Source organism: Idiomarina tyrosinivorans (assembly GCF_003987475.1).
GTDB classification, from domain to species: domain Bacteria; phylum Pseudomonadota; class Gammaproteobacteria; order Enterobacterales; family Alteromonadaceae; genus Idiomarina; species Idiomarina tyrosinivorans.
This window is the reverse complement of record NZ_PIQH01000004.1, coordinates 57,672-115,342: the sequence shown is the minus strand read 5'-3', so window position 1 is coordinate 115,342 and position 57,671 is coordinate 57,672. Positions and strand designations below refer to the sequence as shown.

56 protein-coding genes and 7 tRNA genes (2 of these 63 cut by a window edge) are annotated in these 57,671 nt (G+C 49.9%); 36 read left to right on the top strand and 27 right to left on the bottom strand.

Annotated features, from left to right (window positions below; genetic code table 11):
* The 5 genes in view from CWI84_RS05315 to hemA are tightly spaced (at most 20 nt apart) and all read right to left on the bottom strand, a layout consistent with a single transcriptional unit that may run on beyond the window.
* On the bottom strand, positions 1-284 hold the 5' portion of the coding sequence (locus CWI84_RS05315; protein ID WP_126841537.1) for a SirB2 family protein. 91 nt of this gene lie to the left of the window's left edge; only the first 284 of its 375 coding nucleotides appear in the window; its start codon is at positions 282-284; its stop codon lies beyond the left edge, outside the window.
* An 8-nt stretch (positions 285-292) separates the two neighbouring features.
* Positions 293-1,768 (bottom strand): DUF3369 domain-containing protein, encoded by a 1,476-nt coding sequence (locus CWI84_RS05310; RefSeq protein ID WP_126841536.1) that lies wholly within the window; start codon positions 1,766-1,768, stop codon positions 293-295.
* 20 nt (positions 1,769-1,788) lie between these two features.
* Positions 1,789-2,634: a peptide chain release factor N(5)-glutamine methyltransferase gene (prmC, locus tag CWI84_RS05305; protein ID WP_126841535.1), complete on the bottom strand. Its 846-nt coding sequence runs from the start codon at positions 2,632-2,634 to the stop codon at positions 1,789-1,791.
* Positions 2,627-3,718 carry a peptide chain release factor 1 gene (gene prfA / locus CWI84_RS05300; RefSeq protein ID WP_126841534.1) on the bottom strand — a complete coding sequence of 364 codons (1,092 nt, stop codon included), beginning with the start codon at positions 3,716-3,718 and terminating at the stop codon, positions 2,627-2,629. Before prfA ends, prmC begins: the two co-directional genes overlap by 8 nt.
* A 15-nt stretch (positions 3,719-3,733) precedes the next feature.
* Positions 3,734-4,993 carry a glutamyl-tRNA reductase gene (hemA, locus tag CWI84_RS05295; protein ID WP_126841702.1) on the bottom strand — a complete coding sequence of 420 codons (1,260 nt, stop codon included), beginning with the start codon at positions 4,991-4,993 and terminating at the stop codon, positions 3,734-3,736.
* Between the two features lie 149 nt (positions 4,994-5,142).
* On the opposite strand from hemA, the gene CWI84_RS05290 reads away from it, so the two are divergent.
* The 6 genes from CWI84_RS05290 to ychF all read left to right on the top strand — a co-directional run bounded on the left by CWI84_RS05290 (position 5,143) and on the right by ychF (position 10,258).
* On the top strand, positions 5,143-5,817 hold the full coding sequence (locus CWI84_RS05290) for an outer membrane lipoprotein LolB (protein WP_126841533.1): 675 nt from the start codon (positions 5,143-5,145) through the stop codon (positions 5,815-5,817).
* Positions 5,805-6,656 (top strand): 4-(cytidine 5'-diphospho)-2-C-methyl-D-erythritol kinase, encoded by an 852-nt coding sequence (gene ispE, locus CWI84_RS05285; protein ID WP_126841532.1) that lies wholly within the window; start codon positions 5,805-5,807, stop codon positions 6,654-6,656. The genes CWI84_RS05290 and ispE overlap by 13 nt, the downstream gene beginning before the upstream one ends.
* Positions 6,657-6,733: 77 nt before the next feature.
* Complete coding sequence (locus CWI84_RS05280) at positions 6,734-7,681, top strand: ribose-phosphate pyrophosphokinase (RefSeq protein ID WP_126841531.1); 948 nt, start codon at positions 6,734-6,736, stop codon at positions 7,679-7,681.
* Positions 7,682-7,880: 199 nt separating this feature from the next.
* Positions 7,881-8,546, top strand: coding sequence for a 50S ribosomal protein L25/general stress protein Ctc (locus CWI84_RS05275; protein WP_126841530.1), 666 nt, complete (start codon positions 7,881-7,883; stop codon positions 8,544-8,546).
* A gap of 18 nt (positions 8,547-8,564) precedes the next feature.
* Positions 8,565-9,155: an aminoacyl-tRNA hydrolase gene (gene pth / locus CWI84_RS05270; RefSeq protein ID WP_126841529.1), complete on the top strand. Its 591-nt coding sequence runs from the start codon at positions 8,565-8,567 to the stop codon at positions 9,153-9,155.
* 11 nt (positions 9,156-9,166) lie between these two features.
* A complete protein-coding gene (gene ychF, locus CWI84_RS05265) occupies positions 9,167-10,258 on the top strand; it encodes a redox-regulated ATPase YchF (protein WP_126841528.1) in 1,092 nt (363 codons plus the stop codon).
* A 768-nt stretch (positions 10,259-11,026) separates the two neighbouring features.
* Here the strand turns inward: ychF and CWI84_RS05260 are convergent.
* The 4 genes from CWI84_RS05260 to CWI84_RS05245 are packed head-to-tail and all read right to left on the bottom strand — an operon-like array spanning position 11,027 to position 15,217.
* The gene (locus CWI84_RS05260) at positions 11,027-11,440 is read right to left on the bottom strand and encodes a group I truncated hemoglobin (protein WP_126841527.1); all 414 of its coding nucleotides are present in this window, start codon (positions 11,438-11,440) and stop codon (positions 11,027-11,029) included.
* Between the two features lie 11 nt (positions 11,441-11,451).
* A complete protein-coding gene (locus CWI84_RS05255) occupies positions 11,452-12,297 on the bottom strand; it encodes a DUF3034 family protein (protein WP_126841526.1) in 846 nt (281 codons plus the stop codon).
* Positions 12,279-14,573 (bottom strand): putative bifunctional diguanylate cyclase/phosphodiesterase, encoded by a 2,295-nt coding sequence (locus CWI84_RS05250; RefSeq protein WP_126841525.1) that lies wholly within the window; start codon positions 14,571-14,573, stop codon positions 12,279-12,281. The genes CWI84_RS05255 and CWI84_RS05250 overlap by 19 nt, the downstream gene beginning before the upstream one ends.
* Complete coding sequence (locus CWI84_RS05245) at positions 14,570-15,217, bottom strand: methylamine utilization protein (RefSeq protein WP_126841524.1); 648 nt, start codon at positions 15,215-15,217, stop codon at positions 14,570-14,572. The genes CWI84_RS05250 and CWI84_RS05245 overlap by 4 nt, the downstream gene beginning before the upstream one ends.
* 155 nt (positions 15,218-15,372) lie before the next feature.
* Between CWI84_RS05245 and CWI84_RS05240 the strand changes: the two genes are divergently transcribed.
* The 7 genes from CWI84_RS05240 to CWI84_RS05210 all read left to right on the top strand — a co-directional run bounded on the left by CWI84_RS05240 (position 15,373) and on the right by CWI84_RS05210 (position 18,073).
* Positions 15,373-16,746 (top strand): class II fumarate hydratase, encoded by a 1,374-nt coding sequence (locus CWI84_RS05240; RefSeq protein ID WP_126841523.1) that lies wholly within the window; start codon positions 15,373-15,375, stop codon positions 16,744-16,746.
* Between the two features lie 35 nt (positions 16,747-16,781).
* On the top strand, positions 16,782-17,450 hold the full coding sequence (locus tag CWI84_RS05235; protein ID WP_126841522.1) for an SDR family oxidoreductase: 669 nt from the start codon (positions 16,782-16,784) through the stop codon (positions 17,448-17,450).
* 138 nt (positions 17,451-17,588) lie between these two features.
* Positions 17,589-17,665, top strand: a tRNA-Met gene (locus tag CWI84_RS05230).
* 7 nt (positions 17,666-17,672) lie between these two features.
* Positions 17,673-17,757, top strand: a tRNA-Leu gene (locus CWI84_RS05225).
* A gap of 16 nt (positions 17,758-17,773) precedes the next feature.
* Positions 17,774-17,848 (top strand) — tRNA-Gln (locus CWI84_RS05220).
* 33 nt (positions 17,849-17,881) lie between these two features.
* Positions 17,882-17,956 (top strand) — tRNA-Gln (locus CWI84_RS05215).
* Between the two features lie 30 nt (positions 17,957-17,986).
* Positions 17,987-18,073: transfer RNA gene (locus CWI84_RS05210), tRNA-Leu, on the top strand.
* 40 nt (positions 18,074-18,113) lie between these two features.
* Here CWI84_RS05210 and CWI84_RS05205 read toward each other — a convergent pair.
* Entirely contained in the window at positions 18,114-19,235 is a 1,122-nt protein-coding gene (locus tag CWI84_RS05205; RefSeq protein WP_126841521.1) for an FAD-dependent monooxygenase, read from the bottom strand.
* 108 nt (positions 19,236-19,343) lie between these two features.
* Here CWI84_RS05205 and CWI84_RS05200 point away from each other — a divergent pair, with 108 nt between their 5' ends.
* The 22 genes from CWI84_RS05200 to CWI84_RS05095 all read left to right on the top strand — a co-directional run bounded on the left by CWI84_RS05200 (position 19,344) and on the right by CWI84_RS05095 (position 40,119).
* Positions 19,344-20,222, top strand: coding sequence for a DMT family transporter (locus CWI84_RS05200; RefSeq protein ID WP_126841520.1), 879 nt, complete (start codon positions 19,344-19,346; stop codon positions 20,220-20,222).
* 81 nt (positions 20,223-20,303) lie between these two features.
* A complete protein-coding gene (miaB, locus tag CWI84_RS05195; RefSeq protein ID WP_126841519.1) occupies positions 20,304-21,743 on the top strand; it encodes a tRNA (N6-isopentenyl adenosine(37)-C2)-methylthiotransferase MiaB in 1,440 nt (479 codons plus the stop codon).
* Positions 21,744-21,759: 16 nt separating this feature from the next.
* A complete protein-coding gene (locus tag CWI84_RS05190; RefSeq protein ID WP_126841518.1) occupies positions 21,760-22,773 on the top strand; it encodes a PhoH family protein in 1,014 nt (337 codons plus the stop codon).
* Positions 22,766-23,263 (top strand): rRNA maturation RNase YbeY, encoded by a 498-nt coding sequence (gene ybeY, locus CWI84_RS05185; protein WP_126841517.1) that lies wholly within the window; start codon positions 22,766-22,768, stop codon positions 23,261-23,263. Before CWI84_RS05190 ends, ybeY begins: the two co-directional genes overlap by 8 nt.
* An 8-nt stretch (positions 23,264-23,271) precedes the next feature.
* Positions 23,272-24,147, top strand: a complete 876-nt coding sequence (gene corC / locus CWI84_RS05180) for a CNNM family magnesium/cobalt transport protein CorC (RefSeq protein ID WP_126841516.1) — start codon at positions 23,272-23,274, stop codon at positions 24,145-24,147.
* Positions 24,144-25,673, top strand: coding sequence for an apolipoprotein N-acyltransferase (gene lnt, locus CWI84_RS05175; protein ID WP_126841515.1), 1,530 nt, complete (start codon positions 24,144-24,146; stop codon positions 25,671-25,673). Before corC ends, lnt begins: the two co-directional genes overlap by 4 nt.
* A gap of 87 nt (positions 25,674-25,760) precedes the next feature.
* Positions 25,761-25,958 (top strand): hypothetical protein, encoded by a 198-nt coding sequence (locus tag CWI84_RS05170; protein WP_126841514.1) that lies wholly within the window; start codon positions 25,761-25,763, stop codon positions 25,956-25,958.
* Between the two features lie 41 nt (positions 25,959-25,999).
* On the top strand, positions 26,000-28,579 hold the full coding sequence (gene leuS / locus CWI84_RS05165) for a leucine--tRNA ligase (protein ID WP_126841513.1): 2,580 nt from the start codon (positions 26,000-26,002) through the stop codon (positions 28,577-28,579).
* Complete coding sequence (locus CWI84_RS05160) at positions 28,576-29,061, top strand: LPS-assembly lipoprotein LptE (RefSeq protein WP_126841512.1); 486 nt, start codon at positions 28,576-28,578, stop codon at positions 29,059-29,061. The genes leuS and CWI84_RS05160 overlap by 4 nt, the downstream gene beginning before the upstream one ends.
* Positions 29,058-30,125 carry a DNA polymerase III subunit delta gene (gene holA / locus CWI84_RS05155; RefSeq protein WP_126841511.1) on the top strand — a complete coding sequence of 356 codons (1,068 nt, stop codon included), beginning with the start codon at positions 29,058-29,060 and terminating at the stop codon, positions 30,123-30,125. The genes CWI84_RS05160 and holA overlap by 4 nt, the downstream gene beginning before the upstream one ends.
* Positions 30,119-30,757, top strand: coding sequence for a nicotinate-nucleotide adenylyltransferase (gene nadD / locus CWI84_RS05150; protein WP_126841510.1), 639 nt, complete (start codon positions 30,119-30,121; stop codon positions 30,755-30,757). Before holA ends, nadD begins: the two co-directional genes overlap by 7 nt.
* 58 nt (positions 30,758-30,815) lie before the next feature.
* Positions 30,816-31,136, top strand: a complete 321-nt coding sequence (gene rsfS, locus CWI84_RS05145) for a ribosome silencing factor (protein WP_126841509.1) — start codon at positions 30,816-30,818, stop codon at positions 31,134-31,136.
* The gene (rlmH, locus tag CWI84_RS05140) at positions 31,136-31,606 is read left to right on the top strand and encodes a 23S rRNA (pseudouridine(1915)-N(3))-methyltransferase RlmH (protein WP_126841508.1); all 471 of its coding nucleotides are present in this window, start codon (positions 31,136-31,138) and stop codon (positions 31,604-31,606) included. The genes rsfS and rlmH overlap by 1 nt, the downstream gene beginning before the upstream one ends.
* 11 nt (positions 31,607-31,617) lie before the next feature.
* Entirely contained in the window at positions 31,618-33,504 is a 1,887-nt protein-coding gene (gene mrdA / locus CWI84_RS05135; RefSeq protein WP_126841507.1) for a penicillin-binding protein 2, read from the top strand.
* The gene (gene rodA / locus CWI84_RS05130; protein WP_126841506.1) at positions 33,491-34,609 is read left to right on the top strand and encodes a rod shape-determining protein RodA; all 1,119 of its coding nucleotides are present in this window, start codon (positions 33,491-33,493) and stop codon (positions 34,607-34,609) included. Before mrdA ends, rodA begins: the two co-directional genes overlap by 14 nt.
* Positions 34,610-34,622: 13 nt before the next feature.
* Entirely contained in the window at positions 34,623-35,585 is a 963-nt protein-coding gene (mltB, locus tag CWI84_RS05125) for a lytic murein transglycosylase B (RefSeq protein ID WP_126841505.1), read from the top strand.
* Positions 35,586-35,588: 3 nt separating this feature from the next.
* Positions 35,589-36,434 (top strand): septal ring lytic transglycosylase RlpA family protein, encoded by an 846-nt coding sequence (locus CWI84_RS11840; protein ID WP_126841504.1) that lies wholly within the window; start codon positions 35,589-35,591, stop codon positions 36,432-36,434.
* Positions 36,435-36,519: 85 nt separating this feature from the next.
* Positions 36,520-37,677, top strand: a complete 1,158-nt coding sequence (locus CWI84_RS05115) for a serine hydrolase (protein WP_420843706.1) — start codon at positions 36,520-36,522, stop codon at positions 37,675-37,677.
* Positions 37,678-37,789: 112 nt separating this feature from the next.
* Positions 37,790-38,056, top strand: a complete 267-nt coding sequence (ybeD, locus tag CWI84_RS05110; protein WP_126841503.1) for a DUF493 family protein YbeD — start codon at positions 37,790-37,792, stop codon at positions 38,054-38,056.
* A gap of 26 nt (positions 38,057-38,082) precedes the next feature.
* Positions 38,083-38,757, top strand: coding sequence for a lipoyl(octanoyl) transferase LipB (gene lipB, locus CWI84_RS05105; RefSeq protein ID WP_126841502.1), 675 nt, complete (start codon positions 38,083-38,085; stop codon positions 38,755-38,757).
* A complete protein-coding gene (gene lipA / locus CWI84_RS05100; RefSeq protein ID WP_126841501.1) occupies positions 38,750-39,715 on the top strand; it encodes a lipoyl synthase in 966 nt (321 codons plus the stop codon). The genes lipB and lipA overlap by 8 nt, the downstream gene beginning before the upstream one ends.
* 8 nt (positions 39,716-39,723) lie before the next feature.
* On the top strand, positions 39,724-40,119 hold the full coding sequence (locus tag CWI84_RS05095) for an MAPEG family protein (protein WP_126841500.1): 396 nt from the start codon (positions 39,724-39,726) through the stop codon (positions 40,117-40,119).
* Here CWI84_RS05095 and CWI84_RS05090 read toward each other — a convergent pair.
* From CWI84_RS05090 to rlmE, 17 genes are all read right to left on the bottom strand, one after another.
* On the bottom strand, positions 40,116-41,204 hold the full coding sequence (locus CWI84_RS05090) for a zinc metalloprotease (protein WP_126841499.1): 1,089 nt from the start codon (positions 41,202-41,204) through the stop codon (positions 40,116-40,118). The genes CWI84_RS05095 and CWI84_RS05090 overlap by 4 nt on opposite strands.
* A 4-nt stretch (positions 41,205-41,208) precedes the next feature.
* Positions 41,209-42,078: a lipoprotein NlpI gene (gene nlpI, locus CWI84_RS05085; protein ID WP_126841498.1), complete on the bottom strand. Its 870-nt coding sequence runs from the start codon at positions 42,076-42,078 to the stop codon at positions 41,209-41,211.
* 130 nt (positions 42,079-42,208) lie between these two features.
* A complete protein-coding gene (gene pnp / locus CWI84_RS05080; RefSeq protein ID WP_126841497.1) occupies positions 42,209-44,344 on the bottom strand; it encodes a polyribonucleotide nucleotidyltransferase in 2,136 nt (711 codons plus the stop codon).
* A gap of 169 nt (positions 44,345-44,513) precedes the next feature.
* Positions 44,514-44,783 (bottom strand): 30S ribosomal protein S15, encoded by a 270-nt coding sequence (gene rpsO, locus CWI84_RS05075; protein ID WP_126841496.1) that lies wholly within the window; start codon positions 44,781-44,783, stop codon positions 44,514-44,516.
* 96 nt (positions 44,784-44,879) lie between these two features.
* Entirely contained in the window at positions 44,880-45,800 is a 921-nt protein-coding gene (gene truB / locus CWI84_RS05070; RefSeq protein WP_126841495.1) for a tRNA pseudouridine(55) synthase TruB, read from the bottom strand.
* A gap of 5 nt (positions 45,801-45,805) precedes the next feature.
* The gene (rbfA, locus tag CWI84_RS05065; RefSeq protein WP_126841494.1) at positions 45,806-46,195 is read right to left on the bottom strand and encodes a 30S ribosome-binding factor RbfA; all 390 of its coding nucleotides are present in this window, start codon (positions 46,193-46,195) and stop codon (positions 45,806-45,808) included.
* A 12-nt stretch (positions 46,196-46,207) separates the two neighbouring features.
* On the bottom strand, positions 46,208-48,880 hold the full coding sequence (gene infB / locus CWI84_RS05060) for a translation initiation factor IF-2 (RefSeq protein ID WP_126841493.1): 2,673 nt from the start codon (positions 48,878-48,880) through the stop codon (positions 46,208-46,210).
* A gap of 26 nt (positions 48,881-48,906) precedes the next feature.
* Positions 48,907-50,406, bottom strand: coding sequence for a transcription termination factor NusA (gene nusA / locus CWI84_RS05055; protein WP_126841492.1), 1,500 nt, complete (start codon positions 50,404-50,406; stop codon positions 48,907-48,909).
* 27 nt (positions 50,407-50,433) lie between these two features.
* Positions 50,434-50,892: a ribosome maturation factor RimP gene (rimP, locus tag CWI84_RS05050; RefSeq protein WP_126841491.1), complete on the bottom strand. Its 459-nt coding sequence runs from the start codon at positions 50,890-50,892 to the stop codon at positions 50,434-50,436.
* A gap of 171 nt (positions 50,893-51,063) precedes the next feature.
* Positions 51,064-51,140, bottom strand: a tRNA-Met gene (locus CWI84_RS05045).
* A 75-nt stretch (positions 51,141-51,215) separates the two neighbouring features.
* Positions 51,216-51,302: transfer RNA gene (locus CWI84_RS05040), tRNA-Leu, on the bottom strand.
* A gap of 8 nt (positions 51,303-51,310) precedes the next feature.
* Positions 51,311-51,694: a preprotein translocase subunit SecG gene (gene secG, locus CWI84_RS05035; protein ID WP_126841490.1), complete on the bottom strand. Its 384-nt coding sequence runs from the start codon at positions 51,692-51,694 to the stop codon at positions 51,311-51,313.
* 1 nt (position 51,695) lies between these two features.
* The gene (gene tpiA, locus CWI84_RS05030; protein ID WP_126841489.1) at positions 51,696-52,457 is read right to left on the bottom strand and encodes a triose-phosphate isomerase; all 762 of its coding nucleotides are present in this window, start codon (positions 52,455-52,457) and stop codon (positions 51,696-51,698) included.
* 88 nt (positions 52,458-52,545) lie between these two features.
* Positions 52,546-53,886: a phosphoglucosamine mutase gene (gene glmM, locus CWI84_RS05025; RefSeq protein WP_126841488.1), complete on the bottom strand. Its 1,341-nt coding sequence runs from the start codon at positions 53,884-53,886 to the stop codon at positions 52,546-52,548.
* The gene (gene folP, locus CWI84_RS05020) at positions 53,883-54,698 is read right to left on the bottom strand and encodes a dihydropteroate synthase (RefSeq protein ID WP_126841487.1); all 816 of its coding nucleotides are present in this window, start codon (positions 54,696-54,698) and stop codon (positions 53,883-53,885) included. The genes glmM and folP overlap by 4 nt, the downstream gene beginning before the upstream one ends.
* 68 nt (positions 54,699-54,766) lie before the next feature.
* Entirely contained in the window at positions 54,767-56,704 is a 1,938-nt protein-coding gene (gene ftsH, locus CWI84_RS05015) for an ATP-dependent zinc metalloprotease FtsH (RefSeq protein WP_126841486.1), read from the bottom strand.
* Positions 56,705-56,751: 47 nt separating this feature from the next.
* Entirely contained in the window at positions 56,752-57,378 is a 627-nt protein-coding gene (gene rlmE, locus CWI84_RS05010) for a 23S rRNA (uridine(2552)-2'-O)-methyltransferase RlmE (protein ID WP_126841485.1), read from the bottom strand.
* 107 nt (positions 57,379-57,485) lie between these two features.
* Here rlmE and yhbY point away from each other — a divergent pair, with 107 nt between their 5' ends.
* Positions 57,486-57,671: the 5' portion of a ribosome assembly RNA-binding protein YhbY gene (yhbY, locus tag CWI84_RS05005; RefSeq protein WP_126841484.1), read on the top strand. It continues 111 nt past the right edge of the window; the window shows 186 of its 297 coding nt (coding positions 1-186); it begins with the start codon at positions 57,486-57,488; its stop codon lies beyond the right edge, outside the window.

Below are 57,671 nucleotides of genomic sequence, written 5' to 3'. Positions count from 1 at the left end.
TTGCCACCGGCACTTTTAAGCGCCATAGTGGCAAAACCGATGTAGGCAACTAAACCCAGCAGCTTCGCTGTTAGCCAAGTATTAACGAAAGGGTATTGATGGATCATCACCATCAACCCTACCGCACTTAGCAGTAGTAAGGTGTCATTAATGTGAGGAACAATCTTCACCCACTTTTTCTGCATCATTGCAGAGTCGCGCATCACCCATACAAAACGAAGCAAGAATAATAACACACTTATGGCAATAAACGTGAGGTGCAGGTGTTTAAATGCTGAGTACATAGATATCCTTATTGCGCGTTTAACGTTTCCAATTGACTGATAACCGTATCCAAAAATTCCGGTGAATAATAGCTGGCCCGCTCCTGATTCAGTCGTGTTTTAATCGCCGCGATAGGTTCCTCTTGGCTAAACCAATCGAGCAACTGTACCGACACCATTAATATTTGGCTATCTAAGGCGATGTCCTCGCCTTGTTTGCCATCGGGCAGACCTAAGCCATCCCACCGCTCTAAGCGCTCATAAAGCGCTCGATAAGCAATGGTGGTCGCCACCGTTTCAGCATTCGCCAACGCCCGGAGTGAGCGACTCACACGCTGTTGACATAACGCTTCTACTGCAGCTGGACGCTGATCCACCTCATGAATCAATTGTTCCGCTTGTTGGTAAATCATTGCTGCACAAGCCGTCGCCTGTGGCTGTTGGCTCTTCACTTGGTTAGCTAGGTGGTAAGCAATACGAGCAATACGAGACTTCGCTAACACCTCATCGAGATGATCTAGACTTAAGCTCATCCACTGATCGGCTAACTCAGCCAGAAAACGGTCAGCGTCTTCCAAACACAGCACGTTGTCTTGTGCTTGTTGAACATTTTCAGCGAATAGATGCAATACATGGTGCTCATCTTCCGAAAGTTGCCGCGCTAGCCCACCAATATAAAGCACCGCCCCTTGCGGCCGACAGTGGCTACGACAAAACGCCAACACGAAGGTGTCGCCAACATAAACGCTGTGGTTTTTTATCACGTCGTCCAAATGCTCAAGTGCTTCGGCAGGAATGACCGAACGCAAACGCTGGCCTTTCGCCACTTCGGCTTCATCACCATAAGCGGCTTTCACGGTGTAACCTTGTGGTTGATTTTCGTCGTTACTGGCGTAAAAAGTTTGCTGCGCGCCGCCAATGACCCAACTTAATTGCTGCACCAAGCCATCGACAAAACTGTTCATCGATTGCAGCGCAAATAAATTGCCCGCCGAGGAGATGATTTTTTCTAAACCTTGGCGACTATGATCAATGGACATGATATCGCGATATGAACGCAATGCTGACATAACTGCAGTGAATAGCTTCTGCGCGGTCAGCTCGGTTTTCGATTTATAGTCGTTAATATCGTAATTTACGATGACCGTGCGTTCAGGAGCTTGCCCAGGTTGCCCGGTACGCAAGATAATACGTGAGAATCGATTATTCGCCTCTTCCCGAATGAAACGCGCAACGTTGAGCCCGGCATCATCGGTCTCCATCACCACGTCGAGCAGTACGATGGCCGTGTCGGGATGCTCTTTGATCAGTTGCTTGGCTTCTTCGCCAGAGTACGCGCTGAAGAAAGACAATCCTTTTCCTAAGAAGTGGAAGTCACTCAACGCTAATTTGGTGACAGCATGAACCTCGGGCTCATCGTCAACAATCATTACTTTCCAGTGATCATCTGGAAGATTGGGAGTGTTTGCTGTTGGCTCATCAGCAAACATAAACTGACTACTCATGTCGATTCCCTGCTTATTCGTTAATCGCAAAAACCACCAGTGACTCGACTTACACTAGCATAATCTTTCCAACTCTTAACCTTTTTATAACGATTTTCTCTGAGCGTCAAAACTACCTGATCGGCCTGTTGCCAACCGTGCTCAAATAACAATGCCCCGTTCGCTGTTAAAAATTGTTTTGCCGCCCTCGCAATATAACCAATATCGGCCATGCCGTCGGCATCAGCATAGAGCGCGGTAGCAGGTTCATAGCGCCGAACGGAATCACTCACATGTGGATCGTTGTGAGCGATATAAGGGGGATTACTGACAATGAGGTCAAACTTATCGCTACTCGAGAATGCGGAAAACCAATCACTCTGATACCAGCTCACCGACAAACCCAGATTTTCACTATTTTGCTGAGCAACCTGCAACGCCGCGGCCGAGTTGTCACAACCAAACACCTGCCATTCAGGTCGACGTGCTTTCAACGCCAGCGCGATTGCACCACTCCCCGTTCCCAGATCGAGGACCTTTGCGGTTGCTGGTATTGAAAGCTCTAGCGCTGCTCGGACGAGTGTTTCGGTATCCTCTCGGGGGATTAATGTCGCTGGCGTGACCTGTAATTTCAAGCCATCAAAATCGGCCGTTCCGGTGAGGTATTCTAGCGGTTCATCGGCTTGCCGACGCGCTATCCAATCCTGAAACTGTTGCCATTGCTGAGGCCTTAACGGGCGCTCGGGCCAGGTCATAAGATAACTCCAATCGACACCGAGTAACTCGGCTAACAGCATCCGAGCGTCAGCATTGGCGGTCTCTTGGTCAACCCCAGCCAACTGCTGGCGTGCCCAGCCAAGCGCTTCAGCAATGCTGACCTCAGCCATTGCCATCGGCTAAAGCCGCCAATTGGTCCGCTTGATGCTCAGTAATAATTGGGTCTAATAATACATCTAACTCGCCCGACAAGACTTCATCAAGACGGTACAAGGTCAGGTTTATCCGATGGTCAGTGACCCGACTTTGTGGATAGTTGTAAGTTCTAATACGCTCAGAACGGTCGCCGCTACCGACTAGGTTACGGCGCGTTGAAGCTTCTTCGGCTTGGCGTTTCTCGTCTTCTGCACGTTGTAATCGCGCTTGTAGTACCGACATCGCTTTGGCACGGTTTTTATGCTGTGAACGTTCTTCCTGGCACTCCACCACAATACCACTCGGTAAGTGAGTAATGCGGATAGCAGAGTCGGTTCGGTTAACGTGCTGACCACCAGCGCCCGACGCGCGGAAGGTATCCACCCGCAAATCGGCCGGATTAATCTCTATCGCTTCGGCTTCGGGAATTTCAGGCAACACAGCAACGGTGCAAGCCGAAGTATGCACGCGCCCCTGTGATTCTGTTTCTGGGACTCGCTGCACGCGATGGCCTCCTGACTCAAACTTCAAGCGACCATAGGCGCCGTCACCGGTAACATTCGCTATCACTTCTTTGTATCCGCCATGGTCACCCTCGTTTGCACTGACCACATTAACTTTCCAACCATGGGTCTCCGCATAGCGGCTGTACATACGGAACAGATCGCCGGCAAAAATAGCCGCCTCGTCACCGCCGGCACCGGCACGAATTTCCAAATAGCACGGGCGATCATCGTTAGGATCTTTGGGCAACAGCAATACTTGCAACTGCTGCGCGAGTGCTTCCACTTTGTTTTCCGACTCTGCCAACTCGTCCTGCGCCATTTCGCGTAAATCGGGATCGTCATCGTTCGCCATTTCTTTTGCCGCATCAACATCCTCATTAGCCCGTTGCCATGCGGTAAAACAATCGGCAATTTGTTCAAGTTGAGAATATTCTTTTGACAACGCGCGGAAGCGGTCTTGATTTTGAATGACGTCGGCTTCGCCGAGTAGCACTTGTACTTCTTGATAGCGTTCTAACAAGCTTTCTAATTTTTTCTGAATCGACGGATTCATGCAGATCCTCGTTTATTATGAAGTTGTTTTGCCTTCACTACATAATAGCTGTAGTACGGCCAACGTATGCTGGTCGCCATTTTCTCCAGCTTTTTTGATCATTCGCGTGGGCTCATGCAACATTTGATTGGTCAGACGGTGAGAGAACTCCTCCAATACCGCTTGCGGGTCTTTACCTGCCTGCAATTGCGTCATTGCTCGGGACAACTGTTGTTGTGCCAAAGCCTGATAGTGCTGGCGAAAGTCACGCACTAAATCGACACTGTTAAGAGACGCCAGCCAGTCGACAAATGCCTGTCGCTCACTACTTATAATTTGCTGCGCCTGCTGCGCCGCTTGTTCACGATTGCGCAGATTTTCGCTAATAATATTCTGTAAATCATCGACGGTATACAAATAGGCGTCGTCGAGTTCATTCACTTGTTCTTCGATATCTCGCGGAACCGCTAAATCGATAAACAACATCGGTTGATGGCGGCGTTGACGTAAGGCCTTTTCTACCATCCCTTTACCAACCAAAGGCAGCGTCGAAGCAGTTGAGCTCACCACGATATCGGCATTAGGTAATAACTCGGGTAATTCAGCCAAGGTATGTGCTTCGGCGGCAAACTTGGTCGCCAACTCTTGCGCCCGCTGTAACGTCCGATTCGCAACTTTTAGCTGGCTGACGCCCTGCTCTTTCAGATGTTGCGCAACCAGTTCTGAGGTGTCGCCTGCACCAATGAGCAATACCCGTGCATCAGCGACTCGCGAAAAGATATGTTTTGCTAAGCTCACCGCGCTGTAGGCCACTGATACCGCATTTTGTCCAACGTCGGTATCGGTGCGCACCATCTTAGCCACCCGAAAACAGTACTGAAATAAACGCTCTAATACCCCGCCCACCGCTGCTTGGCGCTTCGCTTGCTGATACGCCTGTTTCACCTGCCCAAGAATTTGCGGTTCACCCAACACCAATGAATCCAGACCACTGGCAACCGCAAATAAATGCTCAATGGCTTGCTCATGTCGGTGTTGGTAAAGATGTTCGCGCAATTGCTCAGGAGAGAGTTGATGGAATGCCGCTAACCACCCGACCAATGCATCTTCAGCGACGTCGCCAGAGCAATATAATTCGGTGCGGTTACAGGTAGAAACAATCACAGCTTCATCGACGCCCGGCAACTGCCGAATCGCAGCCAACGCGGATTCGAGTTGCTCAGCACTAAACGCAACTCGCTCACGCAAGCCAACAGGCGCGGATTTGTGATTAATACCTAAGGTAAAAATATTCATCGGTTGGGCATTCAAGGTCCAGGTCAGGTCAGTCAATAGCATGCTGTTATCTAGCCTGAGCGCATTGTACGCCAAAGGCCTGAGCATTGAAAGCCACCCTTATTCGTGGTCAACTACGCAACAATACGATTTACTAGGGATATCAGCGCATGATGAGTGCTTCAGGAAATCACCGCCAGAGACGCTTGCGAGCCGTTTTCAATGTGGTTCTGGTGCTAATGCTTGGGGCTTGCTCCAGTTTTATCGATCCGAGCAATCGAAGCACTGAAAATTGGATCGGTAGCAACAACCCTCAAGCAATAGCTCACCAAAAACAACTGGCAAACCTGAACCACTGGCAAGCACAAGGGCAGTTAGCCATTATCAATCGCCTAACCGGTGAGCGCGACGGCCTTTATTTTAATTGGGATAGTGAGCCAAACAATACTCTGATTACCTTTTCACACCCGTTGCAGGGCGTGCTTGCCACCTTAACCATCAGTCCTCAACGAGCGATCTGGTGGGATGAAGAAAACGGCAAAATTTCAGCCCCGAATGCGGACAATTTGGTGGCTGGCTTATTGCGTACGGAAATTCCCTTTAGCCTGTTACAAAAGGCTTTCACCGGTGCCTTACCCAGCGGCGTTGAACAGGTAAAAACCTACGACGATGGTACGCTCGCCAGAGCAACGTGGCGCTCACCGAGCCAACAGTTATGGGCATTAGATTGGCAAGCCTACCAACCGGTACAGTTTGCTCAGCAGAGTTGGCAATTACCGGCACAACTGGTAGTAGCAAGCGAGAAAGTAAAAATAAAAGTGAGAATGACCGAATGGCAACCTTAACCCTGCCCTCACCGGCAAAACTGAATCTGTTTTTACATATCACAGGGCGCCGAGCCGACGGTTATCACCAATTACAAACGGTTTTCCAGTTTATCGATTTATGCGACAGCCTAAGTTTTCGGTTGCGTGATGATGACCAGATTACCTTATCCGCACCCGGTGTCGATGTTAGCCCTGAACAGAATTTAGTCATGCAAGCCGCCAGAGCTCTGGCACAAACCCAACATCAGGCTCTACCGGGAGTGGCGATTGAATTAACCAAAGCGATTCCCACAGGAGGCGGTTTAGGCGGTGGTTCATCCAACGCTGCAACAACGTTGTTAGCATTAAACCACTTATGGCAGCTCCAGCTGAGTTCCGCCGAATTGCAACGCATCGCGTTACCACTGGGCGCGGATATCCCCATTTTTGTCCACGGAGAAGCCGCCTTTGCCGAAGGCATCGGTGAACGTTTTAGCGCCACGGAAACGCCTGCGACATGGTACATTTTGGCCCATCCAGATGTTCACGTAAGCACCCCGCGGCTGTATCAGCACCCCGATCTCCCGCGGCAGCACCCACCGATTGCGGCTACAAACTGGCAACAACAAACAACAACAAATGACTTTGAGGCATTGGTCTGTAAGCTCTACCCCGAAGTTGCCAATGCCCGCGCCACGTTGCTAGAATACGGCCCAACTCGGCTGACTGGCTCTGGCGCCTGCTTGTTTACACAATTTGCAAGCAAAGCCGCCGCCCAGCAGGCTCTCCAGCAACTCCCGCAATCACTGAATGCTTGGGTAGTGCGAGGTCTGCAGCATTCGCCAGCCGCGAAGGCGCTATCGGAGCTATCAGAATAGTGCAGTCGTGTTAGCAGTTAGTGTGTAGCTGCGCTATAACTTCTTTAACCCACTACCAAAATAAGTCGAGGTTGCGTGTGCCTGACATGAAGCTTTTTGCTGGTAATGCCACACCAGAGCTTGCCCGAAAGATTGCCGATCGTTTGTATATTAAAGTTGGAGAGTCCGAGGTTGGACGCTTTAGCGATGGTGAAATCAGCGTTCAGATCAACGAAAATGTTCGCGGTGCAGATGTGTTTATTGTTCAATCAACGTGTGCTCCGACAAACGATAACCTGATGGAGCTGATCGTCATGGTTGACGCATTACGTCGCGCTTCTGCTGGCCGTATTACCGCCGTCATGCCGTACTTCGGCTATGCCCGACAAGACCGCCGCGTGCGTTCAGCGCGGGTACCAATCACAGCGAAAGTGGTTGCCGACTTCTTGTCCAGCGTAGGTGTTGACCGCGTCCTGACTGTGGATCTGCATGCAGAGCAAATCCAAGGCTTCTTCGACGTCCCGGTAGATAACGTATTTGGTAGCCCAGTGTTGCTTGAACACATGAGTAAGCAACCATTTGAGCGCCCTGTCGTCGTGTCTCCTGACATTGGTGGCGTTGTCCGTGCACGGGCCGTTGCCAAGCTCCTCAACGACACCGATTTGGCGATCATTGATAAACGCCGTCCGTCGGCCAATGTTTCACAAGTTATGCATATTATCGGTGATATTGAAGGTCGCGATTGTATCATCGTCGACGATATGATCGATACTGGAGGCACACTGTGCAAAGCCGCAGAAGCGCTGAAGCAAAACGGTGCTAAACGGGTCTTTGCCTACGCCACTCACCCGGTATTCTCCGGCAGCGCGGTAGACAACATCAAAAATTCCGAAATTGATGAAGTGATTGTTACCGACAGCATCCCGCTCAGTGAGGCAATGCAAGCAACCGGCAAAGTTACCCAGTTAACACTCAGTGGTATGCTCTCTGAAGCATTACGCCGAGTCAGCAACGAAGAATCTATCTCCGCAATGTTCGAATACTAAGCCGATTAACCATCGCGCTTTCTACTCTACCCCGGCGAGCCTGTTCAGCGGGTTCGCCGGTACCCTTTCGCTAACATTTAGCGTTGTTTTCCGCCCCCACTAATGCTAACATTCCGCGCCCCTAAAAAATGGGGTCCGAGTGGTTGTTTGGTCGCGAACAATCACACTTTAATTACTTTTGACTTTGAGAGTCTTAATTATGGCTAAACTAGATTTCAATATTAAAGCTGAAATCCGTGAAGACATGGGGAAAGGTGCGAGCCGCCGCCTACGTCATCAGGATAAAGTTCCAGCAATCCTTTACGGTGGCGATAAAGCGCCAGTAGCATTGACTGTTGATCACAACAAAGTGAACAACATGGCTGACTACGAAGCGTTCTACTCACACATTTTAACGCTGGAAATTGACGGTAAAAAACACCAAGCAATCCTTAAGGATATGCAACGTCACCCGTACAAGCCAAAGCTGACTCACTTGGACTTCCAACGTGTTGAAGCAGGCCACAAACTTCATACTCACATTCCATTGCACTTCATCAATGAAGCAACTGCAAAAGGCGTGAAAGACGAAGGCGGTGTGATTGTTCACCACGTCAACGACGTTGAAATCACTTGCTTACCGAAAGACTTACCAGAATACCTGGAAGTTGACGTAGCAAGCCTTGCAGTAGGTGACACGGTTCACTTAACTGACTTGAACTTGCCAAATGGCGTTGAGTTGGTTGAATTGACCAAAGGTGAAGACCACGACCAAGCGGTTGTATCAGTCACTGCACCACGCGTTGAGAAAGAAGAAGAACCTGAAGCTGAAGAATCTGCAGAAGCAGAAGCTCCAGCGGAAGAAGAAAAGAAAGACGAAGAATAAGCGCGCTTTCCTAGCACTATGGAAAAGCCCTTACGTCTGCTCGTGGGCCTGGGTAATCCAGGCCCCGAGTATTTAGATACTCGCCATAATGCGGGTTTTTGGTTGGTTGATCAGTTCTGCCGCCGCCACGCTATTTCGCTAACACCCAATAATAAATTTTGGGGTTTAGAGGGGCGTTGGCAACGTGGAACCACCGACCTGCGGGTAATTATGCCGCAAACCTTCATGAATAAAAGCGGCCAGTCTGTCGCTGCCCTCGCCAATTTTTACAAAATCGAACCCGAGCAAATTCTGGTCGCTTATGACGAGCTAGACTTGCCGCCTGGGGTTGCGAAATTTAAAAAAGGCGGAGGTTCGGGCGGCCACAATGGCATCAAAGATATTCATGCTAAATTGGGCACGGCCGATTTTCTCCGATTACGAATCGGCATTGGCCACCCAGGCGATAGAGCCAAAGTAACCGGGTTCGTTCTCGGCAAACCACCGTTAAGCGAACGCCAAAGAATTCAAGACACCATTGATGCATCCTGCGATGCCGTCGATGTGTTAATAGAGCAAGATTTACGAGCTGCGCAGCAGCTTTTACACAGTTTTAAAAGTACCAAATAAGGGTTCACATCATGGGTTTTAAATGCGGAATCGTTGGTTTACCCAACGTCGGAAAATCGACTTTGTTCAATGCCCTAACTAAGGCAGGCATTGAAGCAGCAAACTTTCCGTTTTGTACCATTGAGCCGAATACTGGCGTGGTACCCGTCCCAGACACTCGCCTCAACCAGTTAGCGAGCATCGTGAACCCACAGCGAGTTATTCCAACGACGATGGAATTTGTCGACATAGCCGGCCTAGTCAAAGGTGCCTCACAGGGCGAAGGCCTAGGTAACCAATTCCTTGCCAATATCCGTGAAACCGACGCTATCGGTCATGTTGTTCGCTGTTTCGAAAACGACAACATTGTTCACGTAGCAGGCGGCGTTAACCCCGCTGACGACATCGACACCATTAACACCGAACTAGCTCTTGCAGACTTAGATACCGTCGATAAAGCCTTGCACCGCCTAGGTAAACGCGCCAAAGGCGGCGACGCGCAGGCAAAAGCAGAAATTGCCGTTTTAGAGAAGCTAAAACCGGCCCTTGATAACGGTGATATGGCCCGTTCAGTGAACCTCAGTAGCGACGAAAAAGCCACCATTCGCTCATTTAACCTGCTGACCTTAAAGCCAACAATGTACATTGCGAACGTTAATGAAGACGGCTTTGAAAATAACCCGTACCTTGATCAAGTTCGCGACATCGCAAGCAAAGAGAACGCGATCGTTGTGCCAGTTTGTGCAGCAATTGAAGCTGAAATGGCTGAGCTTGAAGACGAAGACCGAGAAGTCTTCCTTGAAGAATTAGGCCTTGAAGAGCCCGGTCTAAACCGCGTAATCCGTTCCGGCTACGAATTGCTATCCTTACACACCTATTTCACCGCCGGTGAAAAAGAAGTGCGCGCTTGGACCGTAAGAATCGGTTCAACCGCACCACAAGCCGCAGGCCGAATCCACACCGATTTCGAAAAAGGCTTCATTCGTGCCGAAGTCGTTGGCTTTGATGACTTCATCAACAACAACGGCGAACAAGGCGCAAAAGACGCCGGCAAATGGCGACTAGAAGGCAAAGAGTACATCGTCAAAGACGGCGACGTTATCCACTTCCGCTTCAACGTATAACACTAAAAGCCCGCCAATTCTTTACTGCGGCCGAAGCCTTGGGCTCGCGGCATCGTGAGGGTTGGGGGAAAGGCTCGGGGTGTGGGCGCTGGGGTGATTGGTGCTCAGCGTCCCGTCGGTTCACGGTGTCTCCGGTAAAAAGACGCTCGAGCCATCCATGGCCGCTCAGTCTCTGGCCCTCCCTGGCCAGAGATGCTTTTTACCGGAGCCCCCGCGCCCCAACGACACGCTAATCAATATCGAGGAAAACGCGCCCACACCCCGAGCCAAATAGGTGCGGAGAAGCGATGCCGCCCACCATCGCGGAAAGCCGCAGTAAAGAAGTATCAGCCTTTATCTATTAGCCGCAATCCAATAGCTTCGGACAGCCTGCTTGGGGTTGATTGTTCTCTGCCACGGCGCGCTCGGTGTTGCATCGGCATCGCTTCTCCGTAGCCCTTAGCTTGGGGTGTAGGCGCGACCTCTCCCACATGTAATGCACAACGTTGGGGCGCGAAGCTGGAGAAAAAGTATCTCCGGCCATGGACGGCCGGAGACTAAGCGCCTCATGGATGAGCTTGAGCGGCTTTTTCCCCAGCTTCGTGAACCGGCGGGGTGCCGTGCAATGACCCTCTGAGCGCCTACACACCAAGCGCCCTCCAGCCCCTCACGATGCCGACGTGCCCAAGCTAATTGCCGTGGTAGAGAACAATCAGCCCCAACCCTGACGATGCCGCGAGCCCAAGCTTACCGCCGCAGTAAAGAATTGGCGCCAACCAGAGACTGTGGCTATTCTTCGACAACGTCGTTGTGCATGGCGGCGAGTTTGGCGAGCAGTTGGTTTTGTGCACTGGTGGGTATGTCGAATTTTTCCATGGCACGGATTAGGTGCTCGACCAATACGTTAAAGTCACCGGTACTAATACCGAGATTGCGGTGTGAGGCTTTCATGGTATCGCCAGTGTATTCGCAGGGTCCGCCAACAACTTGGCAAATCTGTTCGGTGAGTAAGCGATGTAAGCGAACGATATCGACGTCTTCAAAATGGTGTGCGATGCGTTCATCACCGCCCACTTGGAATAGCATTTCTTCGGTAATGTCGGCGATGCCCTGTTTGCCACCGAACTGTTGATACAATGATTGTTGCGCGGCGCCAGCGGTGACACTAAATAGCAATGCGAGTGCGACAATAATGCTTTTCATGCTGTTCTCCGTTAAAAACTGGCTTGTAAAGAGAGGTACCAGCCATGCTGGTTATCTAATCCGGCGATAGAGCCGAGATCGGTATAGGCAGCCACAATGGCTAGTGAGCGATTGGGGAAATAACCGACAAATAGGTCTTTCCAATCGTCTTCGCGGGCGAAACTGAGGTTACTGGGTTTTTGCCGATATTCTACACCAACGGCCCAATAGCGATTAATAAAAGCCGCAACGGAGCCTTCCAATTGCCAACGTCGATCTTGTTGGTCACCACCGAAACCCAGCAAGCCTAACTGATTGGCTTTGGTATTACGCACTGTCAGGTTTGCAACCCAGGTGCGATGGCCAAAGCCATCTAACCAGGCTTTAGCGGCACTGATATAATAATCGGTACCGCTATCGTCTTTTGCGCCAACCGCATTTGGCAACGCAAAGGTTTGGTTGGTCTTGTGCTGTATCCCGGCACTGAGCTGCGGCCAATCTCCATAAACAAGGTCACCGTAAAGGCGCGCTTTTACGCCGACAATATTCTGTTTTAACTCTCCGCCAATGGTACTCAAATCGAACGTCTGTTTGGCGTAGGAGACTTCTAAGCGGTTATAAAAGTTCACTGATGCGGCGGCGACGCTGAGTCGAAAGTCGTCGACACTCACTTCTGACAATGCTGCAGTAGCGCCTACCTGGCTCTCTCCGGCGTAACTCGATAAGGTTGCCCACGGCACAATACCGCCGCCAGCGCTTCCTTCTATGCTTGTGGCGCCGCCGGTTGCGAGCAAACGCGTGCCGTCGTTAGCGGCTACAGTGGCGCTAGTGCAACTGAGTATCACTGCGGCAACCAGCTTTAATGACTTTGATACCATGCGAAAAATTCCTCTATCGGTAACGGTTTACTAAAGTAATAGCCTTGCAACTCTGCACACGCCATTGATTGCAGCAGTTGCCAACTGGCGTCATCTTCCACTCCTTCAGCAACGGTCTTCAGCCCCAACTCGCGGGCCAACTGAATGGTTGAGCGGACAATAATTTGGTCGCGTTCGTCATTAGGCAAGTGTTGTACAAAGGAGCGATCGATTTTCAGCTCATCGACTGGCAGGCGTTTTAATTGTGCCAGTGACGATTCACCGGTGCCATAGTCATCAATTGAGACCATAAAGCCCCGCTGCTTTAATTGCTGTAAACGCTCGATGGCATTTTCTGGATCTTGCATAACCGCGCTTTCGGTAATTTCCAGCATTAAACTGGATGGGTTAGCGGAAAACTGATCAACATAATCGGAAAGCAATTTCGGTAAGGTGTCGCTGAGCAAATCCACGGTTGAGAGGTTCACCGACAACTTCATATCTATCCCCGCATTTTCGGCTTTATTTAGCACCGAGAATGCTTCAACGATCACCCACCGGGTTAAGCGTCCAATTTCTCCCGACTGCTCCGCTAACGGAATAAACTCATCGGGTCGTACGTGCCCCAACACGGGATGATGCCAGCGCAATAACGCTTCCGCGCCAACCGCGCGTCCACTCACACAATCCACCTTCGGCTGCAACACCAAGTTTAATTGCTGTTCGGCAACGGCATCTTTTAAGTGCTGTAGAATCGCCAGTTGCCGCATGTGCTGTTCATCTTCGCCTTGCATGTACCAATGCCAGAGATGTTTTTCCTGCACGGCAATGCGGCGGCTGATTTGCACTCGGCGTAACAAACTGTCGATATCATCGCCATCACTCGGTATCGCCACGGCGCCAGCCGAAAACTGCATGACATAATCGGTATGGTCCAGTAACCACGGTTGTTGCAGTCGTTGCATTAGGTTTTCTAGGGCGGAATCTACGAGTGCTTGGTCATCGCTGTCCACCAGAATAACAAACTCATCACCGCCCAAACGCGCCAGCCAGGCTTGATCCGGGAGCTGCTCTTTATGCCAGTGCTGTATTCGTTGCGCCACCAACACCAGTAGTTGGTCGCCAATTTTCTGTCCTACCCGGTCGTTCAGCTCGCGGAAGCGGTTAATATTGACTATCAATAGGCTACTCGGTTGTCGGCTGGCTAATCGCGGTGTCAAAACACGAATCACTTCGCGTCTGTTTGGCAGGTCTGTGAGTAAATCGTGACTGGCTTGATAGGAAATTCGCTTTTCCCGTTCGCTAACGGCGACTCGCATTTGGTCAAAGGTCGATGCCAGTTCGCCAAACTCGTCCTTGCGTTCACTCCGAATCGCGTGTTCGTAGTCCCCTTCTCGCAAGCGGTTAGCGGCGTAACTGAGGCGTCGAATAGGTTCGCTTACGGAGCGCGCCATCCAAGTTGCTAAGGCAATGGCAAGCAACAACGCACTCACTGCGACTACCGCTATTTGCCAACGCAGTTTGGAAAACTCTGCCTTAGCGCTCGCCATGGAGGTGGACAGCAGAACATTAATGGTGTTGTTGTCCAAGGTCACCAATTGGCGCTGTTCTATGGCTAACTGTTGCTGTTGCTGCCACGCTGTAACGCTGCTCTGTTGACGCAATTGTTGTAGTAACTGTTGCTGCGGTTGCTCAGCTAAACTCGAAGCAAAGAGCTTTGCCGGTTGGTTTAAATAGAGCGTAATGTCGGCATTCGCTAGGCGCTGCAATTCACTGGCTAAAGCATCGTTAACCACAAACCCTAAGGTTGCCCAAGCAATCAATTTAGGCGCTTTAACGGGCACCGTGACCAATTGAAAAACCTGCCCCTCTATCACCGCCAGTTGTGTCGTTTCTTGCGCCATCGCATCGGCCATGGTGGTGAGTGAGGGCAAGTGATTAACCGCATGAGTAGACGCTATTTCGGCACCACTGGGGTCTTGTAAAACCATTAAATCGGTACCAATACGGTCGCCATGATTAACCAACGCAGAAATAATCGTTTCTTTATCTCCGGTGCCCACCGCTTGGCGAAAGCCGAAATCATCGGCAAGCACCTGAGCCGCTTGTTGCAACTGCGACGCACGGGTATCTAGTAACTCGGTAAAAACCCGACTACTGACATCTAACTCACGCTGTACCGTTCGCTCAACTTGATTATCGGTGGCCCATTGAATGCCGACAAACGCTAACAACAAGGCTGTCGCCAGTAAACCAACAACCAATATTGCAAGGCGGGTTGAAAAGCGTTGGATCATGAGCGCTCCAAGCGATTAAAACGTTTCTCTAAACGCGACGGTTCATCGTCTTGCTTTTCTACCTGTTTTACTGGCAACTCGATGACTATCGGTCGCTCTGGGTGTTGACTGAGATCCACCGTGATCGGCTTTTCCGCCATGCCAGAGTGCCAGACCGTTAATTGTTGCGGCATGCTCGGCAGAGTCAGTTCAGCCATTCCCTCGGCATCGGTCAACTGCGCATACGGCGAGGTGGTTACATACAGGTAACCGATCATGGTGTCATGAATATTGCAGCCTAAAGTCACTACCCCGCTGTGTTCAAACCGCAGCGCCGGGCGCTTCTTATCTGAATAAAGCTTCAACTCGAACGGTTGGGTTGGGGAAAATGAGTAAACATGATGACGAATATTGTCGCTATTCGGGAAGGTTACTTTGCTGCCGCGATTAACAATCAATACATGCGGCGCGAACTGTTTATTCACTTGGTCCATCACCGCAGCTTGAGGTTTCGCTGATGTTGGCGCCTGTTCCCACGCCACTACAGCATCGGCTAACGGCTTGTGTTGCGGATCGACCACGTTTATTTTCAGGGTTTCTGCAACGGCTGAGGTCGATATGACGACACCGGCTGCAAGCGTTGCGACTAGGCGTAGAGAAATCACAGTCGTGAATATCCTTTGGTTATGAATACACTCCTTGTATTCATCAATAGCGAATATTTCCAGATTAACGATACTATGAATGGTATACAACTGATCTTTGCATGCCAATTTTCGGTAACTTATTGATAAACATTATCGCCAACAAGGAGACAGGTATGAGCGAGTATCGTATCGAAACCGATAGTATGGGCGAAGTACAGGTTCCTCATCGCGCATTTTATGGTGCCCAAACTCAGCGCGCGGTAGACAATTTTGCCATCAGTGGTTTAACCATGCCCAAACAATTGATTGCAGCGATTGCACTGATTAAACATGCCGCCGCTACAGCCAACCAAGAAGTCGCTGGGTTAAAGGCGAGTAAAGCAAAAGCTATCCGCAATGTCGCGAAGCAGATTTACGAAGGCCAGTTCGCGGACCAATTTCCTATCGATATTTTCCAAACCGGTTCTGGTACCAGTTCCAACATGAACGTTAACGAAGTGATTGCTCACCTCGCTTCGTCTGATGATCTTAATGTCCACCCTAACGATGATGTTAACTGCAGCCAGAGCAGTAACGATACTATTCCTACCGCGATTCAATTGAGTGCGGTACTGGCTTTGAAAGAACATTTTGCGCCCGCTTTAGCTCACCTAATCGGCCGCATTAAAGAGAAAGCGGGGCAACTGCAAAACCACGTTAAAACCGGCCGCACCCACTTAATGGACGCGATGCCAATGACGCTGGCACAAGAACTCAACAGTTGGGCGGCACAGTTGGAAGTAAGCCAGCGGCAGTTGCCGCTGTTAATTGAACAGCTTTCCGAATTACCGCAAGGTGGTACAGCGATTGGTACTGGCATTAACGCGCCAGAACAATTCGCCGAGCATTTTAGTCGTGCGCTGTCTGAGTTGACCGACCATCATTTCAAACCGGCGGAAAACTTCTTTTCTGGAATTGCTGGGCAAGAAAGGTCGCTCGCTGCCAGCAGCCTACTCAATAGTATTGCGACGACGTTATTAAAAATCAGTAACGATCTACGTTGGATGAACAGCGGTCCGCTTGCCGGTTTGGGGGAAATTCAACTAGAAGCCCTGCAACCCGGTAGCAGCATCATGCCAGGTAAGGTTAACCCGGTCATCCCAGAAGCCGTGGCGATGGTGGCGGCACAGGTAAACGGTAATCACACCACGATTACTACTGCGGCTCAACAAGGAAACTTTCAGCTTAATGTGATGTTACCGGTAATTGCCTACAACTTGCTACAGAGCATTGAGATTGTCAGCACCAGTTGCATGCATTTAGCCGACAAAGCCATCCAAAGCTTTGAAGTAAACCAAGACCGTTTGGATGAAGCGCTGAGTAAGAATCCGATACTGGTGACCGCTTTGAACACAGAGATTGGCTATAACAAAGCGGCAGAAATTGCCAAGCGCGCTTACAAAGAGAAACGGCCGGTGCTGGATGTCGCCGATGAGATGACCGACCTCGGACGCGACAAATTAGCGCAACTGCTTGACCCGAAAAAATTAACCAAAGGCGGTGTTTAACACACCGCTATCAACCGTTACGAGGAGTATAATTCATGGCAAAGCGTCATATTGTGATCACCGGGGCTAATCGAGGTATCGGTCTGTCCTTCGCCCAACAATACGCTGCGAACGGTGACAAAGTTACCGCGGTATGTCGCAACAGTTCAAAACAGCTGACCGAACTGGATGTGAATATCATTGAGGGTGTGGATGTGACTAAGGCTGCTGATCTATTGCGATTGAAAGAAACCCTTGGCGACCAAAACATCGACATCTTAATCAATAACGCGGGTTTACTGATTCGTGACGAATTTGGCGAATTCGATGCTGGCAGTTTCCGCGCCCAATATGAAGTGAACGCCATTGCCCCACTTCGTGTGACCGAGTTTCTTGCTGACAACCTCAGTGAAGGCAGTAAAGTGATTTTGATCACCAGCCGCATGGGTTCAATGGCAGACAATGGTTCTGGTGGACACTACGGCTATCGTATGTCAAAAGCAGCACTCAACGCCGGCGGCGTATCTTTAGCCCATGAGTTAAAACCGCGAGGTATTGCTGTTGCGCTGCTTCACCCGGGCTTTGTGCAAACCGATATGGTCAACCATGCAGGCGATATCCCACCTGAGACTGCGGCCGAACGTTTGCGCCAGCGTATTGAAGAGCTGGATCTCGAACACACTGGGTGTTTCCGTCACAGCAATGGTGACAGCTTACCTTGGTAGTTTGGTCGTAATTTGTGCAAATCAGTGTTTTTTTGAACAAACGGTAGCGAATCCCTCACTTTTTATGAAAAAGAGGTTGACGGTGACAAAGCCGATTTGCATAATACGCGCCGCACTCAACGAGATACCGTTGAACATGGCTACGTAGCTCAGCTGGTTAGAGCACAGCACTCATAATGCTGGGGTCGCAGGTTCGAATCCCGCCGTAGCCACCAAGAATTTGCGGACGTGGTGGAATTGGTAGACACGCTGGATTTAGGTTCCAGTGCCTCACGGCGTGAGAGTTCAAGTCTCTCCGTCCGCACCAAATTCTTTTTCTGGATTGGGGCATAGCCAAGCGGTAAGGCAGCGGGTTTTGATCCCGCGATTCCCAGGTTCGATCCCTGGTGCCCCAGCCAATCCTTTACGTTGAGTGTCTTTCCGAAAAAGGATGGGGCATAGCCAAGCGGTAAGGCAGCGGGTTTTGATCCCGCGATTCCCAGGTTCGATCCCTGGTGCCCCAGCCATTTTCCCAAAGCAGTAACAGTCAAGATTCAGCGGTGGTGGCGGAATTGGTAGACGCGCTAGCTTCAGGTGCTAGTGAGCGAAAGCTCGTGGGGGTTCAAGTCCCCCCCTCCGCACCATCTTGAAACCGCCAGTTGGCGGTTTTTTTGTGCCTGTTGATCAGTTGAGCGCTTGTCGAATAAACCATTTTCGCATCTGTGGCACCTGCCCTAGCAGCGTCAGCGCGGCACTCTGCAACGGCCGTAATAACCGCTCAGCGCCATTACCCGTATTCAGACGATGCAAGCCGTCCAGTAACGCCAGAGCCTTACGGTTATAGCGCTGACACTGGCGTTGATAATTGGCTAACGCCGCTTCGCTAATGCCATTATTTAAACTGGCAACCAGTTGCCGCGCATCATGAAAACCTAAGTTAACACCTAAACCCGCCATGGGATGGATGGTATGCGCTGCATCGCCTGCCAATGCCGTATGTGCGCCAACATGATAACGGCGCGCGTGCTGGCGACGGAGCGGAAAACTGGCAAGCTGGGAGATCGATAATTGCCCGAGGTAAGGTTGAAACGCATCGCTCACCCGATCCGCCATACTGTCCTCTGCACCCCAGCGGACCACCGTTTGTCGGCGCTGGTACAAAATTAAGCAGACCTGATTTTGCGTTAATGGTAACAGGGCAATGGGCCCCTCATCGCGAAACTGTTGCCAGGTTTTTGCACTAACCGCTTGCGGCAGCTTGGCTAAGGCTAAAATGCAATCTTGGTCATAATCTTCGGCAACAACAGCAAAGTCCTGTTGTTGCGCAACCCATGAACGAGCGCCATCGCAACCGATCAGTAAATCTACTGGAAATTGCTGACCACTTTGGCAGGTCAACAATTGCTGCTGTGGTTGCCATACTTGGAGCGGATCGCCAACGACTTGCGTGACATTCTGCGGCAGACGCTGCCACAGCGCATGCCGCAACGCGCGGTTTTCGATCATGGCGCCCAATCGCGCCTCGGCAACATCCTCGGCATCACAAACCAGTCGTTGTCCCCGCTGGTCGATAATTTCTAACTGCTGGTAGTCTCGGCATTTGTGTTTATCCACTAGGTCTTCGATCTGCCACCGTGCCAGCCAGTTTAAGTTGCCTTGGCTAACCGAAGAAATGCGCAAATCCCACTGTGCTTCTGAGGCGCTAGGAGTGGCATGGTCGAATAACACCACTTGATGACGCTCAGCAAGCCCCAAAGCCAGCGCCGCGCCGACCATTCCGCCGCCGTTTATTGCGATTTTTGCCATAACATAACGAATGATTCTCAAGGTTTTGCTATTGATACCATAATTTACATCGAAAATCCGTTACAATGGCCCCAGTTTTTGCCCCACTTAGGAGCTAATTTTACTGCCATGTCTGTCGGCCTATCCGCACAACGTGCCACCATTATTGCGTCGCTACTGCTGCTAAGTGCAGAACTGTGCTTTGCCAGTGTCAGTGCGCTGGTAAAAGCACTGAGCCCAGACGTTGCATTCGAGCAGCTAGTATTTTTTCGCAATGTCATGGCGTTAGTGATCCTGCTGCCATGGATTTTTCGCTACGGTCTGCGCCAAACCCTTACCAGTACGCGCTGGCGTTTACACTGGGTACGAGGTCTGGTCGGGCTAGGAGCAATGTACTTATTTTTCTACGCCATTAGTACTATCCCATTAGCACAAGCAACCTTAGTGCTGTTAATGTCGCCCTTCCTTATTCCGCTAATGGGCTACATTTGGCTACAAGAGCCAGTGAGTCGGCAGACATGGATCGCGATTATCTTTGGCTTTATTGGCGTATTCGTATTTCTCAATCCGTTAGCCAACCAATTGTCGCCGATTGTACTGTTAGCATTTTTGGCCGCAACCATGGCCGCCATGACCAAGACCGTGATCCGGCGGCTATCACGGACAGAGCCCACACGTAAGATCGTGTTGTACTTTTCCGCAATTTCCACCTTGGTATCAGCCATTCCATTACTGTGGATGTGGCAACCAATGAACCTATTGCAATGGGGAGCCGTGCTACTTATGGGAACCCTTGCAGTGACGGGGCAGCTCGCTATGACTCGGGCGTTCGCTACCGCCCCCGCGGCAAAGGTCGGGGTATTTACCTATAGCTCGGTGTTATTTGCCTCGCTTATGGGCTATATCTTTTTTGATGAAGCATTGGCGTGGCACATGCTCTGGGGCGCGATCATTATCGTCGGCGCAGGCTATCTTGCGGTACGTACCCGACATCGCAGCGCAAGCTAGCGATTAGACGGTTGGCAAGCATGGCCGTTCCACGGTAAAATAGTGTGCTTTTTTATTAACCACCAACAGCATCGAGTGAACATGAGTAAGAAGTTATATATCAAGACATGGGGTTGCCAAATGAACGAGTACGATTCGGCGAAAATGGCCGATCTACTGCACGCAACCCATGGCTACGATGTCGCAGAAGAAGCCGAAGACGCTGATCTCATTCTGCTGAATACCTGCTCGATCCGGGAAAAGGCTCAGGAGAAGGTGTTCCACCAATTAGGTCGCTGGAAAACCCTGAAGCAGAAAAACCCTGATTTGCTGATTGGTGTAGGCGGTTGCGTCGCATCGCAAGAAGGTGATGCAATTCGCCAACGTGCGCCATTTGTCGACATCGTGTTTGGCCCGCAAACCTTGCACCGTTTGCCAGAAATGGTGAAGCAAGTGCAAAGCGATCATGCGCCGATGATCGATATTTCCTTCCCAGAAATCGAAAAATTCGACCGTTTACCAGAACCAAAAGCGGATGGCGCATCAGCGTTTGTGTCGATTATGGAAGGCTGCAGTAAATACTGTTCGTTCTGCGTGGTGCCTTACACTCGCGGGGAAGAAGTCAGCCGTCCTGTTGATGACGTGATCTACGAGATTGCCCAATTGGCAGAACAAGGTGTGCGCGAAGTCAACTTGCTAGGACAAAATGTTAACGCCTACCGTGGTGAACATTTTGATGGCAGTATTTGCCGATTTGCAGAGTTGTTGCATTTGGTTGCAGCGATCGACGGTATTGACCGGATCCGCTACACCACCTCGCACCCCGTCGAATTTACGGACGATATCATTGAAGCCTACGGCACGATTCCAGAACTGGTTAGCCACTTGCACCTGCCGGTTCAATCGGGGTCAGACCGGGTGTTGACGATGATGAAACGTGGACACACCGCGTTGGAGTACAAATCGAAAATTCGCCGTTTGAAGCAAGTGCGACCAGATATCGCCATGTCATCCGATTTCATTATTGGCTTCCCTGGTGAAACCGATAGCGACTTTGAAGACACCATGAACCTGATCCAAACCATCGATTTCGATATGAGTTTCAGCTTCATCTACAGTGCTCGCCCTGGCACGCCGGCGGCAGACTTGCCTGACGACGTTAGCGAAGAAACCAAAAAACAACGGCTGCAGTTATTACAGCAACGACTAAACCAGCAGTCACAAGCGCACGCGCGCAGAATGTTGGATACTCACCAACGAATTTTGGTCACCGGCCCATCGAAAAAGAATCCGATGGAACTTTCAGGTCGTACCGAAAACAACCGCGTGGTCAACTTTGTCGGACAGCCGCACATGATTGGCCAATTCGTTGATGTGAAAATTACTGAAGTACTACCTAATTCATTGCGTGGCGACCTAATTCGCGAAGAAAGCGACATGGGTTTGCGAGTAGATACGGCACCGCAAACCATTCTCCAACGCCAACGCGATAATGCGATTGATGAACTCGGCGTAGGCCAAGTGCAACCAACCGCATCGTAACCAAAAGAGGAAGCGATTGAGTAATCAACTAACCACCGTAGATATCACTTTAGAGCCGACGGACCTACGTCGGCTTTCTACCCTTTGCGGACCCTTTGATGAGAACATCAAGCATATTGAACGGCGCTTGGGTGTGGAAATCAGTCATCGTGGTCATCATTTCCGCATTATCGGCAAAGCACACACCGTAGCGGCTACAGAAAAGATTTTGCACGACCTTTATGTTGAGACCCAACCGCTAAAAGGTCAGTCGGCAAACATCGAGCCGCAACAAGTGCACTTAGCGATTCAACAGGCGAAAGTGCTGGAGCAAGACGACAGCGATCCGGCCGCAGAAAAAATGACGCATGTGAAAACCAAGCGCGGCATTATAAAGCCTCGGAACCACAATCAAGCGCAGTATGTTCGGGCGATTCTGGGTCACGACGTCAATTTTGGTATCGGTCCTGCCGGTACCGGTAAAACCTACTTGGCCGTTGCCTGCGCCGTTGACGCACTAGAACGCCAAGAAGTTCGCCGTATTTTGCTGACCCGTCCAGCGGTAGAAGCCGGTGAAAAGCTTGGCTTTTTACCCGGTGATTTGTCGCAAAAAGTCGACCCCTATTTGCGCCCATTGTACGACGCACTGTTTGAAATGCTGGGATTCGAGAAAGTCGAAAAACTGATCGAGCGTAATGTTATCGAGGTCGCGCCTTTGGCCTATATGCGTGGCCGTACACTCAACGATGCATTTATCATTCTGGATGAAAGCCAGAATACTACGATGGAGCAGATGAAGATGTTCCTGACGCGCATTGGCTTTAATTCAAAAGCGGTCATTACTGGCGATATTACCCAAATTGACTTGCCGCGTGGGCAACGCTCGGGCTTACGCCACGCCATCGAGGTGTTGAGCAATGTTGAGGATCTCAGCTTTACCTTCTTTCAAGCCGGCGATGTGGTTCGACATCCGGTAGTACAACGGATTGTCCAAGCCTATGACCGATTCGACACAAGCCAAAAGGCTAAACAGCAGCACGACCATGACTGATATTATCATCGACCGCCAAGTGGCGACCGACAACATCGCTACCCTGCCTAGCGCTGAGCAATTGCAACAGTGGGTTGCGCAGACGCTGATCATGGCGGGTGCAGATGAAGCTGATACTGAACTGACTGTGCGCTTTGTCGATAACGACGAAATTCAACAGTTAAACCGCGAATATCGTGGCAAAGATAAACTCACAAATGTGCTGTCCTTTCCGTTTGAGGCTCCCGTTGAATTGCCAGTGAATTTGCTCGGCGACATTGTGATCGCCGCGGAAGTCATTATTAATGAGGCGGAAGCGCAACAAAAAAGCGTCCAACACCACTGGACGCACATGATTATACACGGTACTCTGCATCTTCTCGGTTTTGACCACATTGATGCAGACGAAGCCGAGCAAATGGAACAGTTGGAACGCGATATTCTCGCCCATTTCGGCATTCGCGACCCTTATTTAGATAACAGCAATACTCGTTCAATCACAGAGGATTAAACGGCTGAATGACGGACGACAATCCCCACTCTAGCAACGGTTCATCGGGGAAATCTTGGGCAGCAAAACTGTTACAAGTATTTACTGGTGAGCCGAAAAGCCGCGAAGAACTTGTCGATCTAATTCAAGACGCAGAAGAACGCGATCTGATCGACAACGACACGAAAGAAATGATCGAAGGCGTACTGGATGTCGCTGAGTTGAAAGTGCGCGACATCATGATCCCCCGCTCACAGATGGTCACTATCGACAAAAGTCAGAGCGTTGAAGCATTTCTGCCGATACTCATCGATAGTCAGCACAGTCGCTTTCCTGTGGTCTCGGAAAATAAAGACCACGTAGAAGGTATCTTGCTTGCTAAAGACTTACTGGCTTTTGGCTTTGGTATGACGGAAGAACCCTTTGCCCTTGAACGGGTGATGCGCCCGGCGGTGATTGTTCCCGAGGGCAAACGTGTTGATGTACTGCTCAAGGAATTTCGCTCAGAGCGTTACCACATGGCCATTGTTGTCGATGAATACGGCGGCGTATCAGGATTGGTCACCATTGAGGACATTCTGGAAGAAATCGTCGGTGAAATTGAAGACGAAACAGACCATAACGAAGACGAAAAGGCCGACATCCGCAAAATCAATAAGTCTCGTTATGCGGTGAAGGCGCTAACAACCATTGAAGATTTTAATGACTACTTCGACACCCAGTATGAAGACGAAGAATATGACACTATCGGCGGCTTAGTGGCACACGGTTTTGGTCATCTACCTCAGCCGGGTGAAGAAGTAACGCTTGGTGGCCTAGTATTCAAAGTCACCAACGCCGATAAACGCCGTATTCAACAACTGCAAGTGACATTGCCGGACGAGCAGACGGAGTCTAGCGAATGAGGCAGTTTGTCCAACACCCTCTTGTGTTGAGACTCTGCGCTCTGCTCCTCGGTGGCTCGCTCGTTTTTGCCTATGCTCCGTTCGATTGGGGCATTCTCGGTATTATCGCGCCGACCCTCCACATTCTGCTAGTTTGGCAACAGCAGCCACGCGAAACCGCAAAGATCAGCTACTGGTTTGGGCTTGGTTGGTTCGCCGCAGGGCTTAGTTGGATTTATGTCAGTATTGACCAATATGGTGGCCTGCCTTGGTTTGCCACGGTAGGCATTCTACTCTTACTTTTTGCCTACTTAGCGCTGTTTCCCGCGCTCGCCTTTGGCCTCTGGCAATGGCTGCGTAACAAGCATCGTGCCGCTACATTCACCCTGCCACTGTTATGGCTCGCGGCGGAAAGCTTGCGCGGCTGGTTGTTGACCGGTTTCCCATGGCTATCACTCGGTTATACACAAACGGATGGTTGGCTTGGCCAACTGGCGCCTTGGATCGGCGAGGTTGGGATTACCGTTGTCGTGCTATGGATTGCCCTGTGTTTGGCTATGGTATTGCGTACACGGCAACCGCTGTTGTTGCTGATTCCGCTGGTTGCTTGGGCCTGTGCTTACGTACTGCCACAATTTTCAAGCCTTGAGCGCACTGGTAAAACGCATTCAGTATTGTTGGTGCAGGGTAATGTATCGCAATCATTAAAATGGCAAGCCGAACAACGCTGGCCCACCCTATTAAAGTATTTAGATCTCACCCGCCCACACTATGACCACCAAGTCATTGTTTGGCCTGAATCGGCAATCACTGCGTTAGAGCCCTACGCGGGTGACGTTCTAGCATCCATCAATGATGCCGCCAATTACAACAATAGCGCCATCATTAGCGGTATTATTGACTATAAGCAGCAAACGGACGAGTTTTATAATTCCATTATCGTGCTGGGTAAACGCAGCGACGATGACCCAAGTTCGTACCGCTATGGCAGCAGCAATCGCTACCAAAAGCACCACCTCCTACCGATTGGTGAGTTTGTGCCTTTTGGCGACCTATTGCGCCCCCTAGCTCCGCTGTTTAATTTGCCCATGTCATCGTTTAGTCGCGGCGCCTATCGGCAAGATAATATCATTGCCAATAACCTTAAATTCAGTCCTGCCATTTGTTATGAAATGGCTTTCCCTGAACAACTGCGAGAAAACACCCGCGCCGATACGGACGCGCTGTTAACTGTCAGTAACGATACCTGGTTTGGCGACTCACACGGTCCTTGGCAGCATATGGAAATAGCCCGCATGCGCGCCAAAGAGTTAGGTCGGCCAATGCTAAGAGCAACCAATAACGGAGTCAGTGGCATTGTTGATGAACGCGGTCGTTGGTTGGCGCGCGCGCCACAATTCACTGCAACCGTGCTTAGCGCCGACATTCCCGAAGTTAGCGGAACCACCAGTTACTGGCGCTTTGGCAGTTTATGGGCGTGGCTGTTGGGCTGTTTAGGAATCCTGCCGCTACTCGCGGGATTAGTGCGGCAAAAGAGCCTCGGCTAACATAGTCATTGGCAAAGAAAATCAGTAAACTATACGCTGACTCAACAAATCGTTGTCATCAAACTCTAGACGTAATGGAATATCACCATGACTAATATTTTAGATGCATTCATTTTTGCGGTACTGGTTGCCTCAGGTTGTTTAGGCCTTACTTCACTGTTGATGTTTTTCTTCCATAAAAATCCAGAAGATGCAGAAGCGCAACAACGTGAACGCGTAGAATATAGCTTTTTTGGTTTGGCGGGCATCATCATCATGTTAGTGGCATGGTACGCCATCGCTTAACCTAACTACGTCCATTTTTCACCGTAAAGTCGTCGAGAATTATGCAAGAACAATATAACCCGGCCGAAATTGAAGCCGATGTGCAAAAGCGTTGGGAAGCCGAAAAGGTTTTTCAGGTCACCGAAGATCCGGCAAAAGAAAAGTTTTACTGCCTGTCCATGTTCCCTTACCCCAGTGGTAAGTTGCACATGGGCCACGTGCGTAATTACACGCTAGGAGATGTTGTTAGCCGCCACCAACGCATGCAAGGAAAAAATGTTCTGCAACCGATGGGTTGGGACGCTTTCGGTTTGCCTGCGGAGAATGCTGCAATCCAGCATAAAACTGCGCCGGCGAAATGGACCTACCAAAATATCGATTACATGCGTGAACAGTTGAAAAGCCTAGGCTTTGGTTACGACTGGACGCGCGAGGTGGCGACCTGTTCACCCAGCTACTACCGCTGGGAACAATGGTTTTTTACCAAGTTATTTGAGAAAGGCTTGGTGTACAAAAAACACGCCACGGTTAACTGGGATCCGGTAGACCAAACAGTTCTGGCCAACGAGCAGGTTATTGATGGCCGCGGTTGGCGTTCAGGCGCAGTGGTGGAACAGAAAGAAATCCCACAGTGGTTTATCAAAATCACTGACTACGCCGATCAATTACTTGAAGATTTAGACCAGTTAGACGGCTGGCCAGAGCAAGTAAAAGCGATGCAGCGTAATTGGATCGGTCGCTCTGAAGGGTTACAGATAGACTTTCAGGTGGTTGACCACGAGCAACCGTTGAGCGTTTACACTACCCGTCCAGACACCTTATATGGCGTTTCCTACATGGGGATTGCCGCACAACACCCATTGGCCCAGGAAGCGGCGCAAAACAATCCTCAATTACAGGCGTTTTTAGCGCAATGCCGTAACACCAAAGTGGCTGAAGCTGACCTCGCAACCATGGAAAAACTGGGAATGGACACGGGGCTTAAGGCCAAGCATCCATTAACCGGCGAAGAGCTACCCATTTGGGTCGCTAACTTTGTGTTAATGGACTACGGCTCTGGCGCGGTCATGGCCGTACCCGCACACGACCAACGTGACTGGGAGTTTGCGACCAAATATCAGCTTACCATAACGCCTGTTATCGAACCCTTTAGCGCCACAGGTGACTTAAGCGAAGGCGCGCTCACTGAGACTGGCACGTTAATTAATTCCAATGAATTTAATGGCTTAAGTTCAGCTGAAGCGTTCGACCAAATTGCCGACAAGCTACAGCAGCAAGGTATCGCCGAACGTAAAACCAACTACCGGTTGCGTGACTGGGGCGTCTCACGTCAGCGTTATTGGGGAACGCCTATCCCGATGTTGAACTTGGCCAATGGCGATTCAATTCCAGTACCTACGGAAAAATTACCGGTACTGTTACCCGAAGACGTGCAGATGGACGGCGTTACATCACCGATTAAAGCCGACCCTGAGTGGCGTAAAACCGAATACAATGGTCAACCCGCCGAGCATGAAACTGATACCTTTGATACCTTCATGGAGTCGTCTTGGTACTACGCACGTTACTGCTGTGCCAATGATGATGAACAGATGTTGGACCCAGAAAAGGCCAACTACTGGTTACCCGTAGATCAATACATTGGCGGTATCGAGCATGCGATATTGCATCTCCTGTACGCACGCTTCTTCCATAAGCTATTGCGCGATGAGGGCTTGGTTGATTCAGACGAACCATTTAAACGTCTACTCTGCCAAGGCATGGTGTTGGCAGAAAGCTTTTACCGTGAAGATGAAAAAGGCGGTAAAACGTGGATTTCACCGCTAGACGTCGAAATCAAACGCGACGAAAAAGGTGGTGTCGCAGAGGCCATCTCTAAAATCGATGGCAAGCCGGTACAGAGTGCTGGCATGAGTAAAATGTCGAAGTCAAAGAATAATGGCATTGACCCGCAAACCATGGTGGATCGCTACGGTGCCGACACTGTACGCTTGTTTATGATGTTTGCCGCTCCACCAGAAATGACCTTAGAGTGGTCAGACTCGGGTGTTGAAGGCGCGCAACGGTTTTTACGCCGAGTGTGGAAACTGGTAAACGACTTTATTAGCGCTGGCGGCCATAGCAACAGTGAAGAACTCACTGCAGCGCATAAAAACCTCCGTCGTGAGTTGCACAAAACCATCGCTAAGGTGAGTGATGACATGGGCCGTCGTCAGCACTTTAACACCGCCATCGCGGCAATTATGGAATTGCTAAATATTCTGCAAAAAGCCCCGTTAGCGTCCAACGCTGACCGCACTGTAATGGGTGAAGCGCTCGATGCTGTAGTGCGGTTACTGGCGCCGATTACCCCTCACATCTGTGAAGTACTTTGGCAACAACTGGGGCACCAGCAGTCGATTTGCTTCGCTGATTGGCCTCGGGTGGATGAAAGTGCCCTCATCGAAGACGAAAAACTCATCGTGGTTCAAGTCAATGGCAAGGTTCGCGGCAAAATTAATGTGCCAGCGGACGCATCGGCTGAACAGGTTGAGCAGCTTGCCTTTGCCGAGGCATCGGTGGCAAAGCATGTTGAAGGCATGACTGTGCGTAAGAAAATTTACGTACCCGGCAAAATCTTTAACGTGGTTGTCAGTCAGTGATAGGTCTGCGTGGTTTAATCGCGGTTGGAAGCCTGCTGCTATTGAGCGCTTGCGGCTTCCACCTGCGCGACCATTACCAATTGCCGGATAGCCTGCAACAGGTCGCGGTGCAAAGCACCACCTCCGATCGGCTGGCCGATATTATTCGCCAACAGCTTATTAATGCTGGCGCCGCGCTCAATACTGATGCCAAGACGCGACTCAAAATTACCGGTGATAGACTAGAGCGTCGCACCCTATCACTGTTCAAAAGCGGTCAGGTCGCAGAATATCAATTGCTATACCAAATTGACTACCAAATTCTGTTACCCAAACACCAACCGATTGCGATGCATATCGAGGTCGCTCGCGACTATCAAGATGATCCCAACTACGTTCTCGCCAAAACCCGTGAACGTGAGATTTTGGTTGAAGAGATGCGCGTTGAAGCGGCACGGCGGATGGTTCGACAAATTATCGCTCGGCTTAACGATGAGCTATGAAAACGCTATATCCTGAACAGCTAAGCGATTATCTCAATAGCAATGGATTGCCGCCATTACTCTCCCTATTCGGCAGCGAGCCATTATTAATTGATGATGCTATCCGTGCGGTTAGAACCTTCTGTCGCCAGCAAAATATCGATGACTACCAACGCTGGACAGCGGATGCCAGCTTCGACTGGGGTGTGATTAGCGAATCGCAACAGGCGATGAGCCTGTTCTCAAGTTACTCAGTGATAGAGTTGCACCTTGCCGATAACAAGCCGGGACGTGAGGGAGCGGATGCGCTGAAGCAATACTGTGCACAACTGCCAAGCGATCAATGTTTAATTATTGTCGGCTCACAACTAAAGCGTGAACACCGTAAAGCAAAATGGTTTACTGCACTTGCCGATAATGGTCCAACTTTAATGGCAAATACCCCCGAGCGCAGTAAGCTCCCACGTTTCATTCACCAGCGCGCTCGTGCTTACCAATTGCAATTCGACGCCGACGCGATAGAGCGCTTAGCCGATTGGTACGATGGTAATTTGCTGGGCTTGGATCAAGAGCTGGCGAAATGGCAACTTAGCGTTGCTCCAGGGCAAGTACTCAGTGTCGATGACGTGATACGGAGCAGTCAAGATACTAGCCGTTACTCCGTGTTCGACTTGCAAGACAGCCTGAATCAACGCACTTTGCCCGAGACTCTGCATAAGCTGGAACGTATCCTAGTAGAGGATGACGATATCCACCGTTTGTTATGGCTTATTCAGCGAGAAGTCTCGCTATTGGCTGAACTCCAACAAGCGCAGCAAATGCAACAAGATCCACAGCCATTACTGCGTCAGCATGGTATCTGGAGTAACCAACAGGGAAGTTACTTGCAGCGCGCGCAGAACATGCCCAGCGCCGCGTTAACGCAAGCGTTGAAATTACTACAACGGTTGGAGATGGCACTAAAGAGCCAAAATGGTGACGACCCCAAAGCGCTATTGATTCACATCATCACCCTACTGTGCGAGCCGCAACTGAGCGCGAACTTGGCACCGTTTAGCGAGAGCGTGGAGCGCGAGGGATGGTAGTTAGGGGCTTTTTTGGCGGCACATTCGACCCTATTCATGATGGCCATACCCAAGCCTTGACTGCCTTAACTCAGTGTATTGCGGTTGACCAATGGCATTTGCTGCCAGCAGCGGTTCCGCCGCACCGAGCACAGCCAGCGGCAAGCGCTCAACATCGGCTAGCCATGGTCGACATCGTTTGCCAACAACATGCAGGTTGGATCGCGGATGACTGGGAGTTACAGCAGCAAGGGCCATCGTATACCGCGAACACCCTGCAACAGCGGCGCCAACAGTTTCCGCAAGACGCATTGCTGTTTGTGATTGGCATGGACTCTTTGTTATCGCTGGATAGCTGGTATAACTGGCAGCAACTCACTGAATTAGCGCATTTAGTAGTACTTCCGCGCCCTGGCTATTCTATTCGCACTATGTCGGCAACCATCGAAGCCTTTGTCACTGCCCATCGCTGCCAAGCGAATGACCTGCAACGATCCCGTCACGGTGGTGTTTGGCTTGCCGATATTCCACAATTTGACGTATCTGCGACCGCCATCCGCAAGCAACTGGCGCAACGACAATTTGCGAACCTTCCATTGCAGGCTGGTGTCATAGACTATATTCGCCAGCAGCAACTGTACCAAAACTTATGAGCTTTTGGTGGACCGTGGTAAAATAACTGGATTCATCAAGTCTAGGAGAAGTAACGCTTTGCAAGCAGAACAATTACGCCAGTTTGTTATTGATAAAGTTGAAGATTTAAAAGGTCGTGATATCCAAGTGTTGGACGTGCACGGCAAAACCGACATCGCAGAATACATGATTGTCTGCTCGGGTAATTCTAAGACACACGTAAAAAGTATTGCTGAACACGTAGCAACTGAAGCAAAACACGCCGGTATGCCGCCGATTGGGCAAGAAGGCGGTGAGCAATCAGAGTGGGTACTGGTTGATCTTGGCGATGTCGTTCTACATGTCATGCAAGAATCTATCCGCGACTTCTATCAGCTCGAGAAACTCTGGGGGCATTAATGCAGATCCAACTGCTTGCAGTGGGTCAAAAGATGCCCGCTTGGGTAACCGAGGGGTTCCAGCAATACCAAAAGCGTTTTCCAAAAGACTTCGAACTGATGTTACACGAAATTGCCCCAGGAAAACGTGGGAAAAACGCAGATATCTCGCGCATTCTGCGGCAAGAAGGCGAAGCATTACTTGCCGCGGTGCCGAAAGGCAATCGAATTATCACCTTAGAGGTAACCGGTAAAGCTTGGCAAACCAACGAGTTAGCGGAGCAAATGCAGCGCTGGCAACTTGATGGGCGAAATGTTTCGCTATTAATTGGCGGGCCTGAAGGGCTTTCCCCTGAATGTCTGCAGCACGCTGAACAGCGCTGGTCATTGTCGCCATTGACCCTACCCCATCCGTTGGTCAGAATAGTGGTAGCCGAAAGCCTATATCGGGCTTGGAGTATCAATAATAATCACCCTTACCACAGGGAATAAGAAGAATCATCATGCGCAAACGTCAAACCATTCGCGATCACGGCGCTGAAGCTCAACTGTTTTTTCGGCGAACGGTATTTTGCGCATTTGTTATCCTAGTGCTACTCGGTGTGTTAGTCGCCAATCTTTACTACCTGCAAGTTATCGAATACCAAAGCCTGCAAACACGTTCCAACGATAATCGGATTAAACTACTCCCACTCGCGCCAAACCGTGGGCTTATTTATGACCGCAATGGCCAATTACTGGCAGAGAACGTGCCAATATTCAGTTTAGACGTAGTACCAGAGGAAGTCAGCGATATCGAAACAACGTTGAAAGATCTACAACGCCTACTCGATATTCCCGAAAAAAATATTCAAGCGTTTGATGATGCACGGAAACGTGAACGGCGTTTTCAGCAAATCACCCTAATGGACGATTTGAACGAGCAACAATTAGCAAAATTTGCCGCGCAACAATATCGCTTTCCCGGGGTAAGTATTGAGGCAAGGCTTAGCCGCTACTATCCTCAAGGAGAAATTCTCACCCATGGTTTAGGCTACGTTGCGAAAATCAATCGCCGCGACGTACAGCGCTTAGAAAAAGAAAATCGCATCGCTAATTATGCCGCAACCCGCACCATCGGTAAGCTGGGTATTGAAAAATATTACGAACAACGTCTTCATGGCGAGGTAGGCTATCAGCGTGTAGAGGTAAATAACCGAGGTCGCGTAGTTCGAACGCTCGACGTTGAGGCACCAAAGCCTGGCGAAGATTTACATCTAACGCTGGACATGCGCTTACAGGAAAAAGCTTACCATTTACTGGACGACCAGCGTGGCAGTATTGTGCTACTGGACACCCGTACCGGTGGCGTTTTAGCAATGGTCAGCCGCCCTAGTTACGATCCCAACTGGTTTGTGAACGGCATTTCCTATGAACGTTATCAAGGCTTGCTAAACTCCAAACATAGTCCGTTGCTTAACCGCGCAACACAAGGCGGCTATCCGCCGGCTTCAACCATCAAGCCGATGCTCGGCGTTATCGCCCTAGACCGCGATATTATTACCCCGACTTCACGAATATGGGATCCAGGTTGGTTTGAAATTAAAGGTGCCAAACGCCGTTACCGAGATTGGCTATCTTGGGGACATGGCTGGGTTAATATTTCGACTGCAATCACCGAAAGTTGCGATACCTTTTATTATGACTTATCACTGAAGATGGGTATTGATCTCATCTCCAGCTCAATGGAAGAATTTGGTTTCGGTAACTTTACCGGCATTGATATCAGCGAAGAGATCGATGCGGTAATGCCATCCCGAGGCTGGAAACGCGCCCGCTTCAACGCGCCATGGTATGCCGGCGAGACAATCTCCGTAGGCATTGGTCAAAGTTACTGGACCGCGACCCCACTACAACTTGCTGTGGCAACAAGCATTATCGCCAACCGCGGTAAACACTTAGAACCGCATTTCTTGGCGTATTCCGTGATTGATGGCGAAACCCAGAAATACCAACCGGTAGAACGCCCACCGGTCAGTATTAATGAGCCAAAAAGTTGGGAGATTGTGCGCAATGCAATGCGAGCAGTAACTCACAGCATTCACGGCACAGCCTATAGTTCGTTTGGCGATGCCCCTTACGACTCAGCCGGGAAAACCGGAACCGCTCAGGTGCGTAGTTTGGGCGCCAACGAAGAATACAATGCTGATGAAATTGCGGAACGCTTCCGCGACAACGCAATGTATATTGGCTTTGCGCCGGTTAAAGAGCCTGAAATCGCTATCGCCGTTGCCGTTGAAAATGCCGGTGGTGGCGGCAGCGTTGCCGCGCCTATGGCTCGCGAACTAATGGACTTATATTTTACCCTTTATCACCCAGCTAGCACTGAGGCCGACGATGCAGACGACTGAAGAACGCCAGCGTAATCCGCTGTTGCAAAAACTCCACATCGATGGCCCGCTACTTGTCGGGATTTTAGTGTTGTGCTGTATAAGCTTATTTGTCGTCTACAGCGCCAGCGGCCAGGACATCGACATGGTCTACCGGCAAGCTATTCGCATTGGCATTGCGGTGTTGGTTATGTTGGTTGTCGCGCAAATTTCCGCGCTAACGTTAAGTCGCTGGTCACCTTTGCTCTACATTGGCGGCGTCGTTCTGCTTACCTGCGTCTTATTGTTCGGTGAAGTCGGTAAAGGTGCACAGCGATGGCTAGATATCGGCCCATTGACCATTCAGCCATCGGAAATCATGAAGCTCGCCGTGCCTATGGTAATGGCTTGGTACATAGCGCGCCAGCCAATTCCACCAACCTTCTTGCGTCTTCTAGGTGCCTTTGCATTGATTGCCCTGCCAACCTTACTGATAGCTAAACAACCTGATTTAGGTACCTCGTTACTGATTGCTTGTTCTGGCTTTTATGCGATCTTTCTCGGCGGCCTGAGCTGGCGCTTGGTGATAGCTGGCGCTTTGAGTGCGTCCGCCTTTGCGCCCATTCTTTGGCTGTTCTTAATGCATGATTACCAGCGCCAGCGGGTGCTGACATTTCTCAACCCAGAGCGCGATCCGCTCGGCAGTGGCTACCACATTATTCAATCAAAAATTGCCATAGGCTCTGGTGGCATTGAAGGCAAAGGTTGGTTACATGGCACCCAGTCACAACTAGAGTTTCTGCCGGAACGCCACACCGATTTTATTTTCTCGGTATTCAGTGAAGAGTTTGGCTTTACTGGAGTCATCTTGCTTCTGGCGTTATACGCCTTTATTACTTACCGCGGACTGTTACTAGCAACACGCGCCCAACACCTTTACTCAAAACTGCTGGCCGGCAGTTTGACGCTGACCTTTTTTGTTTATGTTTTTGTTAACATGGGTATGGTGTCAGGCTTATTACCCGTGGTCGGTGTACCGTTACCACTGATTAGTTATGGCGGCACTTCAATGGTGACGCTACTTGCCGGTTTCGGTATGCTGATGTCCATAGCGACTCACCAACGTTTGGTCATGCGAGACGATTAGATAAGGAAAAACTATGCCGCGTTATGTTCCCTTAATAGCCGCCACATTCGCCCTCTTTAGCGCTAGCTGTTGGGGGCAGGCCACTAAAGCCGACGTACAGCAAGCGTTTATTGAACAACTGGCCAATGACAGCAGTATCAGTCGCGAACAAATTCGTGAGTGGCTGGATAGTGCGACAGTGAATCAAGATGTGTTGAGAGCCATCAAGCGTCCTTGGGAAGCCAAACCTTGGTACCAATACTACCCAATATTCTTGACGGAAAAGCGTCTGCAACAAGGCAAAGCGTTTCAACGCCGATATCAACAAGCGTTGCAGCGCGCAGAAGATGTTTATGGTGTACCGCAATCGCTGATTGTCGCGATCATCGGTGTGGAAACCTTTTATGGGCAGTATAAGGGTAAGTATTCGGTACTCGATTCGCTCTATACACTCGGCTTTCATTATCCGCCTCGCGCCGAATTTTTCCGCTCTGAGCTTGCCGAATTTTTGACCTTAGCAAACAACGAAGGCTGGGATATTAACTCTGTACGTGGCTCCTACGCTGGTGCTATGGGATATGGGCAATTTATCTCATCGAGTTACCGCCACTATGCCGTCGACTTCGACGGCGACGGTCGTCGCGATTTGATGAATAACCCGGTGGATGCCATTGGTAGTATAGCCAACTACTTCGCTGAACATGGCTACAAAAAAGGCGAGCCTGTGGCATTTGATATTGCTGACGATGCAAAGCTTGCACAGTTTAAGGATAACGGTCTAAAACCGACGCTAACCCAACAACAACTGCGCGATCAGGGCATTGCAGTCGAACAGCAAGTACCGAATGAATTAACTGTGATACCTTTACAAACCGCTGACGGAACCAATTACTGGTTAGGCTTTCATAACTTCTATGTCATCACACGATATAACCACAGCCCGCTTTATGCGATGGTGGTCTATCAGTTAAGCCAACAGTTAGCCAGCGACAAGTAACCGATGAACGCAGTATTCACGAAAAGCGCGATTTTGCTCTGCGCTATTACCATTAGCGCCTGCAGCTCAACCCCATCGAGTGGGCGTTATAGTCATAAATATGATAGTGCGCCGAGTCGCGTACCGACACCGGATGAGTTGCGTGACGCAGTTCCAAGCGACGATGCAATCAATCCTGATGTCACCCGCGATTATGAATTATTTGGAGAATTTTACGATGTTTTGGACTCAGCAAAAGGCTTTGTTCAAGAAGGTATCGCCTCTTGGTATGGCCGCAAATTCCATGGACACATGACATCGAATGGCGAGTTTTATGATATGTACAGTATGACCGCGGCACATAAACGTTTGCCGCTACCTACGTATGTACGCGTCACTAACCTTAATAATCAGCGTTCCGTTGTCGTGCGCGTGAATGACCGAGGTCCGTTTCATTCTGATCGCGTCATCGATTTGTCCTATGTTGCAGCCTATAAACTCGATATGCTCTCAACAGGAACAGCGCCAGTCCGCATTGAAGCCATAGATCCTGCGGCATATGAATTAGCGCCGCAGCCTAGTGACTTAGCAATACCAGCCCCCGCTCCTGACCATGAAGAAGCGTTGTTTTATATTCAGGTCGCTGCGTCAAGTAACCTTACGAAAATACGACAACTCGGTAAAAATCTGCGACAAACGTTCAATATTGCCGCAACTACTGAACAACAGAATGGTCTACACAAACTGTTGTTGGGCCCTATTCCGGCATCGCGCTCGCAAGAACTGCTCCAGTCTATCCGAGTGCAAGGGTACCCTGGTGCTTTCCGAGTGCCAGCCCAGCCCGCAGATGTTAATAGCCCGGAAAGCTGATATACTCGCGGGCTAGCGTAAGTCCTAACATTAACTCAAGGCGATCTTCGCCAATCAATAAACACAACTGAGAAGCATGATGACGATGACCCGTATATTATCTCGAGTACTTGGTCTTGCCGTTCTGGCATCAATTTCTCTTACCGCGATGGCACAATCTGTGGTTCCTAGCCCGCCATCCATCGATGCGAAAGGCTATATATTAATTGACCACACCACGGGCAAAATTATTGCCTCCGAAAATGCGGACAAAAAATTAGCCCCTGCAAGCTTAACCAAAATGATGACGAGTTTTATCATTGGTAAAGAAATACAAGCAGGTCGCATAAACCGCAGCGACCTGGTTACAATTAGTGAAAATGCTTGGGCAAAAAACTTTCCAGAATCTTCCAAAATGTTTATCGAAGTAGGCAAAAAGGTCAGCGTCGGTGATTTGAACCAAGGTATTATCGTCGCATCTGGTAACGATGCCTGCGTGGCGATGGCCGAGTATATTTCGGGCAGTGAAGACGCATTTGCGAATTTAATGAACGCCTATGCAAAAGAACTCAACATGACAGGCACGCATTACGTAAATAGTCACGGATTATCGGATCCAGGCCAATATACTACGCCACACGATATGGCCCGTCTTGCCTCAGCACTGATCAACCAAGTGCCAGAGGAATACAAAATTTATTCCAAGAAATCGTTTACCTACAACAACATTAAGCAATATAACCGTAACGCGTTGTTGTGGGATCGTAGCATGAATGTTGACGGTATTAAGACCGGTCACACCAGCGAAGCGGGTTATAGCTTAGTCTCTTCGGCAGTTGAAGGCGACACGCGTTTAATCGCTGTGGTTATGGGCACCGATAGCGAGCGAGCCCGTAAAGTTGAAAGCAAAAAGTTGCTCAACTATGGTTTCCGCTACTTCGAAACCGTCACCGCCTATGAAGCGGGCGAAAGCTTTGTTTCGCAGCGTATTTGGGGTGGTAACATCGACCAAGTCGACTTGGGTGTGAGCAAAGATGTGGTTATTACCTTACCGAAAGGTCAACGTGATAACCTAAAAGCTAACTTCGAACTCAACCAAGAACTGCAAGCTCCGCTTGCTAAAGGTACGCAAGTCGGTACCGTATTCTTGCAGTTAAATGGCGAAGATATTGCGCAATTCCCATTAGTGACGTTGCAAGATGTTGAGCAAGGCGGATTGTTCAAACGCTTGATGGACTACGTGAAAAAACAATTCGCGGAGTAACTCAGCAAGTGCCTGCGCCAGAGTCTTCGAGCACGGATTCTGGCGCAGACAGATATTGATCTTGATGGTATAATGCCCCATATACGTTATTGCGGTAGTTGTTGGGGGCGTTATGCAAAAAACACGATTTGACGAATTGGTCGACTTTCCATGTCACTTTACCTTTAAAGTGATGGGTGTTGCCACTGAGCAATTACCCGATAAGGTCGTGCAAGTCCTGCAACAACATGCCCCTGGCGATTACAGCCCTACCGTGAAACCGAGCAGTAAAGGCAATTACCATTCGGTTTCTGTCAGTGTCCGGGTCGAGAGCCAACAACACATCGAGATTTTATACCGCTCGTTGGCTGACATCGACGATGTTCGCTATGTCTTATAGCCAAGCTGTCTAACCACGTTGAAACCATGAGTGATACCATGAACGGAGATCTTCCGCTGGTCGTAAGACAACTTGGCCGGCAACCGTATGAGCCTGTATGGCATGCCATGCAAGCCTTTACCGATGAACGCCAAGCCGATACTGAAGATGAATTATGGGTGGTAGAACACCCACCCGTTTTCACTCAAGGGCAAGCCGGTAAAGAAGAACATTTGCTCGCGCCGGGTGATATTCCAGTAGTCCACGTCGATCGCGGCGGTCAAGTGACTTACCACGGTCCAGGTCAAGTAGTGATATATTTCATGATCGACCTGCGGCGCAAAAAACTTGGCGTAAGACAATTGGTTAATCACATTGAAAACGCCATCGTAGCAATGTTAGAACGGTATGGTGTAGACGCCGCCGCACGACCAGATGCTCCGGGCGTTTACGTTAATGGGGAAAAAGTCTGTTCATTAGGCTTACGCATTCGCCGTGGCTGTTCATTCCATGGTTTGGCGTTGAATGTGAATATGGATTTAACCCCATTTGCTAGAATCAACCCCTGTGGTTTGGTAGGCATGAATATGATTCAAACCGCAGATATTGGTGGCCCCACAAGCTTTGCCGAGGCCGCCGATGCTGTTGTCGAAATTTTTGCACAGCAGCTTAAATATCAAACCCTGATACAACACAAGGGACTCGCTGAAGCTTATGTCTAAACCAGTACGCGTAGAACCCGGCGTTAAATTACGCGACGCCGACAAAATGGCCCTGATTCCCGTTCAAGTGATTCCTACTGAACGTGACCAACAATTGCGCAAACCAGAGTGGTTAAAAGTAAAACTGCCCTCTTCAACACAACGCATTGATGAAATAAAGCAAGCGATGCGTAAACATGGCTTGCACTCAGTTTGTGAAGAAGCCTCTTGTCCAAATTTACCGGAATGTTTCAACCACGGTACCGCCACCTTTATGATTTTAGGGGATATTTGTACCCGCCGTTGTCCATTCTGTGATGTCGCCCACGGGCGTCCATTACCGCCAGATCCTGATGAAGCGGTCAAATTAGGTGAAACCATTCGCGATATGAAAGTGAAGTATGTGGTGATCACCTCGGTTGACCGCGATGATCTTCGCGATGGTGGTGCTCAACACTTTGCTGACTGTATTCGCGAAATTCGCCGCTATAGCCCAGGCATCCAAGTAGAAGTACTGGTACCTGATTTCCGCGGTCGGATGAAAGTGGCAATCGATATCCTTGAGGGTGAAGCACCGGATGTATTCAACCATAACTTGGAAACGGTGCCACGGATGTATAAAGCAGCACGCCCAGGGGCCAATTACCAGTGGTCTCTAGACTTGTTGAAACAGTACAAAGAAAAACGGCCTGACGTGCGCACTAAGTCTGGCCTTATGGTCGGCTTGGGTGAAACCAACGAAGAGATCCTTGAGGTGATGCGCGATCTACGGGCACACGACGTCGATATGCTGACCATCGGCCAATACTTGGCGCCAAGCCGTCACCATATTCCGGTAAAGCGTTACGTTACCCCTGACGAATTTGAACAGTTCCGCATTGAAGGCGAAAAAATGGGCTTTACCCACATCGCCAGTGGCCCGCTAGTTCGTTCGTCGTACCATGCAGACCTGCAAGCCGCAGGCGAAACCGTCCGTTAGGAGCCGCTATGAGCACCTTGGTGTGGTGTCTATTGATTGCAGGGTTATTGCCGGTGCTGGCTAAAGCACCAGTGATTTATTTCCAAAATCGCCAAGGTGGCTACGATAACCATCACCCGCGTGCCCAACAGCAAAAGCTTACGGGTATTGGCGCTCGAGCGGTCGCGGGGCACTACAATGCGTACGAAGCGTTTACCTTTTACGCGGCGGCAGTACTATTAGTCATAGCGACCGACAACGCCAACGATAAGATGCAAGGGCTTGCCATCACCTTTATTGTGTTAAGGGTGGTCTACCATGGCTTGTATCTTGCCGATTTTGATAAGCTACGTTCGTTGGTATGGTTTTTCGCCAGCCTCTGCCCTGTAGTGATGATGGCACAGGTGGCGATGAGCTTGGCTTAATCGTTGTTAGTTGCCAGACGCTGTTGTATCAACTCGAGGTACAGCGGCGGCCAAACACGACTCTCTTGCACTTGCATCGCGGTGGTCTGTGCCACCGCTTTCCAGGCATAGACGCCCTTCACTTGATCACAAGTTGCCGCGGGATGAAGCCCAAAAGCATGGTTAGAACCTAAACGCCAGTAACCATCTTGCTCTTGCGTCGCTAACTGTTGCCAACTAGCCACCGCAAACCGCCACGGTAAACGTCGGTAAAGTTGCTTTAACTCAGATGCCGTTAGACGCTGACTCTGGGTAACAACGATATTTAACGGTTGCTGGCGGTATTGACCATGACAAAATTGCTGCGCTAGCGCGCTCGCCATGGGGTATTCATCGGCAAGGCCGAGCCAATGTCCAAGTTCATGCAGAAATACCGTAAAGTTCGCGGCCCGCGGCAAATACAATAGCGTCGGCGTCGCATATGCGCCGCCTTGTTTGACTAAGCGCAATTCGCGACGCGAATCGGATGCGTTGCAGGTCACTCGTGCTGAATCTTGGTAGTTACAATGCAGCGGCGCTGAGTGCCATTGGAAACACCAGTCAAATTCAGCCAGAGGACTCTCCAGTAAATGTTCGACTAAGCGATAAACCCGCTGTGCTGACACGGGATGGTCAGCTCGCACGCTCACCGGCAATGCACACTGCTTGCGAAAACGTTGCACCACGGCGCTACGCCAGCGCTTTTGCCAGTGACTTAGCCAGTCGCCAAATGTCCGCTGGCGCAGTTCCAACTGCGCCAATTCTGCAATCGCCAGAGCAGAACCGTTATCTACAGCCAATTGTAACCAACGCCGGCGCTGTCGAGGAAAGTGTTTTTGCAGCTGTTTAATTGCGCTGGCTTGCCCTGCTTCGCCCGCACGTTGCCACCAATACCACGCCTGCGAATGTTGCTGTTGCTGCCAGTACTGTTGCGCAACCAGAAACTGCGCCTCCGCTCCCCCATCAATAGCTTGTTGCCACAGCCGTTGCTGCTGGCTTGGTACGCTGTCACTTCGAATAACAGCAAGCAGCATCAGCGTGACAATTAACCAAGACCATTTCGCCATTCGGTTACTCAGCCGTTAACTGTGCTCTACTGCGCTGTAATTCGACGCTGGCAAAACGATGTTCAACAAACTCATAAACATTGGTTGTTAACGCCAATTTGAAATAGTTAATCGCCTGCCGCCAGTTGTGTCGAAGCTGCTGGTATTTACCGAGATAGAAATAGGCCTCACACAGTCTTTCAGTGAGGGTTTCTTCTTCGTGCAGATTGGCCGTCAATCCCTGTAAAAATTTGGCTTCACTGATATCGCCCAAAAACAGTTCCACCAAACTATTCGACCAATCATCGCCGGCTAACTGTTGCTGCCGTTGGCGAAGCTTTTTTGCGGCGCCTTTAGGGTCTTGCTCTACTTCTACCAAATATAACCAGATTAACCGATAAGGATCTTGCTTTTGTGCTTTGTAATGACGCAGTAAGTCTTGGTGGGAAAGATCGATTCTTTGGTCATAGTACTCCGCCAAACCGCGGTTTAAATAGGCGTATTGATGTTCTGGGTTGAGTTCAATGGCTGAATCAAATGCTTCATAGGCATATTGAAACTCTTGCATCTCGGTGTATTGGATGCCCAAAAAGTTATATGCGTCAGCAAGCCTGGGGCGATATTCCAAGGCCCGATTAAAATCAATTCGTGCTAAGGTTCGCAGCCCCATCGCGTCATATAGTGCGCCCCGACGGTAATAAACCAGTCCCTTCTGCTCTGCAGTAAGCTCCTGAGCTAGAATGTCACTTAGCTTGGATAATTCCAATTGATAATTAAATGGCGCTTGTTCTGGCTCTGCTATAACCAAAGCTTGCTGCGTTTGAGAGCCTGAGGATAGTGTCGCACAGCCACTTAGCAGCGTGAGCAACGACAGGCAGGTTAATACATATTTCATGATCGCTAATATCCTATACCTCGTTACTGCTATTAGAGCATAGAACCCCCTACAGAGACAAAGCGATGGCATTATAACGGCACAAAAAAAAGAGCGCCGCAGCGCTCTTTTTTATTTCGCGTCGTCGACCTTATTCGTCATTCGACTCGGTTTTTTCCGCTTCTGCGTTGTTTGCTTCAGCCGGCTTTTCAGCAGCCTCTTTCATTGACAAGCGCACACGACCTTGGCGATCGATTTCCAATACTTTAACGGGAACCGTGTCACCCACTTTCAAATAGTCGTTAACGTCGTTCACACGCTCTTCAGCGATTTGCGAAATATGAACTAAACCGTCTTTACCCGGTAGTACCGTTACGAACGCACCGAAATCAACGATACGTGCAACTTTACCTTGGTAAATTTTGCCCACTTCAACATCTGCTGTGATTTCTTCGATACGCGCAATGGCTGCCTCAGCATCGGCTTGATCGGTTGCAGCAATCTTGATCGTACCATCATCACCGATTTCGATATTGGTGTTAGTCGACTCAGTAAGCTCACGGATAACCGCGCCACCTTTACCGATAACATCTTTGATCTTATCTGGGCTGATTTTCACAGTGTGGAAACGTGGTGCAAATGCCGACAATTCTTCGCGGTGACCACCAATGGCTTCGTCCATCACAGTTAAGATATGCAAACGCGCTGCTTTTGCTTGCGCTAACGCTTGCTCCATGATTTCGCGCGTAATACCGTCGATTTTAATGTCCATTTGTAGTGCTGTAACGCCATCAGTGTTACCCGCTACTTTAAAGTCCATATCACCCAAGTGATCTTCGTCACCGAGAATATCCGACAATACTACGTGCTTATCACCGCTCTTCACCAAGCCCATTGCGATACCAGCAACCGATGATTTAATCGGTACGCCCGCGTCCATCAATGCAAGTGATGAACCACAAACAGAGGCCATTGAGCTTGAGCCGTTTGACTCAGTGATTTCTGATACCACACGAATGGTGTATGGGAATTCGTCATGGCTTGGCATAACCGCCTGAATACCACGCTTAGCCAAGCGACCGTGACCGATTTCACGACGTTTTGGCGAGCCCATCATGCCCGTTTCACCAACACAGTAAGGAGGGAAGTTGTAGTGCAACATGAAGCGACTGGTCTTCTCGCCGATGATGTCATCAATCATCTGCGCATCGCGGTCCGTACCTAAGGTCGCGGTTACCAACGCCTGCGTTTCACCACGAGTGAATAGGGCTGAACCGTGTGTACGAGGCAATACCCCAGTCGCCACGCTGATCGCGCGCACCATGTCTGGATCACGACCGTCGATGCGCTTCTCACCAGCCAAGATGCGGCTACGAACCACGTCTTTTTCAATGGCGTGGAACAAGTCACCCACTTCTTGCGTATCCAGTGCGTCATCTTCGCCTTTCAGCTTCTCGACAACTTGCTCTTTCAGAGCGCTTAATTGTGCGTAACGCTCGGTCTTCTCGGTAATCCGATAAGCTTCGCCAATACCGTCTTCGGCCAAGGCTTTGACTTTACCAAGCAGCGCTTCGTTGGTTGCTGGTGGCTGCCAATCCCATTTTTCATTGCCGACTTCTGCGGCAAATTCGTTGATTGCGCTGATAACGGTTTGCATAGCATCGTGACCGTACATTACCGCACCCAGCATCTGGTCTTCAGTCAACAACTCAGCTTCTGACTCAACCATCAATACCGCGTTTTCTGTACCCGCGACAACCAAGTCCAATTTTGACTCAGCTAATTCGTCTTGGCTTGGGTTCAACACGTATTCGTCGTTGATAACACCCACGCGTGCTGCGCCTAAAGGACCATTAAACGGGCAACCCGCAATTGTCAGCGCTGCAGAAGCACCAATTAAGGCAACGATATCAGGAGAAATTTGTGGATTGACCGATACTACGGTTGCAACCACTTGTACTTCGTTCAAAAAGCCGTCAGGAAATAACGGACGGATTGGACGGTCGATTAAGCGAGACGTTAATGTTTCATTCTCGCTGGGGCGGCCTTCACGTTTGAAAAAGCCACCAGGAATTTTACCGGCTGCGTAAGTACGCTCTTGGTAGTTTACTGTCAGCGGGAAGAAGTTTTGCCCTTCTTTCGCTTCTTTCTTGGCGACAACAGTCACTAATACTGTTGTGTCGTCCATGCTAGCCAATACCGCAGCGGTTGCTTGACGTGCCATAACGCCTGTTTCAAGCGTTACTGTGTGCTGTCCATATTGGAATTTTTTCGTAATCGGATTCACGTTGATGTTTCCTTTACCTGTATTTTCAAGGTACCCGGATTGGCACCTGTATTTTCACTGTTTATTTTCGCCCCATAGTATACGGGAAATTGGTAGAAATTAAGAGTCAGAAAACAAAAAAGGAGCCGCAATCGGCTCCTTTTTCTCAATCTTTGCCATTTGGCTGCTATTAGCGACGCAGACCCAATGTTTCGATCAACGTTAAGTAACGCTGATTATCTTTACGCTTAAGGTAGTCCAACAGTTTACGACGCTGGCTAACCATACGTAACAAACCACGACGTGAGTGGTGGTCTTTCGCGTGCGCTTTAAAGTGGCCTTGTAACTCGTTGATGTTCGCGGTTAACAATGCTACTTGAACTTCAGTAGAACCGGTGTCGTTTTCACCACGACCGAATTTTTCTACGATTTCTGCTTTTTGCTCTACAGTTAGTGACATAACTGACTCCTAATATGAAAATTTGCCCCACACCAATCACTAATTCAGCGTAGGGATGCGCCGCGCATTATACGGGCGTTAACGCTTTACTGCAATCTATTCTGGCAGTAAAACACGGCGTTTTGGCCAAATTTTGCCTTTTTTTTGTTTTCCCGTTCCTAGAAACACACCATCTTCACGTTTAATGCGGTATTCTTCATGCGCAACCTGTTCGGCATCACCAACTATCGGCTGCCCATGCATATATGCCTGCGCCTCCGCCGCTGAAACCGTGACAACAGGTAATTGTTGAATCAACGCATCTACGGGCAATAGCCAACCATCACAGCGGTCGCTCGCCACGTCCAGCTGCTGCTCTAATTGCGCTAGGGTATAAAGCGTTTCACAGTTAATTCCCGCCACTTCAGTACGGCGCAACTCGGCAACGTAGGCGCCACAGCCTAGTGCTTGCCCAATATCATCGACTAAAGTGCGAATATAGGTGCCTTTACTGCAACGGACACGCAAGGTTACGCTATCTTCGTTAAACCCTAGCCAGGTTATCTGGTGGATAGTGATGGTACGGACTTTACGCGGTACCTCAATACCTTTGCGGGCATAGTAGTACAGCGGACGGCCTTCATATTTTAACGCGGAGAACATCGACGGACTTTGTTGCTGAGGCCCTTCAAAGGTTGTCAAACAAGCGCGTATTTGAGCCTCGGAGACGGCGACCGGGTGGCTTTCGACAATCTCACCCTCGGCATCACTGGTTGTGGTTCTAGCGCCTAATCGTGCCACCACTTCATAAGTCTTGTCGGCGTCTAACAAGTATTGCGAAAATTTTGTTGCCTCTCCCAAACAAACGGGAAGAACGCCGGTAGCCAAAGGGTCTAAAGCCCCTGTATGGCCAGCTTTTTGCGCATCGAACAGCCGCTTAACCCGCATCATCGCGTGGTTGGAGCTGACTGACTTCGGCTTATCCAATAAAAAGACGCCACTGATCGGGCGCCCTTTGTTTTTTGCTTGCTTTGGCATGGTCTCTAGTCGCTATCAGAATCCGAAGATTTATAATCGCTGTCGCGACGTCTAGCCTCATCGACTAGACGCGACATTCGGATACCTTCATTTAACGAAGGATCATGTTGGAACTTCAGCTCAGGAACCACCCGTGCCTTGATCCGTTTGCCGAGCAGTGAACGAATAAACCCTGCCGCTTGATTTAGCACCTTCAGGCTGTCTTTAATTTGCCCTTGGTCATCATGCAAAAAGGTCACAAACACCTTGGCATAAGACAAGTCACGCGACACTTCGACATCCGAGACGGTGACCATTGCCACTCGTGGATCTTTCATCTCGCGTTGCATTATGACCGCAATCTCGCGTTGCAACTGCTGTGCAACGCGATCAGTGCGATTAAATTCACGGTTCATGCTGTTCCTTTATTACAGGCTACGTGAAACTTCGACGACTTCATAAACTTCAATTTGGTCGCCTTCTTTCACATCATTGTAGTTCTTCACGCCGATACCACATTCCATGCCGTTACGGACTTCTTGGACGTCGTCTTTAAAGCGGCGTAAAGACTCGAGCTCACCTTCGTAAATCACCACGTTGTCACGCAATACACGGATAGGTGCTGAGCGTTTAACCACACCCTCGGTCACCATACAACCCGCGATTGCACCGATTTTCGGTGACTTGAACACGTCACGAACTTCGGCAAGACCGATGATTTCTTGCTTGAACTCTGGAGCCAACATGCCTGACATCGCTTGCTTAACTTCGTCGATCAAGTCGTAGATAACGCTGTAATAGCGCAAATCAACGTTCTCTTGTTCTACCAGTTTTTTCGCAGCAACTTCAGCACGGACGTTAAAGCCCACCACGATAGCGTTCGAGGCACTTGCTAAGGCCACGTCAGTCTCGGTGATACCACCAACACCGCTACCAATGATGTTAACTTTCACTTCGTCAGTCGACAGTTTCACCAGCGAGTCAGAAATGGCTTCTAGCGAGCCTTGAACATCCGATTTCAAAACAATGTTCAGTTCCGCCACCTCGCCTTCTTCCATGTTCGCAAACATGTTTTCAAGCTTGGCTTTCTGTTGTTTCGCTAATTTCACATCACGGTATTTACCTTGACGGTAGTTTGCCACTTCACGCGCTTTACGCTCGTCTTTCACGACCGTCGCTTCATCGCCAGCGGCCGGAACACCGGACAGACCCAAGATTTCTACTGGGATCGATGGACCCGCTGATTCAATTTCGCGGCCAACTTCGTCACGCATGGCACGGATGCGACCGTATTCCAAACCACAGAGCACGATATCGCCTTTGTTCAAGGTGCCGCGTTGAACCAAGATTGTTGCGACTGGGCCGCGACCACGGTCTAGCCGTGATTCGATCACGATACCTTGCGCCATACCGGTTTTCACTGCTTTCAAATCGAGCAATTCAGATTGCAGCAAAATACCTTCTAGCAATGCATCAATACCTTGACCGCTGTGCGCGGAGACCGGAATAAATTGGGTATCTCCACCCCACTCTTCTGGAATCACGTCATGCTGGGCCAATTCATTTTTAACCCGATCAGGATCCGCTTCTTCTTTATCCATTTTGTTGATGGCAACGACAATCGGCACGCCCGCTGCTTTCGCATGCTGGATAGCTTCTTTCGTTTGTGGCATCACACCATCATCAGCAGCAACCACCAAGATAACAACATCGGTAGCGCCGGCGCCACGGGCTCGCATCGAGGTAAACGCCGCGTGTCCAGGCGTATCCAAGAAGGTGATCATGCCGTGCCCTGTCTCTACATGGTAGGCACCGATATGCTGGGTAATACCGCCAGCCTCGCCAGAGGCGACCTTGGCTTTACGGATATAATCCAACAATGAGGTTTTACCATGGTCAACGTGGCCCATAACAGTCACCACTGGAGCTCGAGCAACGGCTTCGCCTTCTTCACCGCGATCCGCCAACACTTCTTCTTCTAGCGCGTTGTCTTTCACCACCACCGGCTTGTGACCCATTTCCTCGACCACCAGGGCTGCGGTATCTTGGTCCAAGATTTGGTTAATGGTGACCATTTCACCCATTTTCATCATGGTTTTAATTAGGTCACCGGCTTTTACCGCCATGCGGTTAGCCAATTCACCCACAGTAATGGTTTCACCAATCTTAACTTCACGTTCTACTGGCGCTGCAGGCTTATTAAAGCCTTGCTGTAGTGTTGATGGACGACGACCGCCCTTACGGCGCTTCTCGCGACGTGGTGCTTCATCGCGTTCATCATCTTTACGACGACGCTTTTTACTGCGTCGACGACTGCGATTTTCTTCATCACGGTCTTGCGCTTCTTCCGCTTCTTGAGCCGTTGAAGAGGTAGTGAAGTGAACGTCTTCTTCTTCACGTTGCTTGCGTTGCTGCTCTTCTTCTTCCCAACGCTTGGCATTTTCCTCAGCAAGTTTACGGGCTTCTTCTGCCTGCTTCTCCGCTTCTGCCTCAGCCTTCTTACGCGCTTCTTCTTCCTGTTGACGCTTCAGACGTTCGGCTTCCGCTTTCGCTTCATCCGCTTTTTTGCGTTCTTCAGGGGTCATCGCCGCACGTTTTTCGGCTTCCGCTTTCTGCCGCGCCTTTTCTTTCTCTTTACGCGACTTCTCTTCTTTCTCTTTTTCAGCTTTGGCTTTCGCTTCAGCTTTTTTACGAGCTTCTTCGGCTTTTGCCTTTTCTTCTGCTAAGCGTTTAGCCTCTGCCGCTTCCTGCTCTTTCTGCAGGCGCTCTTGTTCTTCACGCTCTTGCTCTTCTTGCGGGTTGCGCTTCACGTAAGTCCGCTTCTTCCGAACTTCGACCTGAACCGCTTTCGAACGACCTTGGCCGCCCCCGCCTAAGCTTAAGGTGCTTTTGGTTTTACGCTTGAGGGTCATTTTACTCGGCTCAGCACTGCCTTCACCGCCATGCTGCTTGTTCAAATGCGCCAAAAGCTTTTGCTTTTCATCCTCTGTTACTGCGTCGCCTGCCGTTTTCTTAATTCCGGCTTCGGCAAATTGCTGTACCAGACGATCAACCGTTGTACCGACGTCTTTTGCCAGTTTATCTAGCGTTACTTCTTCCATAGTCTGTTGTACCTCCGCTGATCGCTTTACTGTTCTTCACTGAACCAGCAAATGTTGCGCGCTTTCATGATCAAGTCGCCCGCTTGTTGCTCGTTCAATTGCTCGATATCGGCAAGATCGTCGATACCCTGTTCTGCCAGGTCTTCCAAGGTAACAATACCCTTGCTTGCCAATATATAGGCCAGATGACGATCCATTCCTTCGAGATTCAGTAGCGTTTCATCTGGTTCAGCCGACTCTAAAGATTCTTCATCAGCCAGGGCTTTGGTCGTCAAGTAAGCTTTCGCTCGACTCCGCAGCTCCTCTACAATATCTTCATCCATGCCGTCGATTTCTAAGAGCTCAGAAACTGGCACGTAGGCCACTTCTTCCAACGACGAGAAACCTTCATCAACAAGCACTAAGGCAAAGTCCTCATCAATGCCTAATGATTCGATGAACAAGTTTGCTAAGCGTTGTGTTTCTTCTTCGTTTTTGCTGGCAAAGTCTTCAACGGTCATTACGTTCAAGCTCCAGCCAGTTAACTGACTCGCCAAGCGTACGTTTTGTCCGCTCTTACCAATCGCTTGCGCCAAATTCCCTTCTTCGACAGCAACGTCCATAGTGTGCGCATCTTCATCAACAACAATCGATGATACTTCCGCTGGAGCCATGGCGTTAATCACGAATTGTGCTGGGTTATCATCCCACAACACAATATCAACGCGCTCGCCGCCCAGTTCTCCCGATACGGCTTGCACTCGCGCACCACGCATACCTACGCACGCACCCACGGGGTCAATACGGCGGTCATTACTTTTCACTGCAATTTTCGCGCGTGAACCTGGGTCGCGTGCGGCGCCACGAATTTCAATCATTTCTTCGCCAATTTCTGGCACTTCAATGCGGAACAATTCAATCAAGAATTCCGGCCGTGTACGGCTAACAAATAGCTGAGCACCGCGAGCTTCTGGACGGACGTCGTAAAGCAAACCACGAACTCGGTCACCGGGTCGAACCGATTCCCGCGGCAACATTTCTTCGCGGTAAATAATCGCTTCCGCGTTGTTACCTAAATCAAGGATTACGTGTTCACGGTTGGCACGCTTAACAATACCGCTAACCAATTCGCCGACTTGCTCTTTATATGCATCAACAATCTGCGCACGTTCCGCTTCGCGGACTTTCTGCACAATCACTTGCTTTGCGGTTTGGGTAGTAATACGGTCGAATTCAATCGATTCGATCTGCTCTTCAATATAATCACCCAAACCGATGCTTGGATCTTCGTACTGGGCTGCTTCCAGACCGATTTCACGGAACGGGTGTTCTAAACCTTCGCCGGTATCTTCTACCACTAACCAACGACGGAAAGTGTCGAACTCGCCGGAAGTACGGTCAATTTCGATACGAACATCGATGTCGCCCTCATACTTCTTTTTCGTTGCATGAGCCAACGCTGATTCCAGCGCTTCAAAAATTTTTTCCCGCGGCACCGCTTTCTCGTTAGAAACCGCTTCTGCTACTAACAGTATTTCTTTATTCATGAGTATGTTGCCTCGCCAACGAAATCCTTAATCAAAGCTTGGAACCAGTTGAGCTTTCTTCACATCAGACATGCTCACCTGCAATGTTTCGCCATCAACTGCTAGGGTTAGTTGTTGTTCATCAACCGCTACCAATTGGGCCTTAAATTTGCGCTTATTGTTGCGCGCCGCAAGAAGCTCAAACGCCACCGTTTCGCCAACATAATCTTGCATCTGTTGCGCTTGAAAGAATGGACGCTCCATGCCGGGTGACGATACTTCTAAGTAGTATTCGCTAGAAATCGGATCTTCCACGTCCAACAGTGCACTCACTTGGTGACTGACATCAGCGCAATCGTCCACGCTAATACCGTTGGGGCTATCAATATACACCCGCAATGTTGAATGTTTTCCTGCACGCACGAACTCAACTCCCCACAACTCGAAGTCTAAGGCTTCGACGGCGGGCCGGATCATGTCGGTCAATCGATCTTCTATACGAGCCAAATATCATCTCCTAAAAACGAAAAAAGGGCGTAAACGCCCAGTGTTAAGGCCACTCCGTAGGGTGGCTTAGGTCACATAGTAAAAAGCCCCGAGCTAAAGCGGGGCTTTCTAAACACTGGACCCTTTGTCGTTATTCTAGTCGAGCTTAACTCGACAAGCGACTAGAATAATTGGTTGCGGGGGCCGGATTTGAACCGACGACCTTCGGGTTATGAGCCCGACGAGCTACCAGACTGCTCCACCCCGCGCCCGAAACTTGCCAAGTATTATAAGGTTTTCTCTTGAATTTTCAACCAGTAAAACCACTTCTGGCGAAACAATTTTGGTGCAGAAGGCGGGACTTGAACCCGCACGCCCGTTAGAGCACTACCCCCTCAAGATAGCGTGTCTACCAATTCCACCACTTCTGCGAAAAACGTTACTCTGCTGGCGGCACGTCGCCTTGCGGCTGTGGTTGCTCAGCTTCACCTGCTGGCGGCATTTGCTCAGCGGGCTGTTGTTCTGCGGCTGGCTGTTCTGACTGCTGTTGCGCCGGTGCAGATAAATCAGAGAAATCTGTCATATCGCTGTCATGCGAAGTCGCCATATTGCCCAACACCAAACTTAGCACAAAGAACAATACGGCTAGCACAGCAGTACTGCGAGTCAGGAAGTTACCTGAACCAGAAGAACCAAACACGGTGTTTGATGCGCCCGAGCCAAAAGAGGCTCCCATGTCCGCACCCTTACCTTGTTGAATTAACACCAAGCCGATCAGTGCCAATGCAACAATCAAAAACGTAATCATTAAAAATTCGTACATACTATTTCCCTCTAGCAGCCTGACAAATCGCGATAAAAGCATCAGGCTTTAAGCTGGCGCCACCAATTAACCCACCGTCAATTGATGGTTGCGCAAATAATTGCTCGGCATTATCCGCTTTTACTGAGCCGCCGTAAAGTATCTGCATTTGCTCACCGACGTTAGTATTCAATTCAGTCAGCAGTTGGCGAATAAACTGATGAACCTGTTCCGCTTGCTGTGGCGAAGCGGTTAATCCAGTGCCTATAGCCCAGACCGGTTCATAAGCAACAATCGTATGGCTCAATTGTGTGGCAGTTAACCCCGACAAAGCCTGCTGCAATTGTTGTTTAATCACCGCAAAGGTTTGTTCAGACTCACGTTGCTCGGCATTTTCACCGACACACAACACCGCTTTCAAACCACTACTCGTGACTGCCTGCAACTTATCGGCAACCACTGCATCCGTTTCATGATGCATTTGGCGGCGCTCTGAATGCCCCACCAACACATATTCAACCGCGGCTTCTCGCAACATGTTCACCGAGGTTTCTCCAGTGAAAGCGCCTTCCGCATGTTGCGAAACATCTTGTGCGCCGACTGCCACAGCGTCGTAATAGCAGGCGTCTGCCAACGCTGGAAGTAAAATCGTTGGAGGGCAAACCACAACATTAACGTCTGCGGTCAATTGTTGCTGCTCACGCAGGGCCTCCGCCATTTCGCTAACGAGTTGGCGATTTCCGTTCATTTTCCAATTGGCAATGACCAGTGGCTGACCTGACATTAGCTTCCCTCTTTTACAAAGCGGGCGGAATAGTAGCGAAAGCCCGTGCGATTGACAAGCGACATTTCACCAAATCCTGCTCAGTTGTTCAATTACTCGCCGCTTCGACTTCTGCAGCGATTTGTTGGGCGAAGGCGCGCACCCGTTTTTCGTCTTTGCCCTCAACCATGACCCGAATCAGTGGTTCGGTACCAGACTTGCGCAGCAGCACTCGGCCATCACCAGCCAAGGCCTTTTCCACTTCGCTAACGGCCGACTGAACATTAGACATTTGCAACGGATCGGCATCGCTTTCTAAACGCACATTGATCATTACTTGAGGAAATTTACGAAACTCGCCACACAACGCTTCCAGCGATTTACCATCCCTTTGCATCGCAGCCAACACCTGCAATGCACCGAGAATACCATCACCGGTGGTATGGAAGTCGCGATTAATCAAGTGTCCTGAGTTTTCACCGCCGAGTTGCCAATCCAACTCAACCAATTTCTCAATGACGTAGCGATCGCCCACTTTCGCACGTTGAAACGGAATGCCACGCATTTCGAATGCTTGTTCTAAGGCATAGTTGGTCATCAGGGTACCGACCACACCGCCGCGCAACTGACCCAGTTTTTGCGCGGTTGAAGCCAAAATAAATAGAATATCATCACCATCGATAACGCGTCCGGAGTGGCTGACCATCATAATCCGATCACCGTCACCATCGAGCGCTACGCCAATATCTGCTTTTTCTTTTACGACTTTTTCCTGCAACGCTTTCAAGTGCGTAGCTCCACAGTCTTTATTGATATTCATGCCGTCGGGATTGGTGCCAATTTCGGTCACTCGTGCGCCAAGTTCACGCAGCACACTCGGCGCAATGTGGTAGGTTGCCCCATTGGCACAGTCAACCACAATGTGAAGCCCGTTTAGCGATAAATCGCTGGGGAACGCCCCTTTGCAAAACTCGATATAACGTCCTGCCGCATCACTCACTCGGCTGGCCCGACCCAACTCTTGCGACGACACGCAGGTTAGCGGTTCGTCCAACATTTTTTCAATCTGCAACTCAACGCTATCGGGGAGTTTAAAGCCGTTGGTGGAGAAAAATTTGATGCCGTTGTCTTCGTAAGGATTATGTGAGGCGCTGATCACGATGCCAGCAGCCGTGCGAAAAGTTTTGGTTAAATACGCAATTGCCGGGGTTGGCATTGGCCCTAAAAATTGTACATCAACCCCTGCGGCTGAAAGTCCCGCCTCAAGTGCTGATTCCAACATATACCCTGACACTCGGGTGTCCTTCCCGACCAAGACGCGACGCGTACCACGCTCTGCTAATACGCGTCCTGCCGCCCAGCCTAACTTTACTGCAAAGTCTGGTGTGACCGGAAAAACCCCCACACGACCGCGAATACCATCGGTACCAAAATACTTCCTATCGCTCACAAATATTCTCCCTCTAATGTCGCCGCTACCACTCGCATTGCGTCGACCGTCTCTTTGACATCGTGGACGCGAATTATACGGGCTCCTTTCAAGGCTGCAATAGTTGCACCCGCTAAGCTACCTGACAAGCGTTCATCGACGTCTTTCCCCGTTACATGGCCAATCATCGACTTGCGCGATAACCCAATAAGTAGCGGTTGATTGAGTTCGTGAAACGCTTGTAAGCGTTGTAACATTTGATAATTATGGCGCACACTTTTGCCGAATCCAAAGCCTGGATCCAACCAAATTCGCTGGTTAGCAATTCCTGCGGCTGTACAAGCTTGTAAGCGTTTTTGTAGAAACGCTTTAACATCACAGACGACATCATCATAGCGAGGGTCGTGTTGCATGGTGCGTGGTTCGCCTTGCATATGCATTAGACAAACCTTCGCCGAACTATTAGCCACCGCCTGTAACGCGCCCTCTTGCTGCAACGCACAAACGTCGTTAATCATATCTACGTTACGCGCTACCGCCTCACGCATCACAGCAGCTTTGCTGGTATCTACCGATAAATTTATCGAAAAGCGCGCCTGCAGCGCTTCCAGCACAGGGATAACCCGCTCAATCTCTTGCGCTTCGGCAACCGCCGGCGCCCCCGGGCGAGTCGACTCACCACCAATATCTATCCAGGCGGCGCCCTGTTCGACCATCTCTGCGGCACGATCTATCGCAGCGCTAATATGATGGTGTTGGCCACCATCAGAAAACGAGTCAGGGGTAACATTCAGAATTCCCATCACCTGTAATGGGTGTGATGCTTTGGTCATAGCAATGCTCTCAAACGATGGTTAACTTTCAGCCAATAAAAAGCCCCGAAAACGGGGCTTAATGGATTTTAGCTCGCTGGCGCATCGCCCGGCTTATCAACGTTGACCTGAGCGCTGGTGTTTTCGCTCTTAGCTCCGCCGTCGGCACCGGGTCGGTTACCATTGTCGTCATCTTGCCAGTCTTTTGGACGACGCACCTCGCGCCGATTCATCAGATCGTCAATTTGGTCTGCATCGATAGTTTCATATTTTACCAACGCATCTTTCATTGAATGCAAGATATCAATGTTATCTTCCAGCAACTGTTTCGCGCGCTGATAGTTGCGGTCGATAACGGTCTTAACTTCCTCATCGATCGCACGCGCCGTATCATCTGACATGTGCTTGTGTTGCGCCACTTGCCGCCCTAAGAACACTTCATTCTCTTCTTCGGCGTATAACAATGGTCCCATTTTTTCCGACAGACCCCATTGCGTCACCATTTTTCTCGCAATATCTGTGGCTCGCTCAATATCATTTGACGCGCCAGTGGTGACTTTATCGTTACCGTAGATAATTTGCTCTGCCAAACGGCCACCAAATAAACTCGAAATCATACTTTCTAGGTGTTGTTTGGTATAGCTAACACGGTCTTGCTCTGGCAGGTACATGGTGACACCCAAAGCACGGCCGCGCGGAATGATCGATACTTTGTAGACGGGATCGTGCTCAGGCACCAAACGGCCAACAATGGCGTGACCCGCTTCATGGTATGCGGTCATCGTCTTCTCGTCATCGGTCATGACCATAGAACGGCGCTCGGCACCCATCATGATCTTATCTTTGGCTTTGTCGAACTCCTCCATTGATACCACCCGCTTGTTGCCACGCGCGGCAAACAATGCTGCCTCGTTCACCAAGTTCGCCAAGTCTGCACCAGAAAAACCTGGTGTACCTCGGGCTATCACTGCTGCATTGACATCATCACCCAAAGGCACTTTTTTCATGTGCACTTTAAGGATTTGCTCACGCCCACGAACGTCAGGTAAACCGACCACGACTTGGCGGTCAAAACGTCCAGGGCGCAATAACGCAGGGTCTAACACGTCTGGGCGGTTGGTCGCCGCCATCACGATGATCCCTTCATTACCCTCAAAACCGTCCATCTCAACCAGCATTTGGTTTAGGGTTTGCTCACGTTCATCGTGACCACCGCCAAGACCAGCGCCGCGCTGGCGACCGACAGCATCAATTTCATCAATAAAGATAATGCAAGGTGCTGACTTCTTCGCTTGCTCAAACATGTCGCGTACACGTGACGCACCCACACCGACAAACATTTCTACGAAATCAGAACCAGAAATGGTGAAAAATGGCACTTTGGCTTCACCGGCAATGGCTTTTGCCAATAAGGTCTTACCTGTACCTGGAGGACCGACCATTAATACCCCTTTCGGGATCTTTCCGCCTAAGCGTTGGAAGCGTGATGGATCGCGCAAATAGTCGACTAACTCAGTGACTTCTTCTTTCGCTTCATCACAACCGGCGACATCAGCGAAGGTCGTCTTAATTTGGTCTTCACTCATCAGCCGCGCTTTACTCTTGCCAAACGACATAGCGCCACGGCCACCGCCGCCTTGCATCTGGCGCATGAAGAAAATCCATACACCAATCAATAACAGCATGGGGAACCATGAAATAAAGATCGATGTGAGAATGCTTGGCTCTTCTGGTGGAGTGCCCTGCGTTTGCACATCGTTCGATAACAAATCATTTAAGATTTGCGGATCGTATTGGGTGGGGACCACCGTTTTGAATGGTTGTCCGTTACTCATCATTCCGTTGATGGTGCGGCCATCTTCTGCGAAGTCGACACGGCGAACTTTACCGTTGTTAACTTGGCTCACGAACTCACTGTACGCGAGTTGTGACTTCGATGAATCGCTGGGGCTGAAGCTCTGAAATACACTCATCAGCACCACGGCAATGACTAGCCATAAGATGAGATTTTTCGCCATATCGCTCAAAACCTTTTCCTCTGTAAATTAAAATACTACTACTGCGTTACAGGGTACTATAGTTTGTAACCTGTAGCTACCAGGTACACTTCTCTAGAACGCGCTCGAGAGGAGTCCGGTTTTCGGGTTTTTACTTGGGTAAACGCCGCCCGTACATCCTTCAAAAAAGGTTCAAAGCCTTGCCCCTGAAATACTTTGACGACAAAACTGCCGCCAGGTTTCAAAACTTGGTGACACATCTCTAACGCCAGCTCCACAAGGTACATCGAGCGTGGTTGATCGACGTTGTCGTTGCCACTCATATTGGGTGCCATGTCGGACAACACTACATCTACTGTTTTACCGCCAATTCGGGTCAATAAGGCATCCAAAACCGCTTCTTCACGGAAGTCACCTTGCAAGAAATCAACGCCAGCGATTGGGTCCATCGGTAAAATGTCACAAGCAATCACTTGCCCCTTATCGTGAGTAATCTCTCTCGCCAACTGTGACCACCCTCCTGGCGCGGCGCCGAGATCGACCACGGTCATACCCGGTTTGAGCAACTTGTCTTTCGCTTGAAGCTCTTCCAGTTTGAATACAGCCCGCGACCGAAGCCCTTTTTTCTGTGCCTTCTGCACAAAGTGGTCGTCAAAATGTTCTTTTAACCAGCGACGGCTGCTTGCGCTGCGCTTTTTTGCCATTCTAAAGGTAACCTTTTACTAAATCGGAATCACGACTCTGGTGTATAGAGCATAGATGGCGTTAGAATAGCGGAAATTCAAGGCAATTCGGTAGAGAATTTAGCAATATGGCATTAACCAATAAGCAAAAACAGTTTTTAAAGCAGCAGGCGCATAGCCTAAAGCCGGTGGTTTTACTAGGCGCTAACGGTTTAACTGAGGGCGTTATAGCGGAAATTGATGGCGCCCTTGAGCACCACGAATTAATCAAAGTAAAAGTTCCAGAAGAAGACCGTGAGTTACGCAAACAAATT

Coding starts and splice junctions, on each gene's coding strand:
- CWI84_RS05310 (WP_126841536.1), bottom strand. CDS start 1,768: ATGAGTAGTCAGTTTATGTTTGCTGATGAGCCAACAGCAAACACTCCC.
- prmC (WP_126841535.1), bottom strand. CDS start 2,634: ATGGCTGAGGTCAGCATTGCTGAAGCGCTTGGCTGGGCACGCCAGCAG.
- prfA (WP_126841534.1), bottom strand. CDS start 3,718: ATGAATCCGTCGATTCAGAAAAAATTAGAAAGCTTGTTAGAACGCTAT.
- hemA (WP_126841702.1), bottom strand. CDS start 4,993: ATGAATATTTTTACCTTAGGTATTAATCACAAATCCGCGCCTGTTGGC.
- CWI84_RS05290 (WP_126841533.1), top strand. CDS start 5,143: ATGATGAGTGCTTCAGGAAATCACCGCCAGAGACGCTTGCGAGCCGTT.
- ispE (WP_126841532.1), top strand. CDS start 5,805: ATGGCAACCTTAACCCTGCCCTCACCGGCAAAACTGAATCTGTTTTTA.
- CWI84_RS05275 (WP_126841530.1), top strand. CDS start 7,881: ATGGCTAAACTAGATTTCAATATTAAAGCTGAAATCCGTGAAGACATG.
- pth (WP_126841529.1), top strand. CDS start 8,565: ATGGAAAAGCCCTTACGTCTGCTCGTGGGCCTGGGTAATCCAGGCCCC.
- ychF (WP_126841528.1), top strand. CDS start 9,167: ATGGGTTTTAAATGCGGAATCGTTGGTTTACCCAACGTCGGAAAATCG.
- CWI84_RS05260 (WP_126841527.1), bottom strand. CDS start 11,440: ATGAAAAGCATTATTGTCGCACTCGCATTGCTATTTAGTGTCACCGCT.
- CWI84_RS05255 (WP_126841526.1), bottom strand. CDS start 12,297: ATGGTATCAAAGTCATTAAAGCTGGTTGCCGCAGTGATACTCAGTTGC.
- CWI84_RS05250 (WP_126841525.1), bottom strand. CDS start 14,573: ATGATCCAACGCTTTTCAACCCGCCTTGCAATATTGGTTGTTGGTTTA.
- CWI84_RS05240 (WP_126841523.1), top strand. CDS start 15,373: ATGAGCGAGTATCGTATCGAAACCGATAGTATGGGCGAAGTACAGGTT.
- CWI84_RS05235 (WP_126841522.1), top strand. CDS start 16,782: ATGGCAAAGCGTCATATTGTGATCACCGGGGCTAATCGAGGTATCGGT.
- CWI84_RS05205 (WP_126841521.1), bottom strand. CDS start 19,235: ATGGCAAAAATCGCAATAAACGGCGGCGGAATGGTCGGCGCGGCGCTG.
- CWI84_RS05200 (WP_126841520.1), top strand. CDS start 19,344: ATGTCTGTCGGCCTATCCGCACAACGTGCCACCATTATTGCGTCGCTA.
- miaB (WP_126841519.1), top strand. CDS start 20,304: ATGAGTAAGAAGTTATATATCAAGACATGGGGTTGCCAAATGAACGAG.
- ybeY (WP_126841517.1), top strand. CDS start 22,766: ATGACTGATATTATCATCGACCGCCAAGTGGCGACCGACAACATCGCT.
- corC (WP_126841516.1), top strand. CDS start 23,272: ATGACGGACGACAATCCCCACTCTAGCAACGGTTCATCGGGGAAATCT.
- lnt (WP_126841515.1), top strand. CDS start 24,144: ATGAGGCAGTTTGTCCAACACCCTCTTGTGTTGAGACTCTGCGCTCTG.
- CWI84_RS05170 (WP_126841514.1), top strand. CDS start 25,761: ATGACTAATATTTTAGATGCATTCATTTTTGCGGTACTGGTTGCCTCA.
- leuS (WP_126841513.1), top strand. CDS start 26,000: ATGCAAGAACAATATAACCCGGCCGAAATTGAAGCCGATGTGCAAAAG.
- holA (WP_126841511.1), top strand. CDS start 29,058: ATGAAAACGCTATATCCTGAACAGCTAAGCGATTATCTCAATAGCAAT.
- nadD (WP_126841510.1), top strand. CDS start 30,119: ATGGTAGTTAGGGGCTTTTTTGGCGGCACATTCGACCCTATTCATGAT.
- rlmH (WP_126841508.1), top strand. CDS start 31,136: ATGCAGATCCAACTGCTTGCAGTGGGTCAAAAGATGCCCGCTTGGGTA.
- mrdA (WP_126841507.1), top strand. CDS start 31,618: ATGCGCAAACGTCAAACCATTCGCGATCACGGCGCTGAAGCTCAACTG.
- rodA (WP_126841506.1), top strand. CDS start 33,491: ATGCAGACGACTGAAGAACGCCAGCGTAATCCGCTGTTGCAAAAACTC.
- mltB (WP_126841505.1), top strand. CDS start 34,623: ATGCCGCGTTATGTTCCCTTAATAGCCGCCACATTCGCCCTCTTTAGC.
- CWI84_RS11840 (WP_126841504.1), top strand. CDS start 35,589: ATGAACGCAGTATTCACGAAAAGCGCGATTTTGCTCTGCGCTATTACC.
- CWI84_RS05115 (WP_420843706.1), top strand. CDS start 36,520: ATGACCCGTATATTATCTCGAGTACTTGGTCTTGCCGTTCTGGCATCA.
- ybeD (WP_126841503.1), top strand. CDS start 37,790: ATGCAAAAAACACGATTTGACGAATTGGTCGACTTTCCATGTCACTTT.
- lipB (WP_126841502.1), top strand. CDS start 38,083: ATGAGTGATACCATGAACGGAGATCTTCCGCTGGTCGTAAGACAACTT.
- lipA (WP_126841501.1), top strand. CDS start 38,750: ATGTCTAAACCAGTACGCGTAGAACCCGGCGTTAAATTACGCGACGCC.
- CWI84_RS05095 (WP_126841500.1), top strand. CDS start 39,724: ATGAGCACCTTGGTGTGGTGTCTATTGATTGCAGGGTTATTGCCGGTG.
- CWI84_RS05090 (WP_126841499.1), bottom strand. CDS start 41,204: ATGGCGAAATGGTCTTGGTTAATTGTCACGCTGATGCTGCTTGCTGTT.
- nlpI (WP_126841498.1), bottom strand. CDS start 42,078: ATGAAATATGTATTAACCTGCCTGTCGTTGCTCACGCTGCTAAGTGGC.
- rpsO (WP_126841496.1), bottom strand. CDS start 44,783: ATGTCACTAACTGTAGAGCAAAAAGCAGAAATCGTAGAAAAATTCGGT.
- truB (WP_126841495.1), bottom strand. CDS start 45,800: ATGCCAAAGCAAGCAAAAAACAAAGGGCGCCCGATCAGTGGCGTCTTT.
- rbfA (WP_126841494.1), bottom strand. CDS start 46,195: ATGAACCGTGAATTTAATCGCACTGATCGCGTTGCACAGCAGTTGCAA.
- infB (WP_126841493.1), bottom strand. CDS start 48,880: ATGGAAGAAGTAACGCTAGATAAACTGGCAAAAGACGTCGGTACAACG.
- nusA (WP_126841492.1), bottom strand. CDS start 50,406: ATGAATAAAGAAATACTGTTAGTAGCAGAAGCGGTTTCTAACGAGAAA.
- secG (WP_126841490.1), bottom strand. CDS start 51,694: ATGTACGAATTTTTAATGATTACGTTTTTGATTGTTGCATTGGCACTG.
- tpiA (WP_126841489.1), bottom strand. CDS start 52,457: ATGTCAGGTCAGCCACTGGTCATTGCCAATTGGAAAATGAACGGAAAT.
- folP (WP_126841487.1), bottom strand. CDS start 54,698: ATGACCAAAGCATCACACCCATTACAGGTGATGGGAATTCTGAATGTT.
- rlmE (WP_126841485.1), bottom strand. CDS start 57,378: ATGGCAAAAAAGCGCAGCGCAAGCAGCCGTCGCTGGTTAAAAGAACAT.